Here is a 52,554-nt window from a genome sequence, read left to right on the forward strand (position 1 = left end):
GCGGGGCATGTTCTCCCGCTGGGAGTCATGCTCCTCAAATAAGGAGTATGGCAATGCATGTCAACTTACCAGCCAGTACAAGTACGTTACTGGTTCAACTAGAAAGAAAAGGTATCGCTATTGAGTCGCAATGCAGAAATGGGTATTGCGGAGCATGTCGGTGCAAGCTGGTAAGAGGGAACATTTCTTACCGTGCTGAACCTATAGCATATCTTAATGATGGTGAAATTTTGCCTTGCTGTGCTACAGCAACGTCAGATGTAACTGTCGATATCTAACCCCAACCCTGAGGAGCTTTAACCTACGGGTTGGGCTCCTCTTTACAAAGAGGAAATATGTATGACCAATCAATACCATCACGATTTTTACCGCAATAGCACTTTCCCTGTTGTTGTTTATGAATTGTGTGAAGAGTCATTAACCATCAAGCCTGTAACAATTGAGGAGTACGGTTTAGCCACTCCAGATTGTACACAGGAAAGCATTCTTTACTATGCGGAAGGCAAACGTTGCCGTTCGTCTGTAGAATACTTCTTCTTAACTCGTAATGATGCAGAAGAAGCTCTAGAGCGTTTAAGAATGTCCTTAACCACCAAGCCAAAATTAGAAGAACTCGCATACGCCCAAGCAACTGCTCAGTACCTGTCAGAATTAGGAAGTGCTGACAATTGGTTCATGGCTTACGAGTATCTAATAGAATGCGTTGAGAAAGGTGAAGAGCCCGATTTAACTGCATGGCAAGCATTTGAACATTGGGAATGGAAAGATATAGCAGATCGTATAGACGATGAGGCTCAATCTATTCTTTCTCTGTTGAAACAGGTGTTAAAACTTGCGAAAGAGGGGATCGTTTATTCGTCCATAAATGACACACTCACAATGGATATGAACCAGCTATGTATGCAAAGCATGGTAGAACTAGGTGCATGTCAGGAGGTGTCCAATGAAGCTGAATAAACGAATAGCTAGTCAAGATGAGCATGGTCGTATTGCCAATATCATCAAATGGTGTAAGCGACACAACCAAACGATCAATGGCTTCCCTTACGGGGATGATTTAGTTGGTTCGGATGGAATTCATCTTGAATTGTTGGTCCCTCAAGGTACTTCTCCTGAGAAGTGTACCGATGCTTTGGTTCAAGGTTACTCAGAGCGAGATGTCGTAACCCATGCGGTGATTGAATGTCCCGCAGATTGGTTTAACGCCTAGGCATTAGATACTGGCTTATAAACTCAGGGAGGTGAGTTATGACCATGCCAAATTCGCAACTAGTTATGTTTGCTGGAAACAACGTGGAAACTGTAGAGGAAGTTCGCTCGATGCAGCTGGCCGTTAGATGTAATGCTTTAAAAGCAAATTCATCGTCGGAAAGAAAAGAGCTCGAATCATTGGAGCTTTGGCTGGAAGAGCAAATTAACTCTCAGATTGTTGGATTTTAACATATGAAACTTAACCCCAAAGGGGCATACCTATGCCCTTTTGGGAGTGGGTTGCCTCTCAATTAAATTTTTAGGAGCAACCCATGAATACTGCAAGCGTATTAACCTACGATGCACAATTACAACTCCCCTTCATTTTTGATGTTCTGCTATTAGAAAATGATGAAGAGCCGATTGAAAAGGTTACTCCCTTAACAATCGTAGCATCATGTTCTGAACGTACAGTCGAGCAAGAGTTTGAAACTGAAATCGAAACTTGGACTGATGGGCAGATTAAAGAGCTAAGAGAGGCATTTTTGCGGTATAGCTTAAATGTCCTTGCTGACGGACGCTCTGGTAAAAAAGCAAAAGATGAAGCTTATGAATGGTTGAACTCTGATGAAGTTCATCCATTTTCATTTGTTACCTGTTGTGTGTTATCTGGTTACGACCCTGATGAAGTGCGTAACCTTTGCCAATACACACTCAGACAGTTAGCCAAAAGAAATAAATAGCCACCAGGAGGAGTATCACCTGCTGGTGGACTCCTCCAAGTTCGAGGAAATTACAATGACTACTTCACTGAAACAGAAAGCAATTGGATTGGCCGCTGCACAAGTCCTTAAATTCAATGATGAATATAAAGGAACATGGTATGACGGCTATTTGCTTTTGCTGGAATGTATGCAGCAAGATCGAGAACCTGAACATTGTGCCATCAGAGATGATGTTGAGTTTTGGTCATGGCATGAGGTAGTGCAATTCATTGATAAAGAGGCTGAAAACATTTGGAAGCCGATGGAAAATGAATTGGCTGACACCAAGCAACTGATTGTTCATGATGCTGCCTCGGGACTTGATAAGTTCTGTGGTATCGACGTTGAACGCTTCGGTGAGCTTGATAAGGCGTGTCAAACTATCGTTCTAAACAAAGCGGTAGTACTTGCTGTAGATAAGGTAAATCGAGATGAACCTGAGAGTGAGCAAACTAAATTCCATGTTCGTTCATATTCTGGACGGTTTATGTATGGTCGTACTTGTCTTGGGATAGATGTCCCCCCAGGAAAAGATCTTTCAGCAGTGGCAAGTTGCATGGGAAATTTATTCAAATTTCTAGGTACACCACGTCAAGATCAAATGGGCAAAGGTACAACCTATTATTGGCCGAATATCGAACAATGTGAATCACACGATGTAGCCTTGTAGGAAACTATAAGGTAGAAATAACAAGCGCAGGGGGAAATGCCCCCTCGCTTTCCAAAGCAGTTTGTACGTACATAGAGACTTTTTTGGAAAGTGCCTTTGGTGCTTGAGTACGTTAGCTGGACGTCGCAAATAAACAGCAATATATCAACCCTGACGGGAGAGCCTCCCGTCGGGAGCTCTCCGTCAATAACCAATAATTGCATGGAGAAGATCATGTCTAAAAACACTAACGATATTTTTACCAATCGCACCCCTTTGGAGTTCTGTGTTTATCCCAAACTAGACCGATGTGTTGGTCTACGTATAGGCTATCCACACTATCGAGAAGGTGCCAATGGCGTTGTCTGTGAGGTTGAAGCAGAATATCCCACACTAAATACTCATTCGAGTGTAGCGTGGCCTCTGGTTGAAGAACTGAATAGCTACACCATCAAAAAACAGAAACAGATAATCGAGGATATTGATGAGGCTGTTGCTGAACTTTTAATGCACAAAGCCAATCTTCTAGAAAATATTCTAAAGCTAGAAGACGGTGAACTTGATTTAAACGAACAAGCGAAAATGCGCTACGAAGAAAACAGTAAGTCTTCTGTCGCGTGATTAGACTGCTATAGGCAAGGGTGATAACCAATGAATGTAGATCAGTTTATTGACGTGATGGGATTGCGATGCCCTGAGCCATTAATGGTGGTTCGTCGTGCAATTCGTCGTATGGGGCCAGGAGAAACACTCGAAGTGAAAGCTGATGACCCAGCTACCACGAGAGATATACCTGACTTTTGTCGCCACATGGATCATCAACTTGTGGAAAGCGAAGTAACCTCTCCCCCATACAAATACATAATCAAGAAACAAATATAAACCCCATAGGGGCGGAAACGTCCTATGGGATAGTTCCGCTCCTTTAATTTAGGAGAAAGGCATGTATATATCGTTACGAGGTCTAAATCACGAGCAATTAAAGTCCAAGATTATCGACCATCGAACAAAGCGCTCATACACTGTTGAAGAGGCTAATACCCCACTACCCAAACAGTCTATTGTCGAGGTAGGACGGCTTTCCTGTGTGTACACAGGTAAGAAATTGTCCCCAGCAGAAGTAAACGCTTATAACGGTTTTACTGAGGAATACAATCGCAGCACATGGCGGCCAGATCAGGATTTCCTCCTAGATCAGAGACATCGCTTATATCATGCAATTTGCCTCGACAACCTTAAACTTCAAGAATCTGCCTAAACCTATGAGGTAGTTCATTTCAAACACTAGCCCACGGGCGCACTTGTGCCCGTAGGGTACAGGTGTGCTCTTTATCTAAGGAGACACCTATGGCCGCTAAATTTATTGAGTTTGATTCACAAAAAGAAGCGATAAATCATCGAGCTAAAGCGGGAGGCTGGATTTTTTCAGCTTTCAGTGGAAAGGCGATATGGTTTAACACGACATTCACACCTCACAAGATTCTTTATCACAGAGCTGTGCGAGGCTTGTCTGGTGAAGTGATTTAACTGATAAGTAAGCCTAAAAGCGTCGGTTCATCCGGCGCTTTCCTAAAGGTTTTAGCTTTCACATGTGAAAGTGGAGTGTAGAACTTATAGGAAAGTGCCGTTGTGTACTGAGTGCGTTAGCTAGACGCCGAAAATAAATAGCATCTATTCACCCAACCGGGTACATCATTCCCGGTTGGGAAAGGTGTACCTTCTATGCAAGAGGATACACTGATGCCTAGTTACAATGAAATCAATGCTCCGTTCTGGAAGAACAGTCTTCATGTTCTTCAACTTCCTGATGAGATGCCTTCTCAAAGAGAGGTTACGTGGCTCATCGAAATATTGAATGCAGCAAATAAACTGTCATCAAAAGGCGCTGTCCTCATTGATGCAGATGATATGGATAACCCTACAGCAGATTTACCCGATGTTCATGTGGAAGTCGATTTTAAAGACGTTTTCACTCCATTGCGCGTAACTTGCTGGCGAGCTCCAATCCCAAAAGATGCAACTGTTGTCGTTGAAATCAAAAACAACGCAATAACCAATTAACCCTTTGGGGCTCCAGACCCTAAGGGGTTCTGGTGGCCCTTGAATTTCAGGAGAAATGAATATGGCTACCATCGTAAATACAAAACTCGGAGAGCATCGCGGTAAGAAAAGAGTATGGCTAGAAGGAGCTAAGTTAGCTCGTGAAGGCTATGAACCAGGCCAAAAGTATGATCTGGTGTTAAAGGACTCTCAGGTTGTTATCCGGGTATGCGATACGGGAAAGTTCACCGTGAGTAAACGTACTCGCAATGGTCGGACTATGCCCATCATTGACGTGAGCTCTCAGGAGCTGGCGGAACTGTTCGATGGCGTTGAGATGCTTCGCGTCTTTATTCGCCAAGGGACAATCGTTATTTCTGCCCACCATCAGCATGAACGTGTTGTTGAGCGGGTAGAGCGCTTGTTCACCAAACTGGAGAATGGAGAGCCTCTGAGCGTTTGCAGCCTGTTTCATGGTGGCGGCGTTTTGGATAAAGCTATCCACTCTGGTCTGGAACGGTCGGGGATCAACAGCTCAATTGCTGTTGCGGTCGAGATGGAAGGTAAATACCTGGATGCTTCCCTTCGCAATAACACCGAATTGTGGGACGACAAATCCATTGTGATTGAGTCGCCTATTCAGTCGGTAAATCTCAGCCGCAAGCCACCGCAGGTTGACCTGCTGGTAGGAGGTATCCCATGCACTGGTGCCAGCCGGGCAGGGCGCTCGAAGAACAAACTATGGGGTGGTGAAATCGGAGGTCACGCTGAATCGCATGAGTCAGCTGGCGCACTGTTTTTCAACTTTTTGCAGTTTGTCGAAGCTCTCAATCCAGCAATGGTGGTAATTGAGAACGTTGATACCTACCAGAAGACTGCGAGCATGGAAGTGATCCGGTCGGTGCTGACCTCTCTGGGGTACAACATTCAGGAGCGTATCCTGGATGGCAATGAGTTTGGTGTTCTTGAACGTCGCAAGCGTCTGTGTGTGGTTGGCACATCTGTTGGTATCGACACGTTCGATATTCGAGAGGTTAAGCCGCTGCGCCAGAAAGAAGCGTGTATCCAAGACATCCTGGAGCCTGTTGAGCTTGATTCACAGCGTTGGAAGTCATTCGACTATCTGGCTGAGAAAGAAAAACGTGACAAGGCCGCTGGTAAAGGCTTTAGCCGTCAATTGCTGACAGGTGAAGAGTCATACCTGGGGACAATTGGGAAAGATTACGCGAAATGCCGTTCGACCGAGCCGTTCATTGTTCATCCAGAACAACCTGAACTGTCTCGAATCCTTACTCCACTGGAGCACTGCCGAGTGAAAGGCATCCCATCAGAATTGATTGAGGGGGAATCTGACACGGTAGCGCATCAGATCCTGGGGCAGTCTATTGTCTTCCCTGCGTTTGAAGCTCTGGCCTACGAATTAGGCCGAAGCTGCTGGCAGCTGGTGGACAAGACTCCGGTACTAGTCGAAGTGGTGGATACCGAGCAGCCTTATATCGGCGGCGAAGACTTCCACTGGGCTCCGGCTTTAATCGAACGATCAGGAATGCTCAAGCTCGCACCAGCAGGTGAAGCCTTGGGTATGCCTATCAATGTAATGAACAATTCGGTCTATTTCGCTGCGGCGGATGGTCCGGACACAAGTTGCGGTCATCAACCAGCAAAATCAATTCCAATCCAAATGGCTGGAGATGAAATTCGCGTTATGGCCGCTTAACACTACCAATAGCTGAGGTGATTCCCAGAAGGGGGTTCCTCAGCCTTACCAGGAGAAATCTATGTGTAAATTATCTATTTATCGTGCTGAACACGGTTCGTATACGGAAGCTCTAAAATGTGCAGCTGTTTACCACTCAACAGGGGATGAGCTTGAACCTGAATTTGTAGATGGTCCAGCTGGTAGAGTGACATATCTAAGTGATATGTATTCTGTCATACAAACAGTTTGCAACGCAGCTGGCCGAGACGATTTGGTCTTCGGTACAGTCATAAACAATATCTTTTGGGAGTTGGATGAGTTAATTGACCACTTTGAAAAGGTAAACCAGTGGCCTTGTGAGAATTACCCTGAGAAGGTTGAAAAGCTTGCTCAAGATGCTCACAAAGGATGTGGACTGATTTATGAACTCTTCGCAAACCGGTATATAGATGCGATTGATAACCTTGTTCTCGACTTACCTAAAGGAGTTAAAGAACAGGTTATCAAGCTTGCTGAAAATTACGGTTACGAAGTCATTACAGCGGAGCAGCAAACTGAAAGCCATGAAGAGCATTGGAATGATGACGTTCATTATTGCTCCCACGGCATAGATGCAAATTGCTGTCCGGCTGGTTGTGGCGATATTGATGATGGGCCATATGACGAAATGCAAGAACCCAGTGGCTATAACGAAGCCGGGGTGATTCATTCGCGTATAGAAGGCATCGTCGGAAATATTAAGCAGGGAGAAACTATATCTCCATTAGATTGGTGCATGTTGAAAAAGTATGTCCATGATAATCCAGATGCGTGTTCTTGGTACGATGATTGTTTTGTTGAGCCATTAAATGGTTCACGAGAAACAGTTCGAAGTGCAGGAGAGCTTGTTAAGTATCTTCAAAGACAAATTCTGGATGCTTGCTTCGATTTTCGTTTAAACAAGCGAGTTGAAGCAGCGAAAAGTGAAAATGGTATTTTAATTCATTGTTCTTTATGAATTAACTTACTCTAAGGTGGATGCGGAGCTTGATAGCTCTGCATCCTTACCTCTTGGTATCATTCTTGACATTTTCTAAAGGCGTTTGTTATAGACGTTTTTGGAAAGTGCCTTGTGCGCTGATGTGCGATAGCTGGTCGCCAAAAACAAACAGCATTACTAATAACCCTACCGGGGATAGCTCTCCGGCAGGAGGCTATCTCCAAAAACTTATGGAGATATAGATATGTCAAAATTCGATCAAATTGCAACCGTACACAAACTGACAGTTGTTAAACAAGCTGATGAGCATGACTCAGAATTCGATGTTTACTTGTGTGAAGACCAGTTCGGTAACGAATGGGCTTTATCAAAAGAAGGAGAACCTGAGTATGCCGAGTGGGGTGTTTATAATTACATCGTTCGCAACAATGTTTGTATGATCACCACGCCAGTATCAACGCCTTGTATGTCTTGGGAGCTTGCAGATCTTCCCAAAGACTATAAAGGTGAACTACAAGTCGGCATGTCAATTGTCTGATACCTATTAACACAAACCCACAGGGGGAACTGACGCCCTGTGCGGCACAGCTCCCTCTCTAACTCTGGATCTGGAGAGAGAAATGACTAAATTAAACCGATATGCACTACGAAGCGCGGTAGAGAAGATCGACGGATACTATCTGCCCCGCCCACACGAGCGCAACAAGACTGATGCTTTTGAGCGAGCTAAGCACGATTGCTTAGCATCCTTACGCCAACAGATTCAAAAGATTGAGTCTATAACGTTTGAACAGTTCACCAGTAAAGATTCGCGCAAGTAGGGAGTAGTGTCATGACAGAAGTGAATAAAACAGAGCGTACTCCAGAGCAAATTGAACTGATCTGGAAGCACACTCATAAAGATATGAAAGGCGTCTCAAATGGTGTGAAAACCATCGTCTACCCAGCTCCTTATAGCTGTCTCGGAACGGTCGAAGACCTGCCTGAGGATGCGTACCAGGACAAGCTACGCTATGCCCGGTACAAGGAATGCTGTGAGAAACGAGATGAGAAGCTGCGGCCAATCATGGTGGAGCATGGTGTCATCGAGCACTTCGATAGCACAATGCAATGGCGTGACGAGCTCGACGACGTAGCGGTGTTTGCTGGATTTACTCTACAGGGTGAAGCTCTGGAAGCTCTGCTGACGGACGTCAAAGCTGCTGACATTACATATCCCAAAACAGCCGGGCTCAAGTACCTTTGATCTGGCATGTAAATTAACCCGAGGGGGAACAAGCGCCCTCTGGGTACTTGTTTTCCCACAACTAAAAGGTGAAGGAAAATGAAAGCATTAACCAGCCAAGAACTAAATATGGCTTTGGCCGCGTTGTTGATAGAAAACAACGCTGGAAATCTCCAATTGCGGGTTTGGGCTGATATAAATAAAGAAGATCCGACGCATGTGATCTCCTTACAAGGAGCAAAGAATGAGATGCGTCAGGAGTAATGCTCAATGAGCGGTAAGTGTGGGAATATCCCCGCACTTTCCCAAGCATCCTAGAGCAGGATTCTTCGGAAAGTGCCTTTGGCGCTTATGTGCGATAGCTGGTCGCCAAAAACAAACAGTACTTATTGTAACCCGCGTGGGGATAGTCCCTGCCGGGGGCTATCTCCATTCAACATGGAGATGACAATTATGAAAATTGAATCTGTAGTTCGTCTTCCAATGGAAGATTCAGGTTTAGGTCACAATATCGTCCGGTTAAATAACCGAAACGTAGACTCAAAGAGAAAAGATCCTAATCGTTTCTTTCGACGAGAGCCAGTAGTGATCTATAACCCCGATAACGGCACAAAAGTAATTCGATATGTAATGGGCAACCCAGGAACAATGTCGATTACCAAAAATGCTGTTGGTCTTGATTACGATGCCGTTGATGCTCTTGGAGTGAAATTTAAAGAAGTGGTATCACTGGAAATGCGGAGAGCTCGCTGGTGGGAAATTTACCAGTGGTTCTGGTTCCACCCTGACTTCTCTATTCGCTTATCAATCCGTCTTGGAGTGGTAGGCGCATTACTCGGCATTCTTGGTTTTTTCACTGGGATCACTCCCATCATTTTAGGCTAACGCCTATCCAAAAGCTCAGAAGCTCCAGAAGGGTGCTTCTGAGCCCACTCTAGAAGGAAATAAGCTTATGTATCAATACGATCATAAAAAACGAAATATTATTGTATCGGTTTTGACTGTTGTGGGTAGTTTGTGTGTTTTGGTGCCGCTTTTGGTCGCCATTTCGTTTGACTGGCCCCCGTTACTTACCGATATGGCCGCATGGTTTGAGAATGCAAAACAATATGCAGTAGCGCAGTTCTGGGGGCTCGTATTTGGAGTGCCTTGTTTATACATTGCATATCGCATTTATAATTGGCTGCCGATCATTCCTTAATATTTCAATATCAAACCCACGGGGGTGTATGTCCCTGTGGGGCGTGCGCCCTCCATACTTTTTACGGAGGATACTATGCAACATCAACTTGACATGCTTGCGTCAGTTTGTGCTGATGAAACACCCGTTATTCATTCGCGCTGCAAATATTGCCAAATTTGGCGGTTCAGCAGCAAAAGTAGTGATCACTAAGCACGGTGGAGAGCTGTATGTGATCAAACACTGGCTGATGTCTGATGTGATTAGTGGCTTAGTAAACAAAAACCCCGGCATTTTTGCTGGGGTTTTTTACTTATGAGAACCAAACGCCCTAAAAGGGCAAATAGACGTTTCGTGAACCATTTGGATTGGCGATAGACTAAAAAAAATGTCGGCTTTGCTGACGTTGAAAGGTAGCTGGCCTACAAGCAGCAACTACATTCTGAATGGAATACATTCCATCAGAAATCTGATTAAATATTTCGGTGTCAGGCCGAAAATACACCTCAAGAACAGTCCACAAGGACTCTCACAACTTAACCCACATGGGTACACGGGACCTATGTGGTAACTGTGTACCCTTCAAACTTCATTGGAGGATACTATGTCAAATTCAAACTATGGATTCCTAGCACTTGCTTTGCGTCAACGATTGATAAAACGCTGGTCACTGATGCATTCAGTACAGCCTGAATCAGTCTTGGAGCATAGTGCTACCGTTACGTTGCTTGCTCTTCTCGCTGGTCATGTCGCAAACCAAAAGGGGAACAAGGTCGATCTTGCCAAAATGCTTTCCCACGCAGCACTACATGATGTAGCCGAAGTTCTCTGTCAGGATGTTGTGACGCCAGTAAAAAAGGCTAATGACACTTTGGCGAGGGAGTTCGAGCGACTTGAAAAAGCTGCTGAGGAGCAGTTAATTCACACGCTACCTTTGGAGCTTCAAGGTGCAGTCGCGGAAGCATTTGCCCCAGGTGGCTATGAACAGCAACTGGTGAAAGCCTGCGATACCTACGCTGCATATATCAAGTGCAAACTTGAAGTGGCAGCTGGCAATGCGCTGGAGTTCCAAGATGCTCTCGACAAGATGATTGGCGTTGTATCTCAGTTGAAATCTGATTTCCCTGAGATCGAAGCAATAGATCAATGGTTCGGTGCTGGACTTAACTTGTCAGTAGATAAATTGCTGTCATGTAGCGATGACGAAGGTTGCTACATCAAATTTGTTACTGATCAGCGTCCGGGAGAGCCAGATATTCTTGCTGGAAATGAACAATCAGATCTTATTCTGACAGATCTCGAAGGCAAAGAGCTCAAACGAATCAAGCCAACTGCACCTTGGACTCATGAAACACTTTCCATGTTAACCATCTCTTCGGAATGGGCCCGTATGGGAGTTGAGGCATACCTTGGAAAGCAGTGGGTTGGGAGTACCGAAGTATGAATAATAATGACTTCAAACTAGTACAAAGAAATACAGATGAATGGGACAAAATGTGGAACGAATTGGCCCAACATCCATTAAATAATGGCGACGCGGTTTGTGAAGAGTCAGTTACTGGAGAGTGCTGGCAATACATGGGTACGCAAGGTGGTAAGCACAATTTTCGCCACCGCTGTCACCCTAAAACAGGTTGCCGCCAATACCTAGATATCGACGCTGTGACCGTATAAGTAAACCAATCTTTAAACCCTAACGGGGCATCAAAGCCCCTTTGGGGCCTTGGTGTCCCTCAATGACATATTTGGAGGATTCCATGTCAATTTGTGATGAAGCAATGTCTAAGGCCACTAACAAAGGCTATTTAATAACCGCAGAAGGCTGCACTCCAGTCGATATTCCAAAAGAAGACGGATTACAAACTATGTATAAGCTAATCGGCTGTAGCATGGTCCAGAGCTTTGATTGGGAGCTATCGAATGGAAAAACAGTCAGTCTTTATCTTGATGAAGAAGGACTGTTCAGTAGCGGTATCAAGCTCGGTTGTATATTACATGGTGCAGATTCACCTGTTGTAGGCAACATCATCGTGCTGGGTACTCCAGATTACAGCGATGGTGAAGGTTATGACACTTCTGCACCGGAAGACTTTGAAGAGCATCAGTTGATCGCTCGGAAAGGTCTTTTGGACATCTGTGCTTAACTATTAAATCCGAAATCATTAAAACCCTAAGGGGGCACCAATCCCTTAGGGGGAGGTGTCTCCTCAAAAAAACAAGGAGATAGCTATGATTAAAACTCATTTCAATAACCAACTGAAAAAACTTGGCTACCCAGAAGGTCTGACAATCGAGTACAGCCTTAGTTACTGTCAAGGTGATGGTATGAGTTTCTATGGAAACCTCGATGAGGATGATGTAGAGAAGCTTATGCTGCGAATTTATGACCCAAATACAGCAGGTGAAAACGCCGTACTTCGCGTAAAAAACCTTTTGGTTCGTAAAGAAGCATTATCTATGTTGGAAATATTAAGGGAAGCAGATATAGGATGTTGCAGAATGTCGATTGAGCGAAACTCTCATGGGCATCGGTACAGCCACTATAACTGCATGGATCTTTGTCATGAAGTCGATTTTGAAAGTTTCTCTGAGGAGCATTTTGAAGCGATTCGTGCCGCTGGTCTGGTAACAGGTGAAGTGACTGATGAGCACATCACTAGATGGCAAAGCATTTGGAACGACTTTGTGAGTCGTCTCGAACATGACATCAAATCTACATCCCAACAGCTTGAAGCCGAAGGCTATGCGCTGGTGGAAGGTACGCCATACGAAGAAGTTGTTTCCTGGGAGTTTAATACAGCTGACTACACAGTCCAGCTTAAAGAGCATCCCGAGCATGACTTTGATATTGGATGCTGGGACGAAGAGTTAGCATTACAAACAATACAGGATATTGTTGATGGTAAGCAGCGCTATCTGAGGTTGGAAGCTAAGATCCTCGACCGAGAGACGGAAGAGGAACTAGCATCTGAATCTATAGGTGGCCTGGTTATAGATGTTAATGACAGAAGTTATGGAAGTTACCGCCGCGAATTGGTCAGTAATGCCATAGCAGAAGTTCGTAAAATACAGCTCAAAAATGCTATATCAGAACATCATCAAATGCAGGAATCGTTAGTTCGTAAAGCGGCCTAACATTTTTACTTAACCCTAGAGGGGGGCTTGCTCCCCTTGTGGGGCAACCCCCTTCGATTTAAATAATTGAAGGAGAAACACTATGGGATTTTTTAGCTGGAAAACGTGTGATTCAAAAGAAAGCATCTCGAATGTATATTCTGGACGTCAAGTTCGCACTGTTTACTTACTACAACCTCATGGTCAGAAACCATTACAGGAAAATGCTTACGAGGGCTATGGCATATTTGGTGGAGTCAACGCCCATGTCTGGCTGGCAAAAGCAAACTTAGATAAGAACATTGCATCTGGAATGGATGACGAAACTTTGCGGATCATAGGGGTTTATCTGAGCTGTGGCTTTGATTTTTACCGAGATAAGAACAAGCAAGTTTATGCTTGTTCAGACAAGGTGATGGTGATAGAAGCTCTTGGCTTGTTTGACTTCCCGATTGTAAAGATAAATGGTTATGATGAAATGTTCACCGTCGATGGAGTATCTGGCACAATGGAACAGCATGAATGGAATGGACGTTTAACAAAGCAAACTCCGCCTTCAATTGCTTATCCTCTGAAATTTTCGTTTAACGAAAATGCGCGATATGAAGCCTATTCGGCATCAGAGTCGTGTGACAAGCAAGGATATTTCTACGATGATTAACAGTGAGGGGCGAAAGCCCCCACTTTCCCTTAGGTGTTATAGAGCACCTAACGGAAAGTGACGAATTCTACTCTCATTGAGAGTGAAGACGCGATAGCTGGTCGCTAAAAACAAACAGCATTCAATTTAAGTGAAAGTTCTCTTTCACCCTTCATAACCCAGTCGGGTACACCAACCCGACATGGGCCAGGTGTACCTGCAAACTGTAGGAGTACACCTATGTCTAACATTGCAATTCTGCAACATCTGCAACAACGTATGCTTGAAATTTCGAATGCGGAAAAACTACCTCTCCATTTCAAATCTAATTTGGAGATTGATGGTAAAGAGCTCGAACGTTTCAAAAGCAACCCAAGCGGTAAATTCGTTTGGTTACTGCGTCCTTCTGGAACTCAAATCGTTCCGGTCGGACTTGGCGTTAATCCCGTTCATATAACGTATTGGATCTGGTCAGAACAAGGACCAGAAACCAAAGCGTTTGTCGTGGATATCAACGCTGGCACCATAGAGAAGATTACTCATGAACAAGCAGAGAGCCTCATTATGATGCCTCCTTGCAAAATCTCTACTCTAATGAGTAAAGAAGAAGTAATCGAGAAAGTAGCTTACGTTCTCCGCGAAGGCGTAAACAGTAAGATTTGGGGAGCTTTTAATCCTCCATCTCTTGATGATTACGCTAAGTGGAATTGGATCGACTGGCTAACTTACTTCAAATCATCAGGTAATCACCTGATGCAATCCTTCTTGGGTAAGGCCATACGCAGAGTTAATGGTCAATAGCCCAAAATCAAACCCCAGCCGGGGAGAGCATCTCCGGTAGGGGAGCCTCCTTGGCTATTTTTTCCCGGTGTCGGGGTTTCCCTAAAGCCCCTGATACGGGGGGACTTAGGGAAGCCTCGATGTCGGGGTTTCAGCTAAGGAGAAACACTATGGATAACTCATATTTCTATAAAGCAGACGAAGTTCGTAGCCTCGCTAAGGGTCAATGGCTTTTCATTTTGGCGCATTTAATGCCTGAACTGGAACCAGCACTCAAAAAAGCGGGAAAGTCCCATGTTACATGTCCGTTTCATGGTGGAAAAAAAGACTTCCGTATGTTCAAAGATGCTCACGAAACAGGTGGTGCTATTTGTTCTTGCGGTTCTTGGCATGATGGCTTTGAGCTATTAAACCAAGCAAGAGGGTGGGATTTTGCTGAATGCCTACAGCAAGTTGGTGACTTGTTGATGGCTCCAAAGCATTTCAAGCGTCAGCAAAGCTCCAATAATACAAGTTCACCGCGCCGAGCACAGCAATCTGCTCCGGCAAAAGTGAATAACACCAAATACGATCCAAATCGTCGCCCTAAGTATCAGGGCACTTTAATTGCTCACGGTCAAGCTCCTTACCAGGACGACCCGATAAATGAACCAAGCTATTTTGCTTACATTCGTTTATCAACGGGCAATGAACGTAAGATTTGGGGCGTTGATCTAGAAAGAGCAATCGGAGAATGCGGTGCTGTATATGGTGATGAAGTCACTCTCACAAATTTGGGACGTGAAGCTGTTACCGTAATGCAGCCTGTATTTGAAGAAGGCACTGGAGAGATCATTGGTGAGAAACCAGTTCAAACACATCGCAATACGTGGTTGGTTGAAGTGAAAACTAAGAGTGTTCGTACTGCTAAACCAGAGTCTGTAGCGCAGGCAAAGGTTTCAAACAGCAGCTATGTCTCTCACTCTGCTCCTGGTTCTTATAACGAAGAGTCATGGGCTGATTCAAATGTTCCGACAGAACAACATGAGGATAATCATTCTTCATGTAGCCCTGTTGAGCATCACCAAGAAGCCGTAGTTGAACAAGAACATTCAGAAAGCAAGGTTGTTCCGCTCTTTGCTGAGCAGTCAAAGCCTTGGTTGATGGAACTTCAAGAGGAAATGCAAAAGAGAGCTCAACGCGAACGTGTTTACAATGCTCGCCTTTGTGAAAAAATTGAGAAGATCTGGAATGAATGTTTGCCCTTTAACTGTGCAGCAGCTGAGCCGTTACGTGCCTATTTCGTCAATCGCAAACTTTTGTTTGCACATGATGTAGTAGAACAGACAGACAGCCTGCGATTCCACCCAAGTATGTCCTATTACGATGAAGATGGTAATGAGGTTGGAAAATTTCCAGCCGCAGTACAAGCCATCCGAGACGCGAAAGGAAACTTGGTTACTTTACATCGTACATATCTGACCAAAAGTGGTAAGAAGGCCAAAGTAGAATGCGCTAAAAAGATGATGCCTGTTCCTGATGGATTGAGTGTCACTGGCGGTGCAGTTCGCTTAGGTATGCCAACAGAAGGAGTATTAGGTTTGGCAGAAGGCTTGGAAACAGCATTGTCTGGGTTCCGTGCTACTCACATCCCTACATGGTCCACAGTGAATGCTACTCTTTTGGAAAACTTTGAAGTTCCAGACGAGTTAGACATCCACACTGTCGTTATCTTTGCAGATAAGGATAAGTCGCTAACAGGGGAACGCTCCGCAAATGTGCTGAAATCTAAGCTTGAAAAGCAAGGATATACAGTTCATGTGCTGTTACCTAAGCTGCCCATTCCACCTCGTGCAAAAGGTATAGATTGGAACGATGTCCTGGTAACTCAAGGACAGATGGGATTCCCGCCGATTAGTACACTCCGCGAGTTTATTGCGCGTAGGGCAGGTGCTTATGGGCGTGTATAACCTAGCAGAAGTAAACACTGAGCCAGGTAACGAAGCTACTTGTCCCTTCTCACCTCCTTTGGGGTGGGAAGGTGATGAGAGCGCCTATCTAGAATTGATGCGTCAACGTTACAAAGACAGAAACTTCAACCAATTAATAATTGGAACTGTCTGGTGTTCAAAAAAAATGGACATACATTACTCTGGGCCGTTTGCAGAACAGGCAGCTCAGATTGTTAATAAACTCCGGTAGCATTTTAGCTACCGGACCATCTAATTACTGAGGGGAACCAAACCTGATGGGTCTGTTCGTCTCACCAAAGGAGAATAACTATGGATATGCCGCAACATCTTCGAAACCCAATGGTAGTTGAAGATGCAATGAAAAAAGCTGAGCCGCTTGCAAAGCAAATGGGGCTTAGTTCTATACCTGACGACATGCTTGAGTTGATCTGTCCGAACTTAACTTTCGCAGGACAATTCACGCCAGGGCTTTACGCAAGATTTCAGAGTGTGAAGCAACTACTGAAATCACTATCGGAACAACACAAACCTAAGCATGGCCATATTGTGAATTTAACGACACAATATGCGAGTTACGAAGAAGCAGTCTTGCTTTTACGTGAAGGTGAAATCAGAGGTGAGAATTTGATAGCTTCTGTGGGTGGAAAAAACCTAGATGATTTCGATATGCGAGATTATGGCATAGCGATGCATGTTGGCTGCGGTGGACCATTTAACCCCATTACTGATAAGCATATTCAAACACTATTCGAGTTCGATATGTTTGAGACTACTTATAACTTTTGGGGAGCTTATTGTGGTAATGGAATGATTGAAGTTACTGTTCCAATGAAGCGATGGTTTTTAACTTTGAATGAATAAATATTAATTTTTCAGTTTAACCCTGGAGGGAGATGTGCCCTCTAGGGGCTCTCTCCTTAAAAACTAAGGAGATAACAATGATTAAGTATATTTTTAACACTTCATTAAGGCAGGAAGTGATTATTGATACCGATAGCAATATTGATGGATATCAATACCACTATATTAATGTTGTTGAACACATTGCTTCTGGTGGAGAGGTTCAAAGGTTTTATCAGGCTGTCGTTGTAACAAAAACTAGTAGTCTTACTTACCACGATAGTTTTGCTACAGACTGGTTTTTGATTAAAAACAATAAACTTTATGTTTGTACTGATGAAAATGGGGAATGTCTTGTTGAATATAGCTCTGAGCATGAAGGCGAAACATTGCCCCTGACTCCTTTTTCCCGAATTGAAATATGTGTAAATAAGAAGGACTCGGCAATTGGATACGCCGTAGCTGAGTTCGCAAAAAGTGTTATAGACAGGGTATTCAATGTCAATGTTGCAAGTATCCCTGTCGTTAACCTGGGATAGTTCAAAAGCGCAGGGGGAAACCCCTCGCTTTCCTAAGCATCCTAAACAGGTTTCTTAGGAAAGTGCCTTGAGCGCTGATGTGCGATAGCTGGTCGCCATAAATAAACAGCATTAATTCACTTTTTATAACCCACGAGGGTACATCACCCTCTTGGGGTTGGTGTACCCATTTGAAAGGAGTACACCATATGAACCAAGCACTTCAATTGAACCCAACTCAAGTACGCGAACAAGCATCGGTAAGAAGGCTGGATTTTTAAGGCTTTGTTCATGCATTATAAATCTGCCGAGATTGGGCATTTCCGCGTTAGTTAACTAAGTGTTCTCTGGTGTATAAGTGTAATTCTATAGTAGAACCAAGAGTCTTATTATATGGGCAAGTTAGACGACACCGGAGAGTATTTACCTTTTGCAAAGAAGCATTTGGTATTAGGGAAAGATAACGGCGACACAAACATTAGCCTTAAATCAATTTGGCCGGAACCTAATTGGCAAGAATTGTGTGATGATGGTCTGTCAGTTGAAGTATGCGCATATTTATCGGTTTACTATTCTGGTTGGAGGAATAACCCCCGTCCAGCTCAGCCATCTGTCAGTCAAGAGCAATGGACAAACGCATACGAAAAATCACTACTTGTTTTGCAAGAGTTGTTTGAAAACGTAGCTGACAATGATGATGTAAAGTTGCTACCGGAACGATTTCGGAGTCGGATGGGTATCCCTAAGAAAACTGGTAGGCAACATATTAGAGATGTTTACCCATTGTACGCTGTTGGTAGAGGTGAAAATAGAACCTACAAAACTCCGTTTGCCTTGACGCTACGACAATCATCTTTAATTCATTTGCTGCCAAAATTAGGGTGGCCTTATACAATCAAGCCATACAATGTTGACCTATTTCCGGTGGCCTTCGAGGGGGGATTCTACCGACTGTGCTCGATACAAGGAAAACGGTTTGTATATAAAGAAACAGAAGAGTTCCCTAACAAATTCAAAAGTGAAACGGATGCTATAAATGCATTACGTTGTCACATGAATTTAGATGTATCGCCCTATATCCCCAGAAAGAAAATCGAAACGATAAGAAACATACAGCTCAGCTATGATGTTACACCAGAACAATTCATAAACACGTTCAATTTTAGAGGAGTTCAGTTTGGGAGCTCTATGCCAGACAAAGAACGTCAACTGTTTGTAAACAATAGCTTTTATGCATTCAAGGTATTAGCTCATATATTAGAGATACCAGACGGATGGATAGGGCTTGGAGGACAACTTGGCATAGCTTTCGGCGCAAGGGGGCAGGGGAAAGCAAGCGCCCATTATGAGCCAGACCTAAATATCATCAATTTGACTCGGCGGAGTGGACCTGGTGCAATTTCTCACGAGTGGTTCCACGGAGTTGATGCTCTTCTGGCAAGGTCTAGAGGATATGAGGGTAAATTGATCAGTGAGTTTATTACTGGCGTAGACATGGAAAACGCACCTGATAAGTTCAGGAAAAACATTCTCCTTATGAGGAATATCATTACTAAGCAACTTTGCTCTGGTACTAAGTATTTCAATCAATCACAGAAACTGGCAGGCCAGAAGGGAGCGCGAAAATACTGGATAGAAAGAAGCGAGATGTTAGCCAGGGCTTTTGAAGCTTTTGTCCAGGACTCACTTATAAGCAAAGGAATAAGTTGTGATTGGCTTGTTATGGACACTTTACTTTCAGATGTGCCTAAAGAACATCATGACAAGCATCCTTACCCGCAAGGCGATGAACGCAAGAATTTAAACTACTCGATGTTTAATCTAATGAAAGGGATTTGGAGTAATTAGGTTTAGCTTCTTGATAAAAAGTAGTCGAGTAGAGCACCTTTTCTAATCTCCTTTTTTTTAAACTGATCAAGCATATAGAAAAAATCAACATGATCGATACCATACAAGTCAAGGAGAGCTAATGCATCAAATAGGTCAATCCCAGTATGACCATTTTCGAACTTGGAAATGAAAGATTGGTTAACACCGATATGGTTGGCCGCGTCAGCCTGAGATAAGTTGCTTTTTTTCCGAAGCTCCTTAAACAGGTCACAGACAAATAAATATTCACTTCCTCCTTTCTGATAGAAATTCACAAAACACCTTGAAAATTATCTAGTCCACGAGTTACGCATGAACATGCGCGTCAACGAAGCGACAAAATTGGATTTCTCTTGATCATTCATCCGGGAAAAGTTGGCAAGATACATTTCCCGTTGAGTTACGATTGTCATTAGATTTGCCTCTAGCGGAGATGATGAGTCAATCAATAACTGAATGCGTTCAGGGATCTCCTCGGCAGTGCTAATGTCAAAATTTGTATTGTTTAACAAGAACATGCTGTTTCACCCATAAGAACCCCGTGGGATTATACACCCAAAGGTCAATTATTCCGAGTGGAATAATTCGCAAGACTTTAGCCGAAAACCAACCGGATTGGCTGGTGGTGAAATATGCAACCTGAGGGAGGACTTTTTTGTCGCCACAAGCCAATGTTTTCGCACAATATAGTTTGTACACAGCTAGGACAGTAGATCAGGCACTTACAGCAATCGGTACAATAAAGTTTTGTTACTATCGCGTATTGTCTGCTTGCTGCTGCGTCTGGACCTAGCTCTGCCCTACAAAACTCATGGTCTCTAAGGTTCTGATTTAGCGAAGGTTAGAAATTAGTGTACAAACTTTATTATTCCAAACCTGCCTTTATGTACAAACTTTCTGGTCACTGTACAAACTTTATTGTTCCAGAACAGCCAATAACTGGTGTAATATTAACCTTAAATTCTCTACTTACGAAAATGTACCTTTTCCAAAGTAGAGCTTGTAAAATTTAAAGGTCGAATAGTTTGCGACTCACTTTTCGCGCACGAGGGGCATAAAGTCACGTATAAGCACCTTTTTGAGTGGATAAAAGGAACGATAGCCGTCCTATTCTAAAACCATGATATACCGGGTGGTTTAGCAGTGGCGTTATCCATTTTGGCGAACTCTATTCTACATAGAGTTGTATGTTGGCAAACTTTATTTTACCTACACACTTTTATTTTCATATTTCGGCACAACAAGGTACGGAGGCGGAAAATCGTGGATTTAACTGAAATGGCACTAGTAGCAGCAGTACTTTCAACTCTTGGTTTTGCAGTTACCCTTATACGGCATGTCTTGTTTAAAAGGGAGTTCTATAAACTAAAAGAGGACATGAAAAAACATGCTCTTGAGCACGGTGTTAACGAGGAGCTATGGATTTTGTTTGTTACGCGGTCACGGAAGATGCTTAGGTTCTAAGGTGAGTGAGCGCAGCTACTTGGGACACTATTTCAACGAAGAAGGTGTGATTGGCATCAGTCATGATGCCCTACATCAGATGAAGAAACGAGTGCGAGAAGTGACCAAACGAAATAGAGGACGAACGTTCCCAGTAATCATCAAGGAACTATCGACGTATTTACGAGGTTGGCAAAACTACTTTAAACTGGGCTTGAGGTGGTCATTGATAAGTCACCTAGACAGTTGGATAAGACGCCGACTGCGGTGCTATCGTCTAAAGCAGAGCAAGCGGAAATACAGCATAGCGATGTGGCTCATAAGTTTAGGAGTCACCAAGTCTAATGCGTGGAAAGTCGCAGGCTCAGATAAAGGATGGTGGAAACTCTCACGTACGCCGCAAGTGAATCAGGCTTTACCGAACAAACGGTTGGAAGAGTTGGGGTTATACTCATTGTTGGATGGGTATGAAACATTGAAAATCTATTCGGAACCGCCGTATGCGACCCACGCTTGTACGGTGGTGTGAGAGGACGGCGGGAGTGATCCCGCCTCCTACTCGATTGTTGATACACACACTTCGTCACCAAAATAATAAGTGAATGTGGCCCCTACTCTCGATACAACGTGCATGAAAAGAAGAGAAACCAACATGGAATATCACGCTAACAACATAATAACTGCGGAACAACAAGGAGAGCTGATCACCGCAGAACAGATTAAGAGCAGTATAAAAACTAACGCGGCATCAGCCTATTTACTTAGTCTCCGCTCAAAGCTTAGCCGTCAAAAAATGGGTTACTTCCTGAATAATGTAGCCAAAATGACGGGCAACCAAAGCATGTTTCATTGTGACTGGGGGACAATGAGACGCCACCATGTCCAGGGTATTATTGACTTGCTGATTGATGCAGGAAGAGCCCCAGACACCATTAACACCTATCTTGCTGGGTTAAAAGGCGTCGCTCTTGAAGCATGGACAATGAAGCAGATTGATATGGAAAGTTATCACCATATCAAGCAAATAAAGAATGTGCGTGGCGAAAGAATTCCCAAAGGGAGAGCGCTAGAACGTCATGAAGTTGCCCAGCTTTTCAAAGTGTGTGATGAAGACTCACGATGTAAAGGAGTTAGAGATAGTGCAATTTTTGGGGTGCTTTTAGGCTGCGGTTTAAGGAGAAGTGAAATAGTGGGCCTAGATCTAGGTCATATAAATTGGCGAGAACAAGCAATTACAGTTATGGGTAAAGGTAATAAAGAACGATTGGCCTTTATGCCCGACGGAACGCTTCGAAGATTAAAATTGTGGGTTAATGATGTTCGAGGTGAACAGCCTGGGCCTCTTTTTCCAAGAATTCGACGACATGATGATGTACAAGACAGTCGAATGACAGATCAGGCAATCTACGAAATCTTGAGAACTAGACGAATGGAAGCTGGGTTAGAGCATTGCTCTCCTCATGACTTGCGTCGGACTTACGCGAACGACTTATTGGAAACTGGCGTTGATATCATGACCTTAAAGGATATGATGGGACATGCTAGCGTTACTACCACTCAAAGGTATATTCGCATCAAAGATGAGCAAATGCGAAATGCAAGTAAGAGGTTGGTAATTTAACATGCTCGTATCATTCCTGACATGGTTTTTAGTTGGTTTGCTGCCCATTGTGCTGGTGGTCATTATTCAAAACCTTATTGGAAAGCTGTTAACCCCTATTGCGCTTAGCAATAAAGGCAGCCGGGGGGTGTACTTAGCTACAGCAGCTATTGGAGTGCCTATTCATGAACTCAGTCATGCTATTGCGGCGTTCCTTTTTCGGCACCGAATAACCAAAATAAAATTTTTTGAATACACTGCTGGGCATGGCCGCTTGGGATATGTCGAGCATCAATGGAACGTGTTGTCACCGTTGCAAAATGTCGGGCTTTTCTTTATTGGTATTGCTCCTTTGATAGGAGCTGGTGCAGTCATATACTTAACTACAAAGCTAATGCTTCCAGGCTTATTGGATACGCTGGCTTGGCGCATAGTAGAAATTCCTATGGGAATAACGGGCGATCCAGTCAAAGATGCTTTCTATGCTGTGCAGTACGGCATTTCTGGTGCTGGTATTGCGATTCTTTCCGTGAGCTCGGAGCCTCAGTTCTGGCTCTGGATGCTGATCAGCAGCGTTGTGGCGTTTCACTCGACACCAAGCAAAGCTGATATGCAGAGCGCATGGAAGGGAGCGATAGCCGTAGGAGTGTTATTTACGGGGATTGTCTTCATTTTTGAGGCTTATTATCCACTAACCGAAATGGTGGTTGGTTATTGGCTTTACAGTGTATCTATTATGTCTGCCACAATTGTATTTTCTATGCCTTGGTGGGTAATATTGCTGATGATCGCTATGGTTTCAAAACGCTAGCTCTCTGTTTTTTTAGCTGTTCTCTCAAGCAAAGCGCTTTGGCGGAGTATTGCCAACACGTCAGCAACCGTCATTTTCCATCCCATAGCAAGACGTCGAATGATAAACGAACCTAATTCAGTACGTTCTTGCGGATTAAACAAACACTGTTTAATCTGCCCTGCTTCTGATAAGGATAGTGAAATCCCTTCGGGTCCATTATGTTGTAATTTGAAACCTTTGTTACGCTTAGAACCGTGATAAGCCCCCTCGGATAAACGAGCAAGGCCGAACAGTACCTGAGTAAAGCTGGTAAGCTCATACCTTGTCAACTGGACGGAAATTTTTTCCTGCCAGTTTGCATCAGTGCCAAGAAGTGGCGCAATCTCGATTGTGACCGAAGGATATTCATCCTTTTGGGTCTCTGTATACTGGAACTGAACTACAACACGCTGGTGTTTGTTATAGATTTTAAAAGCTTCACCAAACAATTTAGATACTTCTCCACTGCGTTATGATAAGAATTCGATTTTACACAGGCTATCGTGGCGGATCGGTATCCCAAAATGCCCATAAAGGGCAAGTTTCAGGATGAAGGCCAGATATGCTTAACCTGCTTTATCTAGAAAGGTTAAAGGTTGAGGCTCAAGGATATACACTAAGCCTTTGGGCGCACGGCTGAGTACATCAACAGCATTAATACTCAACCTTTTAACCTTCACCTCAAGGTTACTTAGAAGATTAATAATCTGAATCAACGCTGCCTTACACATAGTACGATCAACATCTTCAAGCACTAAAACGCTTTGCTCCAACGTTTCTTTACCGTCGTTATGAATCTTCTCCATTATCCACTTCATCGCAATCGATCCGGTGCCGGAGCATGGCTCATAGAAAGAAATTTCTTGATTGTGATGGTCACTAGGCGATCCTACGAGTGCTGCGAGTAAACGCCCCAGCTCTGGTGGGGGTCGTCTCAGAATTCGGAAAATAAAGCACGCTAAGGCGTAGTCACCCCGTGACTCCCCCGCGCCGATGCAGCGAGCTTCGTTCCGTCTTGCAGTGACGCAATCAGCGGGCAGGAAACGTTCCCTTTCCGCGCATGGCAGGCGCACACCAGTTCAGACAGCACGGCCTCCATGCGTGCCAAGTCGGCCATCTTCTCGCGCACATCCTTGAGCTTGTGCTCGGCCAGGCCGCTGGCTTCCTCGCAATGGGTGCCATCCTCCAGCCGCAGTAGCTCGGCGATTTCGTCCAGGCTAAAGCCCAGCCGCTGGGCCGATTTCACGAACCGCACTCGTGTTACATCCGCCTCGCCATAGCGGCGAATGCTGCCATAGGGCTTGTCTGGCTCCGGCAGCAGGCCCTTGCGCTGGTAGAACCGGATGGTCTCCACATTGACCCCGGCCGCCTTGGCAAAAACGCCAATGGTCAGATTCTCAAAATTAATTTGCATATCGCTTGACTCCGTACATAACTACGGAAGTAAGCTTAAGCTATCCAAACCAAATTTGAAAGGACAAGCGTATGTCTGAACCACAAAAGTCTGAACCACAAAACGGGCGCGGCGCGCTCTTCGCCGGTGGGCTGGCCGCCATTCTTGCGTCGGCCTGCTGCCTGGGGCCGCTGGTTTTGATCGCCTTGGGGTTCAGCGGGGCATGGATCGGCAACCTGACGGTGCTGGAACCCTATCGCCCGATCTTCATCGGCGCAGCGCTGGTCGCGCTGTTTTTCGCCTGGCGGCGCATCTACCGCCCGGCGCAAGCCTGCAAACCGGGTGAGGTCTGCGCGATTCCCCAAGTGCGAGCTACTTACAAGCTCATTTTCTGGATCGTGGCCGCGCTGGTCCTGGTCTCGCTCGGATTTCCCTACGTCATGCCATTTTTCTATTAATCACAGGAGTTCATCATGAAAAAACTGTTTGCCGCCCTCGCCCTCGCTGCCGTTGTTGCCCCCGTGTGGGCCGCCACCCAGACCGTCACGCTGTCCGTGCCTGGCATGACCTGCGCCTCTTGCCCGATCACTGTCAAGCACGCGCTTTCCAAGGTTGAGGGCGTGAGCAAGACCGACGTAAGTTTCGACAAGCGCCAGGCCGTCGTCACCTTCGACGATGCCAAGACCAACGTCCAGAAGTTGACCAAGGCGACCGAGGACGCGGGCTATCCGTCCAGCCTCAAACGCTGATCCGTTAACCGAACTCGGGAGCGACACATGGGACTCATCACGCGCATCGCTGGCAAAACCGGCGCGCTCGGCAGCGTCGTTTCCGCGATGGGCTGCGCCGCCTGTTTTCCTGCCATCGCCAGCTTTGGCGCGGCCATCGGACTGGGCTTCTTGAGCCAGTACGAGGGGCTATTCATTGGCATCCTGCTGCCGATGTTCGCCGGCATCGCGTTACTCGCCAATGCTATCGCTTGGCTCAATCATCGACAGTGGCGACGCACGGCGCTCGGCACGATAGGCCCGATCTTGGTGCTGGCAGCGGTGTTTTTAATGCGGGCTTACGGCTGGCAGAGCGGTGGACTGCTCTATGTCGGCCTGGCCTTGATGGTTGGGGTGTCGGTCTGGGATTTCATCTCGCCAGCACATCGCCGCTGCGGGCCGGACAGCTGTGAATTGCCAGAACAACGTGGCTGACGGCAACAGCCGTAGCCACCACAGAAAAGGAAAAATACATGACCACCCTGAAAATCACCGGGATGACCTGCGACTCGTGCGCGGCTCACGTCAAGGAAGCCTTGGAGAAAGTGCCCGGCGTGCAATCGGCGCTGGTGTCCTATCCGAAGGGCACAGCGCAACTCGCCATTGAGGCGGGCACGTCATCGGATGCGCTGACTACCGCCGTGGCCGGACTGGGCTACGAGGCAACGCTTGCCGATGCGCCACCGACGGACAACCGCGCCGGCCTGCTCGACAAGATGCGCGGCTGGATAGGGGCCGCTGATAAGCCCAGTGGCAACGAACGCCCGTTGCAGGTCGTCGTCATTGGTAGCGGTGGAGCCGCGATGGCGGCAGCACTGAAGGCCGTCGAGCAAGGCGCGCAGGTCACGCTGATTGAGCGCGGCACCATCGGCGGCACCTGCGTCAACGTCGGTTGTGTGCCGTCCAAGATCATGATCCGCGCCGCCCACATCGCCCATCTGCGCCGGGAAAGCCCATTCGACGGCGGCATGCCACCCACACCGCCGACGATCTTGCGCGAGCGGCTGCTGGCCCAGCAGCAGGCCCGTGTCGAAGAACTCCGTCATGCCAAGTACGAAGGCATCCTGGACGGCAATTCAGCCATCACCGTTCTGCACGGTGAAGCGCGTTTCAAGGACGACCAGAGCCTTATCGTTAGTTTGAACGAGGGTGGCGAGCGCGTCGTGATGTTCGACCGCTGCCTGGTCGCCACGGGTGCCAGCCCGGCGGTCCCGCCGATTCCGGGCTTGAAAGAGTCACCCTACTGGACTTCCACCGAGGCCCTGGCGAGCGACACCATTCCCGAACGCCTTGCCGTAATCGGCTCGTCGGTGGTGGCGCTGGAGCTGGCGCAAGCCTTTGCCCGGCTGGGCAGCAAGGTCACGGCCCTGGCGCGCAATACCTTGTTCTTCCGTGAAGACCCGGCCATCGGCGAGGCGGTGACAGCCGCTTTCCGTGCCGAGGGCATCGAGGTGCTGGAGCACACGCAAGCCAGCCAGGTCGCCCATATGGACGGTGAATTCGTGCTGACCACCACGCACGGTGAATTGCGCGCCGACAAGCTGCTGGTCGCCACCGGCCGGACACCGAACACGCGCAGCCTGGCATTGGAAGCGGCGGGGGTAGCCGTCAATGCGCAGGGGGCCATCGTCATCGACAAGGGCATGCGCACCAGTAGCCCGAACATCTACGCGGCCGGCGACTGCACCGACCAGCCGCAGTTCGTCTATGTGGCGGCAGCGGCCGGCACTCGTGCGGCGATCAACATGACTGGCGGCGATGCGGCCCTGGACCTGACCGCAATGCCGGCCGTGGTGTTCACCGACCCGCAGGTCGCCACCGTGGGCTACAGCGAGGCGGAAGCACATCACGACGGGATCGAGACCGACAGTCGCCTGCTAACACTGGATAACGTGCCGCGTGCGCTTGCCAACTTCGACACACGCGGCTTCATCAAGCTGGTCATCGAGGAAGGTAGCGGACGGCTCATCGGCGTGCAAGCGGTGGCCCCGGAAGCGGGTGAACTGATCCAGACGGCGGTGCTCGCCATTCGCAACCGTATGACCGTGCAGGAACTGGCCGACCAATTGTTCCCCTACCTGACCATGGTCGAAGGGCTGAAGCTCGCGGCGCAGACCTTCAGCAAGGACGTGAAGCAGCTTTCGTGCTGCGCCGGATGAGGAAAAGGAGGTGTTCAATGAGCGCCTACACAGTGTCCCGGCTGGCCCTTGATGCCGGGGTGAGCGTGCATATCGTGCGCGACTACCTGCTGCGCGGATTGCTACGGCCGGTCGCGTACACCACGGGCGGCTACGGCTTGTTCGATGACACCGCGTTGCAACGGCTGCGCTTTGTACGGGCTGCCTTCGAAGCGGGTATCGGCCTGGACGCACTGGCGCGGCTGTGCCGGGCGCTGGATGCTGCGGACGGTGACGGTGCGTCTGCGCAGCTTGCCGTGTTGCGGCAACTCGTCGAGCGTCGGCGCGAGGCCCTGGCCAGCCTCGAAATGCAACTGGCCGCCATGCCAACCGAACCGGCACAGCACGCGGAGAGTCTGCCATGAACAGCCCAGAGCACTTGCCGTCTGAGACGCACAAACCGATCACCGGCTACTTGTGGGGCGCGCTGGCCGTGCTCACCTGTCCCTGCCATTTGCCGATTCTCGCCATTGTGCTAGCCGGCACGACGGCCGGCGCGTTCATCGGGGAGCACTGGGGTATTGCAGCCCTCACGCTGACCGGCTTGTTTGTCCTGTCTGTGACGCGGCTGCTGCGGGCCTTCAAGGGAAGATCATGACCGCTTCCCAGCCAGCCGAGAGTGGGCAGCTTTGAGCTTCGCTACCAATCTGGAGGAGTACCACCATGAACGCAAACGCCCCGAACACTGCCAGTTGCACCACCTGCTGCGTATGCTGCAAAGAAATTCCGCTCGATGCCGCCTTCACCCCGGAAGGCGCGGAATACGTCGAACATTTCTGCGGGCTGGATTGCTATGAACGCTTCCAGGCACGCGCCAAGGCCGCGACAGAATCTGACATTGCGCCTGTCCCTGGCGGTTCGCAGCCGTCAGATTGAGGCATACCCTAACTTGATGTCAGATGCCATGTGTCATTTTCAGAAGACGACTGCACCAGTTGATTGGGCGTAATGGCTGTTGTGCAGCCAGCTCCTGACAGTTCAATATCAGAAGTGATCTGCACCAATCTCGACTATGCTCAATACTCGTGTGCACCAAAGCGAGGTGAGCATGGCGACGGAGGCTCTGTTGCAAAGATTGGCGGCAGTCAGAGGTAGGCTGTCGCTCTGCGCCGATCAGGCGGCTGCTGCGAAATGGTGGTTGAGCATGCCCATGGCCTCCGTCAGCGCCGAGGGCCCAATGCCAAAAGCTCTCTCCACAAGGCGCACCTCGCCCCTGATGCCGGGCTGCAGGCACCAGGGGCGAGCCTGTCCTTTGCGCAGGGCTCGCATGACTTCGAATCCCTTGATCGTGGCATAGGCCGTGGGGATCGATTTGAAACCGCGCACCGGCTTGATCAGTATCTTGAGCTTTCCGTGATCGGCCTCGATCACGTTATTGAGATACTTCACCTGCCGGTGGGCCGTCTCCCGGTCCAGCTTTCCTTCGCGCTTCAATTCGGTGATCGCTGCACCATAGCTCGGCGCTTTGTCGGTATTGAGCGTGGCAGGCTTTTCCCAGTGCTTCAGGCCTCGCAGGGCCTTGCCCAGGAACCGCTTCGCTGCCTTGGCGCTGCGGGTCGGCGACAGGTAGAAATCGATCGTGTCGCCCCGCTTGTCGACTGCCCGGTACAGGTAGGTCCACTTGCCCCGCACCTTGACGTAGGTTTCATCCAGGCGCCAGCTCGGATCAAAGCCACGCCGCCAGAACCAGCGCAGCCGCTTCTCCATCTCCGGGGCGTAGCACTGGACCCAGCGATAGATCGTCGTATGGTCGACCGAAATGCCGCGTTCCGCCAGCATTTCCTCAAGGTCGCGATAGCTGATCGGATAGCGACAATACCAGCGCACCGCCCACAGGATCACATCACCCTGGAAATGGCGCCACTTGAAATCCGTCATCGTTCCGTCCGTCCAATCTCCGCCAAGCATGCTCAAGCTTCACGATTTTTGCAACAGAGCCCACACGAGTATTGAGCATAGTCGAGATTGGTGCAGATCACTTCTGATATTGAACTGTCAGGAGCTGGCTGCACAACAGCCATTACGCCCAATCAACTGGTGCAGTCGTCTTCTGAAAATGACATTTGGTATCTCTCATAAACGGATGTTTTTGAGAGAACTATCTTCGGCCTTCACACGCACGAAAGGCGGCGAAGCTCCGCCGTTAATCCGTCCGCCGGAGATCTCGCCCAGGCAGGCTGAAGGCCGAGCAAGCCTGACAGGCCCGAAAAGCCCGGCACGGGCGTCGGCGGCGATGACGGCGGCGGCATTATCCAGGGTTGATGATGGAAGTGGAGGATATCGACAACCTCTCGCGCAACCAAGACATCGCGGTCGGACTGCAAGTGATCTTGAAGCCACGGGCCCGTCCCACCCCGACATGGACCTCGATGCCCGAACGGACGTTAGATTTCGAGTTCTAGGCGTTCTGCGATGAAGGTTGGATCCCAGCCGGGATTGAAAGTGTCGACGTGGGTGAATCCGAGCCGCTCGTATAGGCCACGCAGGTTCGGGTGGCAGTCGAGCCGCAGCTTGGCGCACCCCTGCGTTCGCGCGGCATGGCGGCAAGCCTCGATCAGCGCGGAGCTGACACCCCGGCCCGCATGTGTCCGTCGCACCGCGAGCTTGTGCAGATATGCGGCCTCCCCCTTGAGGGCGTCGGGCCAGAACTCGGGATCCTCGGCCGACAAGGTGCAACAGCCGACGATGCCGTCGCTGCAACTCGCGACTAGGAGCTCGGATCTCAGGACGAAGGTCTCCGCGAATGTCCGGTCGATCCGCGCGACGTCCCAGGCGGGCGTTCCCTTGGCGGACATCCACGCCGCAGCGTCGTGCATCAGCCGCACAACCTCGTCGATATCACCCGAGCAGGCGACCCGAACGTTCGGAGGCTCCTCGCTGTCCATTCGCTCCCCTGGCGCGGTATGAACCGCCGCCTCATAGTGCAGTTTGATCCTGACGAGCCCAGCATGTCTGCGCCCACCTTCGCGGAACCTGACCAGGGTCCGCTAGCGGGCGGCCGGAAGGTGAATGCTAGGCATGATCTAACCCTCGGTCTCTGGCGTCGCGACTGCGAAATTTCGCGAGGGTTTCCGAGAAGGTGATTGCGCTTCGCAGATCTCCAGGCGCGTGGGTGCGGACGTAGTCAGCGCCATTGCCGATCGCGTGAAGTTCCGCCGCAAGGCTCGCTGGACCCAGATCCTTTACAGGAAGGCCAACGGTGGCGCCCAAGAAGGATTTCCGCGACACCGAGACCAATAGCGGAAGCCCCAACGCCGACTTCAGCTTTTGAAGGTTCGACAGCACGTGCAGCGATGTTTCCGGTGCGGGGCTCAAGAAAAATCCCATCCCCGGATCGAGGATGAGCCGGTCGGCAGCGACCCCGCTCCGTCGCAAGGCGGAAACCCGCGCCTCGAAGAACCGCACAATCTCGTCGAGCGCGTCTTCGGGTCGAAGGTGACCGGTGCGGGTGGCGATGCCATCCCGCTGCGCTGAGTGCATAACCACCAGCCTGCAGTCCGCCTCAGCAATATCGGGATAGAGCGCAGGGTCAGGAAATCCTTGGATATCGTTCAGGTAGCCCACGCCGCGCTTGAGCGCATAGCGCTGGGTTTCCGGTTGGAAGCTGTCGATTGAAACACGGTGCATCTGATCGGACAGGGCGTCTAAGAGCGGCGCAATACGTCTGATCTCATCGGCCGGCGATACAGGCCTCGCGTCCGGATGGCTGGCGGCCGGTCCGACATCCACGACGTCTGATCCGACTCGCAGCATTTCGATCGCCGCGGTGACAGCGCCGGCGGGGTCTAGCCGCCGGCTCTCATCGAAGAAGGAGTCCTCGGTGAGATTCAGAATGCCGAACACCGTCACCATGGCGTCGGCCTCCGCAGCGACTTCCACGATGGGGATCGGGCGAGCAAAAAGGCAGCAATTATGAGCCCCATACCTACAAAGCCCCACGCATCAAGCTTTTGCCCATGAAGCAACCAGGCAATGGCTGTAATTATGACGACGCCGAGTCCCGACCAGACTGCATAAGCAACACCGACAGGGATGGATTTCAGAACCAGAGAAAGAAAATAAAATGCGATGCCATAACCGATTATGACAACGGCGGAAGGGGCAAGCTTAGTAAAGCCCTCGGTACATTTGTTTTCTGATTTAGTGACAATGGTAAGGAACAGTTATGCAAATCAACTTAAATACTCCGGGCACAGCGGCTACATCAACAATACAAACTGTTGCTCCTGCTGCTCAGGCTAAAACCACCACTACAACAGCACCCTCTACTGCAGACACTGTCACCTTATCTGCTGAAGCAAAGGCGAAGCTGGCTGCAGAGCAGCAAGAATCTAAAGCAATAAATCCAACACTGACTACATTAGGTGGTGGCTGGGGTAATGAACCACCAAAATAAGAGGTAGTTTGTGGGGACATTTATTACGACTCTTGCTGAGTACTTATGGGTGTTGTGCATAGGTTCTCTACTGCTGTCCTTAGTCTGGTCGGCCAGTAAATCTGCACGAATAACCATATTGATACTCACTTTATCGGGATTAGCTCAAGACAGGATTGCTCCTTTGCTGATGGGGATATCTGAAACATCTCCTGAGCTCGCTCGCTTACTTTGGTACCCAAGTTGGGTGATATGTCAAACATTGACGCTTGGTATCATCTGGGTTATTCATAGAAAATTCGTATGGGCGGTTGAACAAATCACTCAATTCATTTGTTTAAGCATCTTGATGCACTCTGTTCTGCAGGTAGCGAGATTCACAGACAGAGTCATATTTGGCACTGATCTATTGGGTGGTATATACAAATATGGAATACCAGCTATAAATATCGCAGCAATTTTAGCGATATTTTTATGGTCCATATCAGGAGCCGTCAAGCACAGAAAGGAACTTCAGGAATGCTGACTTTTGTTATGTCTGCAATTACGTTTGGCTTTTTACTGTTAAGTCTGTTTTTCTACAAGAAGTTGATTGGAATGTCAGATGCATTAAACATTATCGAAAAGCAGGTGGCCGCTGATATGGAGATCCGGGCGCATAGATTATGCCTGCTTGCATACGAAGCGCAACGGTTCGGTAACTCTGTGGATAGACGTGCTTTGGATGAAGAGTTTAAAGATTTTTTGCACCTGTACATTGAAGACTACCAAGCAGAAGTCGCAAAAAAGATCAGAGAACATAAGCTCAGCGAGATTTCTGCCTACGGATTTATTAAATTAGATAAGTAGTCATAACAACAAAGCTGTGGACAAGATCTGTCTTGTCTTATTTTAAATGCCCCCCACTGCTTCTCATAGTGATGCACGCCAGCTTTGGCCACCTTTAGATTTGACTGATGCTGCTTGTTAAGAAAATTCTGAATATCTTGCTGAACCTGATGCACAGCATCCAGTAATTGGGCTAAAGCAAACTCCTCGGCATGAAACACAAAGGTTTTACTGGCAGGTTCAAGCCAGCAAAACATGGCTTCATTATCCATCCAGGTGATCACCTGATTAAAACCGGTTAAATGATGCGCTTGATAACGACGCAGAGCAGTATTATCCCGCACTGAATGATCCAGCTCATCTGCATGACGCCATAACGCCTCATTCCGCAGTGGATGGTTTAGATCAGGCAGGTTGATTTCACTTCGCAGCGCCATGGCTCTATGACACAAATCCAGCCCCAGTTCTCCGCAACACTTGGCGGGCCAGAAAATCCGGGATAATTGATAGCTATGGATCAGAATTAAATGCACGGCATCGTACATATCTTCACAAGCCCGGCGCTGACAATCCCAGTCTTCAGACCAGTCATGTAATTGTTTGATGGCTCTGTCCAGTTGCTGACCAGCCTCAACGACTAACTCAGCTTGCAGTTCTGCCTGCTTCATGTAGACCAATAATTCTTTGGCATCCATTTCAACACTCCTGTAAGACGAGACAACACCCTGATTCGGGTACTCTGTATTTTCAGTGTAGAAAGCAAAAAGTCCTTTGCAAGCTGACAAAACAGAAGCTAAGTTATAGATTTTCCAGTTATTACCTATTAACGGTCCTTCAATAAATCTAAGCTGCTGAGTTCATGTGATATAGCATCTTTTGGATTTTTCAGATTTTTTGTATTTATTTTCAACAATCTGCTGTTCTGTTCAGCAAAAAAGCGAGTCACAAGCTATCGGTTATAAAATAAGATGGCCGTTCTAAACCGGGCTTTCATCAAATAGTTACATCTGTTTTTTAAACTTTGACGTACAATAACTGCCTTTTTCGTTGCTGCAGAGGAATTTTATGCTGGGCTTTTTTGAACGCTTAACCAACCCTTTCCCTGATAAAGAGCCAACTCAGCCACCTCAAGGCCTGTTTGCATTTTGTTTGCATTACAGTCAAGGCATGGTGTTGCCTCTGATCCTGATGTCTATTGCGACAGCCTTACTGGCCGCATTAGAAGTGTCCTTATTTGGCTATATGGGGCAATTAGTCGATTGGTTGGTAACCAAGAATCCGGCTACTTTCTGGCAGGAAGAGCAGGATACCTTGATCACTATGGCCATAGTGATGTTGCTGGTGTTGCCTGGTTTGGTATTTTTTCACTCAGCCCTGATCCACCAAACTATATTGGGTAACTACCCTATGTCGATCCGCTGGCTGGCGCATCGTTATTTACTGAAACAAAGTTTGGGTTTCTACCAGAATGAATTCGCTGGTCGCATCGCCACTAAAGTGATGCAAACGGCTTTGGCAGTGCGCGAAACGGCCACCAAGCTGCTGGATGTGATGGTGTATGTGGTGGTGTATTTTGGCTCTATGTTGTATCTGATCGCCGATGCAGATTGGCGCTTGGTACTGCCGATGATTGCCTGGTTAGTCATATACACCGGCTTGCAGTTTTATTTTGTGCCGAGACTGAAACAAGTTGCAACAGAACAAGCCGATGCCCGTTCAGAAATGACAGGCCGTATTGTCGACAGCTACACCAATATCAGCACTATTAAACTGTTTTCACACACGGCTCGTGAGTCAGAATACGCCCGCGATAGCATGCAGCTGTTTCTGGTGCCTGTGTACAGACAAATGCGACTGGCTACCTGGCTCAATATTTGTGTGCAGGGTCTGAACTATCTGTTGGTGTTCTCTATTGCCACGCTGGCGATATGGCTTTGGTCTGTCAATGCCGTCACTGTGGGCTCTATTGCCATCGCAGTCAGTCTGGCGCTGCGTTTAAATGGTATGTCGCAGTGGATCATGTGGGAAGTCAGTGCACTGTTTGAAAACATAGGTACTGTGGCAGATGGTATTGCGACTTTGTCTCAGCCTCAGCAAATCATCGACAAAGCTGATGCGAAGCCGCTTGAAGTGCCACAAGGTCAGATTGAGTTTAAGCAACTGAACTTTAACTACGGCAAAGCAGCAGGTGAACATGGTCCTGTGATTGATGGTCTGGACTTGTCGATTAAACCCGGTGAAAAAGTAGGTTTAGTCGGCCGTTCTGGTGCTGGTAAATCCACGCTGGTGAACTTACTGCTGCGCTTTTATGATGTCAATTCAGGCCAGATTTTGATAGACGGTCAGGACATCAAAACTGTATCACAGGAAAGTCTTCGCGCTCATATAGCTATGGTGACCCAGGATACCTCCCTGCTACACCGTACTGTAAGGGAAAATATTTTATATGGTCGTCCTGGCGCTACCGAAGCGGAAATGATTGAAGCAGCCCGTTTAGCCGAAGCCGATGCTTTTATTCAGGAGCTTACCGATCCTAAAGGCAACAGTGGCTACGACGCTCAGGTGGGCGAACGTGGAGTCAAGCTTTCTGGTGGTCAACGTCAACGTATTGCAATAGCTCGGGTTTTACTGAAAAACGCCCCTATTCTGATTTTGGATGAAGCCACCTCAGCGCTGGACTCCGAAGTAGAATCAGCTATTCAGCATAGTCTGACTCAGTTGATGATAGGCAAAACGGTTATAGCCATTGCACACCGTTTATCTACCATAGCAGCTATGGACAGGCTGATCGTTCTGGATCAAGGTCGTATTGTGGAACAAGGCAGTCATCAGGAACTGATCGCCAAAGGCGGTATTTACGCTCAATTATGGGCGCATCAAACCGGCGGCTTTATTGGTGTGGAATAAATAATAAAGGTCAGAGTCTTGGCTCTGACCTGTTGTTTTTAGCTTAAACGCGGGTCGGTTTCAGCGACCATCGGCCGGTTTAAATGCGCATTTCTGAACTGTAATAATACAGGGAAGGGTTTTAAGTCGACTAAATCGCGGAACAATATCCAGTCGATTAAAGTGAACAGACTGATACCAGGATAGTCCCAGTCACCGAAATGCCCTGCCCTGATTTGTTGCTCAAGTGCCTCTAGCGTCGCCTGAATTCGCTCATGCTGAAGATTAAAAAACAATTTATCTTCAGTCACGTCAAAACCTGAGCGCTTACAAAGCAGTAATTCAACCAAGGAGTCTGTGCAGGCATTGATGGTCGTCAGACCGTTTTCCTGATCCCAGCTCAATGGTTTGAATTTCAGTTTCGAAGCCAAATAACGATAAATTACGCCTGAATCAAAAATAACCTGCTCTCCATCCACTAACACAGGCACTTTGCGTGCCGGATTATGTTGTACCAACACTGAACGGCCTTCAGACTCAAAAATATTAAGCGCTACAAACTGATAAGGTTGCCCTGCCAGTACTAAACGTAAACGACGAACAAAAGGGGAAGCCACTGAACCTAATAACTGCATAACCTACTCCAATTTCAAACCATAGCTTTAGTGTACAACCAGAGTCAGCGGCTTAGATAGTGCTGATAGTCTGTTAATTTGGGCTTAGGGCAGAAAGCTTTTTCAATTCAAATTGATACGCAGTCTGAGCAACCTGCGCAATGATAGCTTCATTGGTTCGGCTTGACTCGGCTGAGTCTTTCACAAAAACAGCAACCAGCAAGGGCCGTCCATCAGGCAACAGAATGATACCTAAATCATTAGTGGCCGCAGTTTTTCCGGCTTTGATACCCGAAGTACCAGTTTTATGTGCGACCACAGTACCAGCTGGTAACAAACCTTTTAACCGCTCTGGTCCTGTGGTGGTTTCGACCATCCACTTCCATAACAAAGCCTGCGAGGTTTCAGACAGCTGTGTTTTTTGCTCAAACTTTTTCAGGATCTCTGCAGCACCTTTCATCGAGGTCCAGTTTTGATACTGCACCTGATCATCGGCGTGCATCTGCGCTTCATTTGCGACCACAGCGGTCTCCTTTATACCCATAGACTGGATATAGTCATGCAAAGCAGCTGGTCCACCAACCAGTTCAAATAACAAATCACAGGCCACGTTATCGCTGTGCGAGACCGAGTATTGCAGCAGTTGCTGCACTGGAACACTAAACTCGTCTCCCTGATACGCTTTCATTATCGGAGCCCAGGTATTCTGTAAAACCTTAGCCCTGTTTACGATAACGGTCTGATTTAAATCCAACTTTCCCTGATCAACCTGATGCAGTACCAACATAGCTAAATGCAATTTAAATACACTTTGCATTGGGAATTTTTCAAAAGGATTAATCAGTAAAGGTTCCAGATCGTCAGGCCCCCACACTGCAACGCCTACAGTGGCTTTTTTTCCAATGACTATGGATTCAATTTGCTCTTTTAACAGTGGGGATTGCGCTGAGGTTTCGAATGAACTAAAAGATACCATCAGTAGCGTCGAGGCAGTAACTACAGCTTTTATAATGACATTCATCGGATTGTCCTTTTGATAAGTCGATATGAATTATACAAAAGGCAGCCAAAGCTGCCTTTTTAGGGTATAGGAGCCGTCAAAAAATGGGTTACTTCCGGGTATAGGAAGTATAAACCACCTTTTTGCTCCTCATCCGAAGTATCTTACCTGAAATTCCCTCACTCGTTTACCGCTCAAGCCCCAATTTTAACTGCCGGTCCAGCCTAAACCGCTCTAATAAGGTTCGATTTGGCGGTAAAATCTCTAGCCTGATAGCTCGAGAGATACAAACTGCCCCACCGCCCCGTTTAAAAGTTGGCAGTGTTGAGCAGTGTTGGATTTGGGGTCGTCAGTCAAAGAGACGACTCTGTGATGGATCGAACAGGCTGGGAGTCAGTGGCGGCGCTCGTTCTGGTGGCAGCTCACGCTGCTTGGCGGCATTCGCCTTGGCTGTTTTCTGTTTCAGATGCTTGAGAATCTGCTCAATGACCTTCGGATCTTCGATGCTGGCAATCACTTTGACGTGACCGCCGCAGTGTTCGCAGACTTCAATATCAATATTGAAGACTCGCTTGAGGCGTTGCATCCAGGTCATGGCGCGGTGGCGCTCTGCAGGACTCTTGTCACGCCAGTTAGTATCGAGACCTTCCGATTTGTCGGGCTTCTTGCCCCGCTTGGCGGGTGTTACTTGAACTCGGTGTTTGCTGTTCGGTGCAAAGACGCCGTGGAAGCGTGTGAGGTTGACTCGCGGCTTAGGTACCAACGCAGCGAGTTTGGCGATGAAGTCCAGCGGCTCGAAGATCACATGGGTGGTGCCATTGCGGTACGGAGTTTTGAGCTCGTAACGCACCTGCCCATTGGCGGTTAATGCCAGACGTTTTTCTGAAACCGCTGGCCGACTAATGTAGCGACACAAGCGCTCAAGCTTATCCCGCTGATGCGCTTCGGCCATCACACCGGCGTGTAGCGAGAAACCAGCATGGTTGGCTACTCGACTGCTTGAGTCGGCTTTATCCTCACGCCCTGGCAAGGTTTGCAGGGTGAAGACTTTGCGCCCTTGCTGGGGGCCGACGGCAATGCGATACGTAACCGAAGCACCATGTAATTGAGTCAGCGTATCGTCTTCGCCCTCTTCCAGTGTCAACCACGTATTCTCGGCATCACGCTCCAAAATCCCACGCTTTTCCATGCAGCGAGCGATGCGATGGCTGAGGGTGTGAGCGAGCGTATTCAGCTCATCGTAAGTGGGTGCCTTGACACGATGGAAGCGTTGCTTGCCATAGTCATCTTCGGCATAGACACCATCGAGAAACAGCATGTGGTAGTGGACATTGAGATTTAGCGCGGAGCCAAAGCGTTGGATAAGAGTCACTGAGCCAGTTTGTGCAGAGGCTTTGGTGTAACCGGCTTTTTTGATCAGATGAGTTGAGAGTGTACGATAGACGATACTCAAGACCTGGCCCATCAGCTGGGGATGGCGAGCCAGCAAAAAGCGTAGCTGGAAAGGAAAGCTGAGCACCCACTGGCGAATGGGCTCCTTGGGGAAGACTTCGTCTATCAGCAGCGCCGCACTCTCGGCCATCCGGCGGGCACCGCAGCTAGGGCAAAAGCCGCGTCGTTTACAGCTGAAGGCGACCAGACGCTCGTGATGACAATCCTCGCAGCGAACCCGCATGAAACCATACTCCAGACGGCCACATTGGAGGAGGTCGTTGAATTCTTGTTGGATGTAGCGAGGCAGGTGTTGACCTTGGGCTTCGAGTGAGGCTTTGAAGGCTGGGTAGTGCTGCTCAACCAGCTGGTAGAGCAGCGTCTGGTCGGGTTGGTGGCGTTCGTAACCGTTTGTTTGAGTGGGCGATTGACTCGCCGTGGCGTTCCTTGCCAGCGACATGGGTATCCTCCGCTGATACTGTGGTTATGTACAGTATCAGCGGCTTGCGTTCAGACGTCCAGTCTGGCCCTAGACATCGCTAAATGCTTAACCCGCAATAGCCCTCACGAGTTGTTATCAGCCACTACCGGTTGAGCGAGAAGGTTTTGGGTTCAGGGTGCTATTGCTCCACCAATCACAATACTGAAGCCCCAACTGTTATCAGTTGGGGCTTTTTCTTGTCTGTTTGCGGCGGTTGCGTTTTATCGGTAGTCGTCGAGCTCTGCACCATCCCACATAAGAGCTTAACGGTGCGATCTTCAACGCCATCACACAAAACTTTCTTTTTCACGCACAGTCAACTTATTGGATGTTTTATTAACAACCCAAAAGGAGATATTTAGCGGGCGGCCGGAAGGTGAATGCTAGGCATGATCTAACCCTCGGTCTCTGGCGTCGCGACTGCGAAATTTCGCGAGGGTTTCCGAGAAGGTGATTGCGCTTCGCAGATCTCCAGGCGCGTGGGTGCGGACGTAGTCAGCGCCATTGCCGATCGCGTGAAGTTCCGCCGCAAGGCTCGCTGGACCCAGATCCTTTACAGGAAGGCCAACGGTGGCGCCCAAGAAGGATTTCCGCGACACCGAGACCAATAGCGGAAGCCCCAACGCCGACTTCAGCTTTTGAAGGTTCGACAGCACGTGCAGCGATGTTTCCGGTGCGGGGCTCAAGAAAAATCCCATCCCCGGATCGAGGATGAGCCGGTCGGCAGCGACCCCGCTCCGTCGCAAGGCGGAAACCCGCGCCTCGAAGAACCGCACAATCTCGTCGAGCGCGTCTTCGGGTCGAAGGTGACCGGTGCGGGTGGCGATGCCATCCCGCTGCGCTGAGTGCATAACCACCAGCCTGCAGTCCGCCTCAGCAATATCGGGATAGAGCGCAGGGTCAGGAAATCCTTGGATATCGTTCAGGTAGCCCACGCCGCGCTTGAGCGCATAGCGCTGGGTTTCCGGTTGGAAGCTGTCGATTGAAACACGGTGCATCTGATCGGACAGGGCGTCTAAGAGCGGCGCAATACGTCTGATCTCATCGGCCGGCGATACAGGCCTCGCGTCCGGATGGCTGGCGGCCGGTCCGACATCCACGACGTCTGATCCGACTCGCAGCATTTCGATCGCCGCGGTGACAGCGCCGGCGGGGTCTAGCCGCCGGCTCTCATCGAAGAAGGAGTCCTCGGTGAGATTCAGAATGCCGAACACCGTCACCATGGCGTCGGCCTCCGCAGCGACTTCCACGATGGGGATCGGGCGAGCAAAAAGGCAGCAATTATGAGCCCCATACCTACAAAGCCCCACGCATCAAGCTTTTGCCCATGAAGCAACCAGGCAATGGCTGTAATTATGACGACGCCGAGTCCCGACCAGACTGCATAAGCAACACCGACAGGGATGGATTTCAGAACCAGAGAAAGAAAATAAAATGCGATGCCATAACCGATTATGACAACGGCGGAAGGGGCAAGCTTAGTAAAGCCCTCGCTAGATTTTAATGCGGATGTTGCGATTACTTCGCCAACTATTGCGATAACAAGAAAAAGCCAGCCTTTCATGATATATCTCCCAATTTGTGTAGGGCTTATTATGCACGCTTAAAAATAATAAAAGCAGACTTGACCTGATAGTTTGGCTGTGAGCAATTATGTGCTTAGTGCATCTAACGCCGGAGTTAAGCCGCCGCGCGTAGCGCGGTCGGCTTGAACGAATTGTTAGACATCATTTACCAACTGACTTGATGATCTCGCCTTTCACAAAGCGAATAAATTCTTCCAAGTGATCTGCGCGTGAGGCCAAGTGATCTTCTTTTTGTCCCAGATAAGCTTGCTTAGCTTCAAGTAAGACGGGCTGATACTGGGCAGGTAGGCGTTTTATTGCCCAGTCGGCAGCGACATCCTTCGGCGCGATTTTGCCGGTTATTGCGCTGTACCAAATGCGGGACAACGTAAGCACTACATTTCGCTCATCGCCGGCCCAGTCGGGCTGCGAGTTCCATAGCTTCAAGGTTTCCCTCAGCGCCTCGAATAGATCCTGTTCAGGAACCGGGTCAAAGAATTCCTCCGCTGCCGGACCTACCAAGGCAACGCTATGTTCTCTTGCTTTTGTAAGCAGGATAGCTAGATCAATGTCGATCATGGCTGGCTCGAAGATACCCGCAAGAATGTCATTGCGCTGCCATTCTCCAAATTGCAGCTCGCGCTTAGCCGGATAACGCCACGGGATGATGTCGTCATGCACGACAAGGGTGACTTCTATAGCGCGGAGCGTCTCGCTCTCGCCAGGGAAAGCCGAAGCCTCCATAAGGTCATTGAGCAATGCTCGCCGCGTCGTTTCATCAAGCTTTACGGCCACAGTAACCAACAAATCAATATCGCTGTATGGCTTCAGGCCGCCATCCACTGCGGAGCCGTACAAATGCACGGCCAGCAACGTTGATTCCAGATGGCGCTCAATGACACTAAGCACCTCTAACAGTTGTGTCGAAATTTCGGCGATCACTGCGTCCCTCATGATGTCTAACGCCTTGCTAAACGGCAGGCAAAGCGCAGCTTTGGCTGTCCGGTGGAGGGCCGTAGGCCCGGAACGTATTTGAGCAACTTGTTAGCTGCATGCTTACCGCTGATCTCTTCGTATGTATACAGCATATCTCGCATTTGTGCGCTTTGTTTTTCCTGACTCGGGAGCTACAAGATTGAGCCATATTTCGCCTTTCGAGTTCACTGGCTCTATGGATGAAATTCGCCAAACGCAACCAAAATTCGTATAACTCAAATGGATAAGCATTCCGACACGAAGCTGATTCGAAGGGATACTCTGGCCTACGTTGTGACGCTTTTTATAAAATCCTCTTGCCATAACTACTCCGTTTCTTGGCAGCTAACGCCTGGCACAGCGGATCGCAAACCTGGCGCGGCTTTTGGTACAAAAGGCGTGACAGGTTTGCGAATCCGTTGCTGCCACTTGTTAACCCTTTTGCCAGATTTGGTACCTATAATTTATGTTAGAGGCGAAGTCTTGAGTAAAAACTGGCCTAAAATTGCTGGGGATTTCAGGAAAGTAAACATCACCTTCCGGCTCGATGTCTATTGTAGATATATGTAGTGTATCTACTTGATCGATCAGGCTTTTGTATATCTCCCCACCACCTGAAACAATGACATGATCCGTTATTTTCTTTAGGTTGGTTAAAGCATCTTTAATTGATGGAAAGATCAATACGTTCTCATTGTCAGATGTAAAACTTGAACGTGTTACGACCGCATACTTTCGGTTGGGTAATGCTCCCATTGATTCAAAAGTCTTGCGTCCAACCAACAGCCATTGGTTATAGGTAATAGCTTTAAACAGGAGCTGTTCACCTTTGGCACTCCATGGAATATCAGGGCCATTCCCGATAACTCCATTCTTCGATATAGCTACCATTAGTGATAGTTTCACAATTCTTCCTCAGAGGTTAACGCAAAGCACACGGGCGGAAAAACGCGTTAGCGTTTGACGTCCCAGTGGCCGCAGGCCACGAGTGATGCGCCTTGTTATGTTTTTGAACGCTGCGCATTAGCTTTACTATCTAAAATATTTAATAACTCTTCGTACTTAGGCCCAGAACCAAACTGAGGTAATCCGATAGCCAGAACAACAGCGCCGAATGCTAAATAAACGATAAACTCAGCAACAACCACGCCTGTTGCCATCAAGGTAATACCGCATAGCATGACAACAATGAGCAAAACTCTGAAGAATGTTGCAGCTTTAATCTTTTTCCTAGCACCGGCTATCACTGCCAGTTCTTTGTCACTAAATTCCATAGTTAAACCTTTTTAAAACATAACGCTGCCAGCAAGCGCGACGCTGTTTGGCGTCGCTTGACTGGCCTTGTTAGCAGCCTGCACCTAACTTTCGCGGCTTGCCGCACTGGCAAACCCGAACAACGGCAAGCTGCTTTTAATTTAAAACTAAACCGGTTAACTGCGATACGGCGAGCCGACCGGAACCTGTAAAACTGTTAAGCGAAGCCAAGAAGAACAACGCTACCGCCACAACCGTTTGCAGCAAACCCACAAACTGGCGAACTAAACCTTTTGGCGCTGCCGCTAGGAAAACCAAACGCGAGCAATGCCGAAAAAAGCTACTGACTAAAACCGTTAAAACCCGAAAACCTGCTAACGCCCGGCTTTGGGGCGGACTTGTAGCCGCAAAGCGGCGGAAAGGCCGTCCCAGCCCCGAAGGGGCGACAACAGCCGTTTGTTAGGCACTTGAACGCTGCCAAAAATGGTACAAGCCTGCAATATCAGACGAGCACAAAAGAGGCATTGCTTCTTTAATTTGCTCCAACGGCCAATCCCACCACTTCATATCTAGCAACATTGAAATTTCCTGTTCTGAAAAGCGCTTCTTTATCTCTTTTGCAGGGTTGCCACCAACTATTGTGTATGGCTCTATATCTTTGGTAACCAAAGCCCGGCTGCCAATTACCGCTCCATGGCCAACCTTTACTCCAGGCATAATCATTGCTTCAGAGCCAATCCACACGTCGCTTCCTATGACGGTATCACCTGCCGCCTGGAAAGCATCAACTGATTCCGAAAATGCCGGTTCCTCATTCATATAGAAAAAAGGGAATGATGTAACCCAATCATATCGGTGACCTTGATTTCCAGCCATGATAAAAGATGCACCCGTCCCTATGGAGCAAAAGCTTCCAATTATCAATTTATCAACGTCATCACGATCAGGCAGGAGGTAGCGAGCGCAATCATCAAATGAATGCCCGTGGTAATAGCCTGAATAATAGCTATAACGGCCTACCTTGATATTTGGGTTCTTTACCTGTTCGACGAGAGGTTTTCCCTTAAACGGGCTCTCAAAATAGTTCTTCATATAATTCCGCACCAAAAATCTGCAACAACACCGTTGCCTAACACCTGAATTAAGCCGCGCCGCGAAGCGGCGTCGGCTTGAATGAGTTGTTAGGCAACACCGCGCTTTCTCTCGAAGGCTTGTCGTGTTTGAACCATGTAAACCGCCGGCCCGTCAGGCGTGGTGATGATCTTCTCCCGCACGAATCCTGCCTTCTCATAGCAGCGTATGGCTCGATGGTTGTTCGGAGTCGGGTCGGTCTGAATCTTCGTCACGGTGGGGTCCGAGAACAGTAGTTCAACGAGAGCGCGGACAAGCCTTGTTCCTAGGCCTTTGTTCAACTGTGTCGGGTCAGCCAGAGACTGGTCTATTCCTCGCACTCCTGGATCAGTTTCATCTTCCCACCAGCCATCACCGCTTCCGAGCGCGACGTACGACTGAGCATAGCCGATCGGTTCCTCGCCCAGCATTGCGATGTACGGTGTTACGGACTCTTCCGCCATCGCTCTGGGCAGGTAGTGTTCCAGCACTTCATCAAGAGTCGGTCGCTCTTCGTCACCACCCCACCACTCAACGATGTGCGGCCGGTTGAGCCAATCATGGAGCATCGGCAGGTCGCGCTCGGTCATGAGGCGAAGAGTTATGGGGGGGGTGCTCGCGGACATGAAATGGTCGCTCTGTGCTGCCTAACTTTGTTTTAGGGCGACTGCCCTGCTGCGTAACATCGTTGCTGCTCCATAACATCAAACATCGACCCACGGCGTAACGCGCTTGCTGCTTGGATGCCCGAGGCATAGACTGTACAAAAAAACAGTCATAACAAGCCATGAAAACCGCCACTGCGCCGTTACCACCGCTGCGTTCGGTCAAGGTTCTGGACCAGTTGCGTGAGCGCATACGCTACTTGCATTACAGCTTACCAACCGAACAGGCTTATGTCCACTGGGTTCGTGCCTTCATCCGTTTCCACGGTGTGCGTCACCCGGCAACCTTGGGCAGCAGCGAAGTCGAGGCATTTCTGTCCTGGCTGGCGAACGAGCGCAAGGTTTCGGTCTCCACGCATCGTCAGGCATTGGCGGCCTTGCTGTTCTTCTACGGCAAGGTGCTGTGCACGGATCTGCCCTGGCTTCAGGAGATCGGAAGACCTCGGCCGTCGCGGCGCTTGCCGGTGGTGCTGACCCCGGATGAAGTGGTTCGCATCCTCGGTTTTCTGGAAGGCGAGCATCGTTTGTTCGCCCAGCTTCTGTATGGAACGGGCATGCGGATCAGTGAGGGTTTGCAACTGCGGGTCAAGGATCTGGATTTCGATCACGGCACGATCATCGTGCGGGAGGGCAAGGGCTCCAAGGATCGGGCCTTGATGTTACCCGAGAGCTTGGCACCCAGCCTGCGCGAGCAGCTGTCGCGTGCACGGGCATGGTGGCTGAAGGACCAGGCCGAGGGCCGCAGCGGCGTTGCGCTTCCCGACGCCCTTGAGCGGAAGTATCCGCGCGCCGGGCATTCCTGGCCGTGGTTCTGGGTTTTTGCGCAGCACACGCATTCGACCGATCCACGGAGCGGTGTCGTGCGTCGCCATCACATGTATGACCAGACCTTTCAGCGCGCCTTCAAACGTGCCGTAGAAGGCACTGTTGCAAAGTTAGCGATGAGGCAGCCTTTTGTCTTATTCAAAGGCCTTACATTTCAAAAACTCTGCTTACCAGGCGCATTTCGCCCAGGGGATCACCATAATAAAATGCTGAGGCCTGGCCTTTGCGTAGTGCACGCATCACCTCAATACCTTTGATGGTGGCGTAAGCCGTCTTCATGGATTTAAATCCCAGCGTGGCGCCGATTATCCGTTTCAGTTTGCCATGATCGCATTCAATCACGTTGTTCCGGTACTTAATCTGTCGGTGTTCAACGTCAGACGGGCACCGGCCTTCGCGTTTGAGCAGAGCAAGCGCGCGACCATAGGCGGGCGCTTTATCCGTGTTGATGAATCGCGGGATCTGCCACTTCTTCACGTTGTTGAGGATTTTACCCAGAAACCGGTATGCAGCTTTGCTGTTACGACGGGAGGAGAGATAAAAATCGACAGTGCGGCCCCGGCTGTCGACGGCCCGGTACAGATACGCCCAGCGGCCATTGACCTTCACGTAGGTTTCATCCATGTGCCACGGGCAAAGATCGGAAGGGTTACGCCAGTACCAGCGCAGCCGTTTTTCCATTTCAGGCGCATAACGCTGAACCCAGCGGTAAATCGTGGAGTGATCGACATTCACTCCGCGTTCAGCCAGCATCTCCTGCAGCTCACGGTAACTGATGCCGTATTTGCAGTACCAGCGTACGGCCCACAGAATGATGTCACGCTGAAAATGCCGGCCTTTGAATGGGTTCATGTGCAGCTCCATCAGCAAAAGGGGATGATAAGTTTATCACCACCGACTATTTGCAACAGTGCCCCGTAGAACAAGCAGGCATCACGAAGCCCGCCACACCGCACACCCTCCGCCACTCGTTCGCGACGGCCTTGCTCCGCAGCGGTTACGACATTCGAACCGTGCAGGATCTGCTCGGCCATTCCGACGTCTCTACGACGATGATTTACACGCATGTGCTGAAAGTTGGCGGTGCCGGAGTGCGCTCACCGCTTGATGCGCTGCCGCCCCTCACTAGTGAGAGGTAGGGCAGCGCAAGTCAATCCTGGCGGATTCACTACCCCTGCGCGAAGGCCATCGGTGCCGCATCGAACGGCCGGTTGCGGAAAGTCCTCCCTGCGTCCGCTGATGGCCGGCAGCAGCCCGTCGTTGCCTGATGGATCCAACCCCTCCGCTGCTATAGTGCAGTCGGCTTCTGACGTTCAGTGCAGCCGTCTTCTGAAAACGACAAACGATGTCAGAATAGAGTTAAATTTCCTATTGATTGACATATTCCGTCAAAGGTAATAGATTTCATCCTGACACTTTTGCCTTTGGAGGCATCTTGCAAGGTCAACGCATCGGCTATGTCCGCGTCAGCAGCTTCGACCAGAACCCGGAACGGCAATTGGAGGGTGTTCAGGTGGCGCGGGTGTTCACCGACAAGGCTTCTGGCAAGGACACCCAGCGTCCCGAGCTGGAAAGGCTGCTGGCCTTCGTCCGCGAGGGCGACACCGTGGTGGTGCATAGCATGGACAGGCTGGCACGCAACCTTGATGACCTGCGCCGCATCGTCCAAGGGCTGACACAACGGGGCGTGCGCATGGAGTTCGTCAAAGAAGGGCTGAAGTTCACCGGCGAGGACTCACCGATGGCCAATCTGATGCTGTCGGTCATGGGAGCCTTCGCTGAGTTCGAGCGCGCCCTGATCCGCGAACGTCAGCGCGAGGGAATCGTGCTGGCCAAGCAGCGCGGTGCCTACCGGGGACGAAAGAAATCGCTGAACAGCGAACAAATTGCCGAGTTGAAACGGCGAGTTGCGGCAGGCGACCAAAAAACCTTGGTGGCCCGTGACTTCGGCATCAGCCGCGAAACCTTGTACCAGTACCTGCGGGAAGACTGACCATGCCACGCCGCTCAATCCTGTCCGCCACCGAGCGCGAAAGCCTGCTGGCACTGCCAGATGCCAAAGACGAACTGATACGGCACTACACGTTCAACGAAACCGACCTGTCGGTGATCCGTCAGCGTCGCGGCGCCGCGAATCGATTGGGCTTCGCTGTGCAGCTTTGCTACTTGCGATTCCCTGGCACCTTTTTGGGCGTCGATGAGCCTCCGTTTCCGCCCCTGTTGCGCATGGTGGCCGCGCAACTCAAGATGCCAGTGGAAAGTTGGAGCGAGTACGGCCAGCGCGAACAGACACGGCGGGAGCACTTGGTCGAGCTGCAAACGGTTTTTGGGTTCAAGCCCTTCACCATGAGCCACTATCGGCAAGCCGTGCATACATTGACCGAGCTGGCCTTGCAGACCGACAAAGGCATCGTGCTGGCGAGCGCACTTGTCGAGAATCTGCGGCGGCAGAGCATTATCCTGCCCGCCATGAATGCCATCGAGCGCGCAAGCGCCGAGGCCATCACCCGTGCCAACCGACGCATTTACGCGGCGCTGACCGATTCTTTGTTATCACCCCACCGTCAGCGCCTGGACGAACTTCTCAAGCGCAAGGACGGCAGTAAAGTGACGTGGCTGGCATGGCTGCGCCAGTCGCCTGCCAAACCGAACTCTCGCCACATGCTCGAACATATTGAGCGCCTGAAATCCTGGCAAGCACTTGATCTGCCCGCAGGCATCGAGCGGCAGGTTCACCAGAACCGCCTGCTCAAAATCGCTCGTGAAGGTGGCCAGATGACGCCTGCTGATCTGGCAAAGTTCGAGGTGCAACGACGCTATGCCACGCTGGTAGCGCTGGCCATCGAAGGCATGGCCACCGTCACCGATGAAATCATCGACCTTCACGATCGCATCATCGGCAAGCTGTTCAACGCGGCCAAGAACAAGCATCAGCAGCAGTTCCAGGCTTCCGGCAAGGCGATCAACGACAAGGTGCGGATGTATGGGCGCATCGGTCAAGCGTTGATTGAGGCCAAGCAAAGCGGCAGCGATCCGTTCGCCGCCATCGAGGCCGTTATGCCCTGGGACACCTTCGCCGCCAGCGTCACCGAAGCGCAAACATTGGCGCGGCCTGCCGACTTTGATTTCCTGCACCACATCGGTGAAAGCTATGCCACGCTACGCCGCTACGCGCCGCAGTTCCTGGGCGTGCTCAAATTGCGGGCTGCGCCCGCCGCCAAGGGTGTGCTCGATGCCATCGACATGCTGCGCGGCATGAACAGCGACAGCGCGCGCAAGGTGCCCGCCGATGCGCCAACCGCATTCATCAAGCCGCGCTGCATTTGCTGGGATTTCGCTTCGCGCCGCGTATCCGTGACTTGGGCGAAACCAAGCTATTCATCCCCAAGGGCGATGCCGCCTATGACGCGCTCAAGCCGATGATTAGCAGCGACAGGCTGAACATCAAGCAAATACGCGCCCATTGGGATGAAATTCTGCGGCTGGCCACCTCCATCAAGCAAGGCACGGTAACGGCTTCGCTGATGCTGCGCAAACTCGGCAGCTACCCGCGCCAGAACGGCTTGGCCGTGGCGTTGCGCGAGCTGGGGCGCATCGAGCGCACGCTGTTCATTTTGGATTGGCTGCAAAGCGTGGAGCTGCGCCGCCGCGTCCATGCGGGGCTGAATAAGGGCGAGGCGCGCAACGCGCTGGCCAGGGCGGTCTTCTTCTACCGATTGGGTGAAATCCGCGACCGCAGTTTTGAGCAGCAGCGCTACCGGGCCAGCGGCCTCAATCTGGTGACGGCGGCCATCGTGTTGTGGAACACGGTATATCTGGAGCGTGCCACCAGTGCTTTGCGTGGCAACGGCACGGCGCTGGACGACACATTGTTGCAATATCTGTCGCCGCTGGGGTGGGAGCACATCAACCTGACCGGCGATTACCTATGGCGCAGCAGCGCCAAGGTCGGTGCGGGGAAGTTTAGGCCATTGCGACCGCTGCCACCGGCTTAGCGTGCTTTATTTTCCGTTTTCTGAGACGACCCCTGGTGGAGTAGGAAAGAAGTTTTGTCCTTGTTTGTAGTAACCACACTCGGAGAAAAACATGCCGAGAACGTCAATACCAGGATAGTTTCTCATGGCCGCACTCAAGATATGCGATAATTCGATAGCCGTAGGTTCCAGTTCTTTTGGCATTTTTGATGATGGAGGGTACAGCCCGGTCTGCTGATATGCCCAGTGGTCGATAAATGTATAAACAAACTCGGCAACACCCATACGATATCTAGCCGCCTCTATTACCTGAGCTGCCTTGCGGATTTCACTATGCACTTGCGACATTCATTCTCCCCTCTGTTTAACCTAACTCACAGCATCATAATGTAATCCTATAAACATCGCAAATTAGACCATCATGCAACATAGGATACAGCTCCAATCCCCTCCACCACCGAGAAAACTGAAAGTACACCTCCCCCCTAACCACCTTGCTAGACCTCTCTTTTTTTCTCTCTTTTTCTCTATTTATCTCTCTCTTTCTAAATTCGGGGGCGAGCCCCGGCTCAACAAAGCCGAAGGAGGAGCGTTAGCGACGACCGAGGCTTATACCCCACTTTGCATGATGGTCTAAAAGCGGCTAAAATGTAATCAATGATCCGTCAGAACAACGCAAGAAATAAATGATGAGCCAGATAAAAACGCTCTTTGATGACGTGACACTTAATCTGTCTCGTCTGAACAAACTACTAACGAGCACTATGCCAAGCATGGCGATAGTGAGCCGGATACCTCCAGTACATAAAGGCAATGAGCATGAGGTAATAAAACTCATCATGCCCGAGCACCATTCCGGCATGGCCGCTATGAAGCTGGCGGGTGAAGGCTACGTGGATCTGCACATCAAACACCCCTACTCACAGAAATCTGCCAGACGTTATGTTGGCGTGATCCACCTGCTGCCCTCTAATCCCAACAGCGCTGAGATTGTTCAGTTGGTACATAGCATCAACCAAAGCAAGGCCGACATCGAGGAGTTGGTGATCACTGAAAACGAAACCCGGCAAGCACGGTTCAAGGCAATCCATGACAACTGCCCCGGCGTCATGACAAAACATCTCTACAGACAAATCCACTGCCTAGTCGATGCGGACGTCAAATCAGTGAAGTTCAGTTGGCAGAGAAAAGATGCTTTGCACCAACCGGACAAAGCAGTACTAATAAGCCAAATGATCAAAGAACTGGAGCGAGCCAACCCTGAGAACGAGTTGCCCCTGACCCAGCTCATCAAGAAAGTCGCCAGCGCCCCTGATATGACACTGAGAATTCGTCGGGATGTTAAAGTACAGCCAGCGGCCAATGTGGTAAAACTCTCTGGGCAGAAAACCATGACTGCTCCGTTGCCGATCATCGTGGTACAAGATGAACCCTTCAAGGCTGGACAGATCGCTTCGTTTGTGGCCGCAGTGGAGAGAAAGCAACGCTCGGACAAACAAAGCTCAACTATCCTAGGCACGTTCGCTGGCCGACAAATAGAGCAGATAGCTCCCAAAAAGTTAAATAAAGAAGATTCAACGTAAAACGAAGACAGAAGAAATTGATATCAGTTGTTCGGTTAAACCGAACAACTGATGCTTTTAAGGATTGTTAGATGTTGTCGTCAATAGCCCAATACGATGAGCCGCTTGGCATTGCTGGAGATTGTTCAAGATGCTCAATTCCCATATCTTTAGCAACATACTGAGCTACATCATGAGACACGTGACCATCATCCAAGTCCGAAGCTATCATTGCTTGTGAGTAAACAAAAAAGGGAGGATGTTCCTTAAAATCACGTTGCCTCATCCAGGCTTGCACTGAGCGAGAAAAATATCCCCACAATTTGTTTTTATATAAAGCAGCTTGGTCAGCGATAGTTGGATTAGGATCGTTCAATTGAACGGATTTGGCCTTTTCAAACATTTCATAAGTAAACAAAGGTCTCCCGAAATACTCACTAGCAGAAGACAATAGAGTACAGAACTGATGATGTAGAACTCTATCCTCAGCCAAGTTTGGCACGTAATTCAAACCACACTTGTCGCAAATAACAGCATGACCTAAACCATCGTATTCAGGCGGCATCATTTCGACAACTGTATTGGACTGAACGCTCCTCAATTCATTCAAATATTTTTCAGTGACAAAAGTACCTGAATCAGAATCCTTTGGAAGGTGAAAATACTTAACCTCAGGGTCATAGTACCAATAACCTCCGCGTCCATTAGTGTAGCGTTTGCCTGTTATAACCACTGTGTACACAGTCATTGAACCTGCTGTGATGCTGGGGTTTTCCGAGTATGCTTTTCTTCTCCTCTCACAAAGCTCGGCGGATAATTCGTTTGACATAACTCGTACTGAGTCAAAAAGATTAATATCCAATATTTCAACTATATAGGATGTTGCCGCGTCAGGATTCGCATCAACCGGAGCTCGTTTTAAAAAAGGCACAGGAAGATCTAAGTCATAAGCGATAGGTGGTCGCTCAGTTAAAGCTTGATCTGTATTTTCAGAAAGCCCAGCCCCAGCCCAGTGGTTCCAATTTTTATAACCCTGAGCCTTAGCTAGTGCATGAAGGAGTTTGATTGGTTTCAGCGAAACATTAAAATCATCTTTCAATGTTGATGACAGTTTTCTTGCGAGATATTCAGCGTTTGATTTCGAGCCAAACGATATCGTGGTAGTTTTCATATTAAAGCAACTCCAAATTAACGGGGTATCTATGAAAGGTTGCCCTGATTACCTGCCAAGCCCTGATGAATCCCCTAATGATTTTGGTAAAAATCATTAAGTTAAGGTGGATACACATCTTGTCATATGATCAAATGGTTTCGCCAAAAATCAATAATCAGACAACAAAATGTGCGAACTCGATAT

General features: G+C 49.0%; 65 protein-coding genes and 4 pseudogenes. 47 read left to right on the plus strand and 22 right to left on the minus strand.

Annotated features, from left to right (window positions below; genetic code table 11):
* The first annotated feature begins 53 nt into the window (after positions 1-53).
* The 29 genes from yfaE (at position 54) to R7E78_RS09960 (ending at position 19,419) form a co-directional block, all read left to right on the plus strand.
* Positions 54-278 carry a class I ribonucleotide reductase maintenance protein YfaE gene (gene yfaE / locus R7E78_RS09820; RefSeq protein ID WP_014386749.1) on the plus strand — a complete coding sequence of 75 codons (225 nt, stop codon included), beginning with the start codon at positions 54-56 and terminating at the stop codon, positions 276-278.
* A 61-nt stretch (positions 279-339) separates the two neighbouring features.
* Positions 340-957: a hypothetical protein gene (locus R7E78_RS09825; protein WP_228125693.1), complete on the plus strand. Its 618-nt coding sequence runs from the start codon at positions 340-342 to the stop codon at positions 955-957.
* A complete protein-coding gene (locus R7E78_RS09830) occupies positions 944-1,210 on the plus strand; it encodes a hypothetical protein (RefSeq protein ID WP_052715029.1) in 267 nt (88 codons plus the stop codon). The genes R7E78_RS09825 and R7E78_RS09830 overlap by 14 nt, the downstream gene beginning before the upstream one ends.
* A 38-nt stretch (positions 1,211-1,248) precedes the next feature.
* Positions 1,249-1,440 (plus strand): hypothetical protein, encoded by a 192-nt coding sequence (locus R7E78_RS09835; RefSeq protein WP_046224178.1) that lies wholly within the window; start codon positions 1,249-1,251, stop codon positions 1,438-1,440.
* Positions 1,441-1,523: 83 nt separating this feature from the next.
* A complete protein-coding gene (locus R7E78_RS09840; RefSeq protein ID WP_052715028.1) occupies positions 1,524-1,934 on the plus strand; it encodes a hypothetical protein in 411 nt (136 codons plus the stop codon).
* 55 nt (positions 1,935-1,989) lie between these two features.
* Positions 1,990-2,625, plus strand: coding sequence for a hypothetical protein (locus tag R7E78_RS09845; RefSeq protein WP_138221986.1), 636 nt, complete (start codon positions 1,990-1,992; stop codon positions 2,623-2,625).
* 213 nt (positions 2,626-2,838) lie between these two features.
* Positions 2,839-3,225, plus strand: a complete 387-nt coding sequence (locus R7E78_RS09850) for a hypothetical protein (protein WP_017085262.1) — start codon at positions 2,839-2,841, stop codon at positions 3,223-3,225.
* Positions 3,226-3,255: 30 nt separating this feature from the next.
* On the plus strand, positions 3,256-3,486 hold the full coding sequence (gene tusA, locus R7E78_RS09855) for a sulfurtransferase TusA (protein ID WP_014386756.1): 231 nt from the start codon (positions 3,256-3,258) through the stop codon (positions 3,484-3,486).
* A 465-nt stretch (positions 3,487-3,951) separates the two neighbouring features.
* On the plus strand, positions 3,952-4,131 hold the full coding sequence (locus R7E78_RS09860; protein WP_017085264.1) for a hypothetical protein: 180 nt from the start codon (positions 3,952-3,954) through the stop codon (positions 4,129-4,131).
* Between the two features lie 195 nt (positions 4,132-4,326).
* Positions 4,327-4,665, plus strand: coding sequence for a hypothetical protein (locus R7E78_RS09865; protein WP_046224176.1), 339 nt, complete (start codon positions 4,327-4,329; stop codon positions 4,663-4,665).
* Between the two features lie 61 nt (positions 4,666-4,726).
* Positions 4,727-6,361 (plus strand): DNA cytosine methyltransferase, encoded by a 1,635-nt coding sequence (locus R7E78_RS09870; protein ID WP_138221987.1) that lies wholly within the window; start codon positions 4,727-4,729, stop codon positions 6,359-6,361.
* Positions 6,362-6,422: 61 nt separating this feature from the next.
* Positions 6,423-7,340 carry a hypothetical protein gene (locus R7E78_RS09875; protein WP_014386760.1) on the plus strand — a complete coding sequence of 306 codons (918 nt, stop codon included), beginning with the start codon at positions 6,423-6,425 and terminating at the stop codon, positions 7,338-7,340.
* A 226-nt stretch (positions 7,341-7,566) separates the two neighbouring features.
* Positions 7,567-7,860, plus strand: coding sequence for a hypothetical protein (locus R7E78_RS09880; protein ID WP_014386761.1), 294 nt, complete (start codon positions 7,567-7,569; stop codon positions 7,858-7,860).
* Positions 7,861-7,942: 82 nt separating this feature from the next.
* Positions 7,943-8,143 (plus strand): hypothetical protein, encoded by a 201-nt coding sequence (locus tag R7E78_RS09885; RefSeq protein ID WP_046224174.1) that lies wholly within the window; start codon positions 7,943-7,945, stop codon positions 8,141-8,143.
* 11 nt (positions 8,144-8,154) lie between these two features.
* Positions 8,155-8,568 carry a hypothetical protein gene (locus R7E78_RS09890; RefSeq protein ID WP_014386763.1) on the plus strand — a complete coding sequence of 138 codons (414 nt, stop codon included), beginning with the start codon at positions 8,155-8,157 and terminating at the stop codon, positions 8,566-8,568.
* A 78-nt stretch (positions 8,569-8,646) separates the two neighbouring features.
* The gene (locus R7E78_RS09895; protein ID WP_153274588.1) at positions 8,647-8,811 is read left to right on the plus strand and encodes a hypothetical protein; all 165 of its coding nucleotides are present in this window, start codon (positions 8,647-8,649) and stop codon (positions 8,809-8,811) included.
* A gap of 189 nt (positions 8,812-9,000) precedes the next feature.
* On the plus strand, positions 9,001-9,432 hold the full coding sequence (locus R7E78_RS09900; protein WP_138221988.1) for a hypothetical protein: 432 nt from the start codon (positions 9,001-9,003) through the stop codon (positions 9,430-9,432).
* 67 nt (positions 9,433-9,499) lie between these two features.
* The gene (locus R7E78_RS09905) at positions 9,500-9,748 is read left to right on the plus strand and encodes a hypothetical protein (protein ID WP_014386766.1); all 249 of its coding nucleotides are present in this window, start codon (positions 9,500-9,502) and stop codon (positions 9,746-9,748) included.
* Between the two features lie 115 nt (positions 9,749-9,863).
* The gene (locus R7E78_RS09910; RefSeq protein ID WP_138221989.1) at positions 9,864-10,046 is read left to right on the plus strand and encodes a hypothetical protein; all 183 of its coding nucleotides are present in this window, start codon (positions 9,864-9,866) and stop codon (positions 10,044-10,046) included.
* Positions 10,047-10,331: 285 nt separating this feature from the next.
* On the plus strand, positions 10,332-11,171 hold the full coding sequence (gene yfbR, locus R7E78_RS09915) for a 5'-deoxynucleotidase (RefSeq protein ID WP_014386768.1): 840 nt from the start codon (positions 10,332-10,334) through the stop codon (positions 11,169-11,171).
* A complete protein-coding gene (locus R7E78_RS09920; RefSeq protein WP_014386769.1) occupies positions 11,168-11,401 on the plus strand; it encodes a hypothetical protein in 234 nt (77 codons plus the stop codon). Before yfbR ends, R7E78_RS09920 begins: the two co-directional genes overlap by 4 nt.
* A gap of 83 nt (positions 11,402-11,484) precedes the next feature.
* A complete protein-coding gene (locus R7E78_RS09925; RefSeq protein ID WP_014386770.1) occupies positions 11,485-11,871 on the plus strand; it encodes a hypothetical protein in 387 nt (128 codons plus the stop codon).
* An 85-nt stretch (positions 11,872-11,956) separates the two neighbouring features.
* A complete protein-coding gene (locus R7E78_RS09930; RefSeq protein ID WP_138221991.1) occupies positions 11,957-12,862 on the plus strand; it encodes an NgrC in 906 nt (301 codons plus the stop codon).
* Between the two features lie 82 nt (positions 12,863-12,944).
* The gene (locus R7E78_RS09935) at positions 12,945-13,502 is read left to right on the plus strand and encodes a hypothetical protein (protein WP_014386772.1); all 558 of its coding nucleotides are present in this window, start codon (positions 12,945-12,947) and stop codon (positions 13,500-13,502) included.
* 219 nt (positions 13,503-13,721) lie between these two features.
* The gene (locus R7E78_RS09940; RefSeq protein WP_014386773.1) at positions 13,722-14,282 is read left to right on the plus strand and encodes a hypothetical protein; all 561 of its coding nucleotides are present in this window, start codon (positions 13,722-13,724) and stop codon (positions 14,280-14,282) included.
* A 149-nt stretch (positions 14,283-14,431) separates the two neighbouring features.
* On the plus strand, positions 14,432-16,210 hold the full coding sequence (locus tag R7E78_RS09945; RefSeq protein WP_041154738.1) for a toprim domain-containing protein: 1,779 nt from the start codon (positions 14,432-14,434) through the stop codon (positions 16,208-16,210).
* 312 nt (positions 16,211-16,522) lie between these two features.
* Positions 16,523-17,074 (plus strand): hypothetical protein, encoded by a 552-nt coding sequence (locus R7E78_RS09950; RefSeq protein ID WP_032073025.1) that lies wholly within the window; start codon positions 16,523-16,525, stop codon positions 17,072-17,074.
* 77 nt (positions 17,075-17,151) lie between these two features.
* Positions 17,152-17,592, plus strand: a complete 441-nt coding sequence (locus R7E78_RS09955; RefSeq protein ID WP_014386777.1) for a hypothetical protein — start codon at positions 17,152-17,154, stop codon at positions 17,590-17,592.
* A 372-nt stretch (positions 17,593-17,964) separates the two neighbouring features.
* Complete coding sequence (locus tag R7E78_RS09960; RefSeq protein ID WP_014386778.1) at positions 17,965-19,419, plus strand: LPD1 domain-containing protein; 1,455 nt, start codon at positions 17,965-17,967, stop codon at positions 19,417-19,419.
* A gap of 2 nt (positions 19,420-19,421) precedes the next feature.
* Here the strand turns inward: R7E78_RS09960 and R7E78_RS09965 are convergent, their stop codons facing one another.
* The gene (locus R7E78_RS09965; RefSeq protein ID WP_014386779.1) at positions 19,422-19,715 is read right to left on the minus strand and encodes a helix-turn-helix domain-containing protein; all 294 of its coding nucleotides are present in this window, start codon (positions 19,713-19,715) and stop codon (positions 19,422-19,424) included.
* A 1,190-nt stretch (positions 19,716-20,905) separates the two neighbouring features.
* Here R7E78_RS09965 and R7E78_RS09970 point away from each other — a divergent pair.
* The 3 genes from R7E78_RS09970 to R7E78_RS09980 all read left to right on the plus strand — a co-directional run bounded on the left by R7E78_RS09970 (position 20,906) and on the right by R7E78_RS09980 (position 23,294).
* The gene (locus tag R7E78_RS09970; RefSeq protein ID WP_318057873.1) at positions 20,906-21,412 is read left to right on the plus strand and encodes a group II intron maturase-specific domain-containing protein; all 507 of its coding nucleotides are present in this window, start codon (positions 20,906-20,908) and stop codon (positions 21,410-21,412) included.
* Positions 21,413-21,535: 123 nt separating this feature from the next.
* On the plus strand, positions 21,536-22,504 hold the full coding sequence (locus tag R7E78_RS09975; protein WP_172686225.1) for a tyrosine-type recombinase/integrase: 969 nt from the start codon (positions 21,536-21,538) through the stop codon (positions 22,502-22,504).
* Between the two features lies 1 nt (position 22,505).
* Complete coding sequence (locus R7E78_RS09980) at positions 22,506-23,294, plus strand: hypothetical protein (RefSeq protein ID WP_172686182.1); 789 nt, start codon at positions 22,506-22,508, stop codon at positions 23,292-23,294.
* Here R7E78_RS09980 and R7E78_RS09985 read toward each other — a convergent pair.
* From R7E78_RS09985 to merR, 3 genes are all read right to left on the minus strand, one after another.
* The gene (locus R7E78_RS09985) at positions 23,291-23,764 is read right to left on the minus strand and encodes a hypothetical protein (protein WP_172686181.1); all 474 of its coding nucleotides are present in this window, start codon (positions 23,762-23,764) and stop codon (positions 23,291-23,293) included. The genes R7E78_RS09980 and R7E78_RS09985 overlap by 4 nt on opposite strands.
* A gap of 117 nt (positions 23,765-23,881) precedes the next feature.
* On the minus strand, positions 23,882-24,133 hold the full coding sequence (locus R7E78_RS09990; protein WP_318057874.1) for a hypothetical protein: 252 nt from the start codon (positions 24,131-24,133) through the stop codon (positions 23,882-23,884).
* Positions 24,134-24,273: 140 nt separating this feature from the next.
* On the minus strand, positions 24,274-24,729 hold the full coding sequence (merR, locus tag R7E78_RS09995) for an Hg(II)-responsive transcriptional regulator (RefSeq protein ID WP_001166628.1): 456 nt from the start codon (positions 24,727-24,729) through the stop codon (positions 24,274-24,276).
* A 71-nt stretch (positions 24,730-24,800) separates the two neighbouring features.
* Between merR and merT the strand changes: the two genes are divergently transcribed.
* The 7 genes from merT (at position 24,801) to R7E78_RS10030 (ending at position 28,528) form a co-directional block, all read left to right on the plus strand.
* Positions 24,801-25,166, plus strand: a complete 366-nt coding sequence (merT, locus tag R7E78_RS10000) for a mercuric ion transporter MerT (protein WP_001294656.1) — start codon at positions 24,801-24,803, stop codon at positions 25,164-25,166.
* A gap of 15 nt (positions 25,167-25,181) precedes the next feature.
* Positions 25,182-25,457, plus strand: a complete 276-nt coding sequence (merP, locus tag R7E78_RS10005; protein WP_000732275.1) for a mercury resistance system periplasmic binding protein MerP — start codon at positions 25,182-25,184, stop codon at positions 25,455-25,457.
* Between the two features lie 27 nt (positions 25,458-25,484).
* Positions 25,485-25,910, plus strand: a complete 426-nt coding sequence (gene merC / locus R7E78_RS10010) for an organomercurial transporter MerC (protein WP_000522996.1) — start codon at positions 25,485-25,487, stop codon at positions 25,908-25,910.
* 38 nt (positions 25,911-25,948) lie between these two features.
* Positions 25,949-27,634 (plus strand): mercury(II) reductase, encoded by a 1,686-nt coding sequence (gene merA / locus R7E78_RS10015; RefSeq protein ID WP_000209296.1) that lies wholly within the window; start codon positions 25,949-25,951, stop codon positions 27,632-27,634.
* 17 nt (positions 27,635-27,651) lie between these two features.
* Positions 27,652-28,017: a mercury resistance co-regulator MerD gene (gene merD / locus R7E78_RS10020; RefSeq protein ID WP_001277466.1), complete on the plus strand. Its 366-nt coding sequence runs from the start codon at positions 27,652-27,654 to the stop codon at positions 28,015-28,017.
* Complete coding sequence (merE, locus tag R7E78_RS10025) at positions 28,014-28,250, plus strand: broad-spectrum mercury transporter MerE (RefSeq protein WP_001087807.1); 237 nt, start codon at positions 28,014-28,016, stop codon at positions 28,248-28,250. Before merD ends, merE begins: the two co-directional genes overlap by 4 nt.
* Positions 28,251-28,315: 65 nt before the next feature.
* Positions 28,316-28,528: a DUF3330 domain-containing protein gene (locus tag R7E78_RS10030; protein ID WP_000993245.1), complete on the plus strand. Its 213-nt coding sequence runs from the start codon at positions 28,316-28,318 to the stop codon at positions 28,526-28,528.
* A 237-nt stretch (positions 28,529-28,765) separates the two neighbouring features.
* Here R7E78_RS10030 and R7E78_RS10040 read toward each other — a convergent pair whose 3' ends face one another.
* The 4 genes from R7E78_RS10040 to R7E78_RS10060 form a co-directional block, all read right to left on the minus strand.
* Positions 28,766-29,530 carry an IS6-like element IS6100 family transposase gene (locus tag R7E78_RS10040; RefSeq protein WP_001389365.1) on the minus strand — a complete coding sequence of 255 codons (765 nt, stop codon included), beginning with the start codon at positions 29,528-29,530 and terminating at the stop codon, positions 28,766-28,768.
* 506 nt (positions 29,531-30,036) lie between these two features.
* Positions 30,037-30,537 carry a GNAT family N-acetyltransferase gene (locus R7E78_RS10050; RefSeq protein ID WP_000376623.1) on the minus strand — a complete coding sequence of 167 codons (501 nt, stop codon included), beginning with the start codon at positions 30,535-30,537 and terminating at the stop codon, positions 30,037-30,039.
* A 127-nt stretch (positions 30,538-30,664) separates the two neighbouring features.
* Positions 30,665-31,504 (minus strand): sulfonamide-resistant dihydropteroate synthase Sul1, encoded by an 840-nt coding sequence (gene sul1 / locus R7E78_RS10055; protein WP_000259031.1) that lies wholly within the window; start codon positions 31,502-31,504, stop codon positions 30,665-30,667.
* Positions 31,498-31,815, minus strand: coding sequence for a DMT family transporter (locus R7E78_RS10060; RefSeq protein WP_071211019.1), 318 nt, complete (start codon positions 31,813-31,815; stop codon positions 31,498-31,500). The genes sul1 (R7E78_RS10055) and R7E78_RS10060 overlap by 7 nt, the downstream gene beginning before the upstream one ends.
* A 2-nt stretch (positions 31,816-31,817) precedes the next feature.
* Here R7E78_RS10060 and R7E78_RS10065 point away from each other — a divergent pair, with 2 nt between their 5' ends.
* Together R7E78_RS10065 and R7E78_RS10070 are read left to right on the plus strand one after the other, a co-directional pair.
* Entirely contained in the window at positions 31,818-32,048 is a 231-nt protein-coding gene (locus R7E78_RS10065) for a hypothetical protein (protein ID WP_032495677.1), read from the plus strand.
* A 498-nt stretch (positions 32,049-32,546) separates the two neighbouring features.
* Positions 32,547-32,876 carry a hypothetical protein gene (locus tag R7E78_RS10070; protein WP_033917513.1) on the plus strand — a complete coding sequence of 110 codons (330 nt, stop codon included), beginning with the start codon at positions 32,547-32,549 and terminating at the stop codon, positions 32,874-32,876.
* On the opposite strand, the gene R7E78_RS10075 is transcribed toward R7E78_RS10070, so the two are convergent.
* Positions 32,849-33,550, minus strand: a complete 702-nt coding sequence (locus R7E78_RS10075) for a hypothetical protein (protein WP_032495674.1) — start codon at positions 33,548-33,550, stop codon at positions 32,849-32,851. The genes R7E78_RS10070 and R7E78_RS10075 overlap by 28 nt on opposite strands.
* 370 nt (positions 33,551-33,920) lie before the next feature.
* Between R7E78_RS10075 and R7E78_RS10080 the strand changes: the two genes are divergently transcribed.
* Positions 33,921-35,762, plus strand: a complete 1,842-nt coding sequence (locus R7E78_RS10080) for an ABC transporter ATP-binding protein (protein ID WP_032495614.1) — start codon at positions 33,921-33,923, stop codon at positions 35,760-35,762.
* A 38-nt stretch (positions 35,763-35,800) separates the two neighbouring features.
* On the opposite strand, the gene R7E78_RS10085 is transcribed toward R7E78_RS10080, so the two are convergent.
* The 10 genes and pseudogenes from R7E78_RS10085 to R7E78_RS10130 form a co-directional block, all read right to left on the minus strand.
* Positions 35,801-36,376, minus strand: coding sequence for a glutathione S-transferase family protein (locus tag R7E78_RS10085; RefSeq protein ID WP_001176353.1), 576 nt, complete (start codon positions 36,374-36,376; stop codon positions 35,801-35,803).
* Positions 36,377-36,449: 73 nt separating this feature from the next.
* Entirely contained in the window at positions 36,450-37,376 is a 927-nt protein-coding gene (locus R7E78_RS10090) for an inhibitor-resistant extended-spectrum class A beta-lactamase PER-1 (RefSeq protein ID WP_001100753.1), read from the minus strand.
* Between the two features lie 328 nt (positions 37,377-37,704).
* Positions 37,705-39,246, minus strand: coding sequence for an IS91-like element ISCR1 family transposase (locus R7E78_RS10095; RefSeq protein WP_000050481.1), 1,542 nt, complete (start codon positions 39,244-39,246; stop codon positions 37,705-37,707).
* Positions 39,247-39,650: 404 nt separating this feature from the next.
* Positions 39,651-40,490 carry a sulfonamide-resistant dihydropteroate synthase Sul1 gene (sul1, locus tag R7E78_RS10100; RefSeq protein ID WP_000259031.1) on the minus strand — a complete coding sequence of 280 codons (840 nt, stop codon included), beginning with the start codon at positions 40,488-40,490 and terminating at the stop codon, positions 39,651-39,653.
* Positions 40,484-40,831: a quaternary ammonium compound efflux SMR transporter QacE delta 1 gene (locus R7E78_RS10105; RefSeq protein ID WP_000679427.1), complete on the minus strand. Its 348-nt coding sequence runs from the start codon at positions 40,829-40,831 to the stop codon at positions 40,484-40,486. The genes sul1 (R7E78_RS10100) and R7E78_RS10105 overlap by 7 nt, the downstream gene beginning before the upstream one ends.
* A 116-nt stretch (positions 40,832-40,947) precedes the next feature.
* Positions 40,948-41,786 (minus strand): annotated as a pseudogene (locus R7E78_RS10110) (AadA family aminoglycoside 3''-O-nucleotidyltransferase).
* A 453-nt stretch (positions 41,787-42,239) separates the two neighbouring features.
* On the minus strand, positions 42,240-42,713 hold the full coding sequence (dfrA1, locus tag R7E78_RS10115) for a trimethoprim-resistant dihydrofolate reductase DfrA1 (RefSeq protein ID WP_023622807.1): 474 nt from the start codon (positions 42,711-42,713) through the stop codon (positions 42,240-42,242).
* 95 nt (positions 42,714-42,808) lie between these two features.
* Positions 42,809-43,081 (minus strand): hypothetical protein, encoded by a 273-nt coding sequence (locus R7E78_RS10120; RefSeq protein ID WP_023622806.1) that lies wholly within the window; start codon positions 43,079-43,081, stop codon positions 42,809-42,811.
* Between the two features lie 439 nt (positions 43,082-43,520).
* A complete protein-coding gene (catB, locus tag R7E78_RS10125) occupies positions 43,521-44,153 on the minus strand; it encodes a type B chloramphenicol O-acetyltransferase (protein WP_023622804.1) in 633 nt (210 codons plus the stop codon).
* Between the two features lie 89 nt (positions 44,154-44,242).
* The gene (locus R7E78_RS10130; protein ID WP_023622803.1) at positions 44,243-44,797 is read right to left on the minus strand and encodes an aminoglycoside N-acetyltransferase AAC(6')-IIa; all 555 of its coding nucleotides are present in this window, start codon (positions 44,795-44,797) and stop codon (positions 44,243-44,245) included.
* Between the two features lie 161 nt (positions 44,798-44,958).
* Between R7E78_RS10130 and intI1 the strand changes: the two are divergent.
* Positions 44,959-45,756: pseudogene (gene intI1, locus R7E78_RS10135) on the plus strand (class 1 integron integrase IntI1); the annotation flags it as partial.
* 52 nt (positions 45,757-45,808) lie between these two features.
* Here the strand turns inward: intI1 and R7E78_RS10140 are convergent.
* On the minus strand, positions 45,809-46,513 hold the full coding sequence (locus R7E78_RS10140; protein ID WP_001067855.1) for an IS6-like element IS26 family transposase: 705 nt from the start codon (positions 46,511-46,513) through the stop codon (positions 45,809-45,811).
* A gap of 65 nt (positions 46,514-46,578) precedes the next feature.
* Here R7E78_RS10140 and R7E78_RS10145 point away from each other — a divergent pair.
* From R7E78_RS10145 to R7E78_RS10155, 3 genes and pseudogenes are all read left to right on the plus strand, one after another.
* A pseudogene (locus tag R7E78_RS10145) lies at positions 46,579-46,800 on the plus strand (tyrosine-type recombinase/integrase); the annotation flags it as partial.
* A gap of 296 nt (positions 46,801-47,096) precedes the next feature.
* Entirely contained in the window at positions 47,097-47,654 is a 558-nt protein-coding gene (locus R7E78_RS10150; protein WP_001162012.1) for a recombinase family protein, read from the plus strand.
* Between the two features lie 2 nt (positions 47,655-47,656).
* A pseudogene (locus R7E78_RS10155) lies at positions 47,657-49,656 on the plus strand (Tn3 family transposase).
* A gap of 6 nt (positions 49,657-49,662) precedes the next feature.
* On the opposite strand, the gene R7E78_RS10160 reads toward R7E78_RS10155, so the two are convergent.
* Positions 49,663-49,983 (minus strand): hypothetical protein, encoded by a 321-nt coding sequence (locus tag R7E78_RS10160; protein ID WP_172686224.1) that lies wholly within the window; start codon positions 49,981-49,983, stop codon positions 49,663-49,665.
* A gap of 338 nt (positions 49,984-50,321) precedes the next feature.
* Here R7E78_RS10160 and R7E78_RS10165 point away from each other — a divergent pair, with 338 nt between their 5' ends.
* A complete protein-coding gene (locus R7E78_RS10165) occupies positions 50,322-51,218 on the plus strand; it encodes a DNA replication terminus site-binding protein (protein ID WP_318057875.1) in 897 nt (298 codons plus the stop codon).
* Between the two features lie 67 nt (positions 51,219-51,285).
* Here R7E78_RS10165 and R7E78_RS10170 read toward each other — a convergent pair whose 3' ends face one another.
* Entirely contained in the window at positions 51,286-52,368 is a 1,083-nt protein-coding gene (locus R7E78_RS10170; RefSeq protein ID WP_032073039.1) for a hypothetical protein, read from the minus strand.
* Between the last annotated feature and the right edge of the window lie 186 nt (positions 52,369-52,554).

It is taken from the genome of Vibrio sp. YT-19(2023) (genome assembly GCF_033337395.1).

What these genes read in the sequence shown, in the direction of transcription:
- yfaE (WP_014386749.1), top strand. Translation starts at nt 54, where the DNA reads ATGCATGTCAACTTACCAGCCAGTACAAGTACGTTACTGGTTCAACTA.
- R7E78_RS09825 (WP_228125693.1), top strand. Translation starts at nt 340, where the DNA reads ATGACCAATCAATACCATCACGATTTTTACCGCAATAGCACTTTCCCT.
- R7E78_RS09830 (WP_052715029.1), top strand. Translation starts at nt 944, where the DNA reads ATGAAGCTGAATAAACGAATAGCTAGTCAAGATGAGCATGGTCGTATT.
- R7E78_RS09835 (WP_046224178.1), top strand. Translation starts at nt 1,249, where the DNA reads ATGACCATGCCAAATTCGCAACTAGTTATGTTTGCTGGAAACAACGTG.
- R7E78_RS09840 (WP_052715028.1), top strand. Translation starts at nt 1,524, where the DNA reads ATGAATACTGCAAGCGTATTAACCTACGATGCACAATTACAACTCCCC.
- R7E78_RS09845 (WP_138221986.1), top strand. Translation starts at nt 1,990, where the DNA reads ATGACTACTTCACTGAAACAGAAAGCAATTGGATTGGCCGCTGCACAA.
- R7E78_RS09850 (WP_017085262.1), top strand. Translation starts at nt 2,839, where the DNA reads ATGTCTAAAAACACTAACGATATTTTTACCAATCGCACCCCTTTGGAG.
- tusA (WP_014386756.1), top strand. Translation starts at nt 3,256, where the DNA reads ATGAATGTAGATCAGTTTATTGACGTGATGGGATTGCGATGCCCTGAG.
- R7E78_RS09860 (WP_017085264.1), top strand. Translation starts at nt 3,952, where the DNA reads ATGGCCGCTAAATTTATTGAGTTTGATTCACAAAAAGAAGCGATAAAT.
- R7E78_RS09865 (WP_046224176.1), top strand. Translation starts at nt 4,327, where the DNA reads ATGCAAGAGGATACACTGATGCCTAGTTACAATGAAATCAATGCTCCG.
- R7E78_RS09870 (WP_138221987.1), top strand. Translation starts at nt 4,727, where the DNA reads ATGGCTACCATCGTAAATACAAAACTCGGAGAGCATCGCGGTAAGAAA.
- R7E78_RS09875 (WP_014386760.1), top strand. Translation starts at nt 6,423, where the DNA reads ATGTGTAAATTATCTATTTATCGTGCTGAACACGGTTCGTATACGGAA.
- R7E78_RS09880 (WP_014386761.1), top strand. Translation starts at nt 7,567, where the DNA reads ATGTCAAAATTCGATCAAATTGCAACCGTACACAAACTGACAGTTGTT.
- R7E78_RS09885 (WP_046224174.1), top strand. Translation starts at nt 7,943, where the DNA reads ATGACTAAATTAAACCGATATGCACTACGAAGCGCGGTAGAGAAGATC.
- R7E78_RS09890 (WP_014386763.1), top strand. Translation starts at nt 8,155, where the DNA reads ATGACAGAAGTGAATAAAACAGAGCGTACTCCAGAGCAAATTGAACTG.
- R7E78_RS09895 (WP_153274588.1), top strand. Translation starts at nt 8,647, where the DNA reads ATGAAAGCATTAACCAGCCAAGAACTAAATATGGCTTTGGCCGCGTTG.
- R7E78_RS09900 (WP_138221988.1), top strand. Translation starts at nt 9,001, where the DNA reads ATGAAAATTGAATCTGTAGTTCGTCTTCCAATGGAAGATTCAGGTTTA.
- R7E78_RS09905 (WP_014386766.1), top strand. Translation starts at nt 9,500, where the DNA reads ATGTATCAATACGATCATAAAAAACGAAATATTATTGTATCGGTTTTG.
- R7E78_RS09910 (WP_138221989.1), top strand. Translation starts at nt 9,864, where the DNA reads ATGAAACACCCGTTATTCATTCGCGCTGCAAATATTGCCAAATTTGGC.
- yfbR (WP_014386768.1), top strand. Translation starts at nt 10,332, where the DNA reads ATGTCAAATTCAAACTATGGATTCCTAGCACTTGCTTTGCGTCAACGA.
- R7E78_RS09920 (WP_014386769.1), top strand. Translation starts at nt 11,168, where the DNA reads ATGAATAATAATGACTTCAAACTAGTACAAAGAAATACAGATGAATGG.
- R7E78_RS09925 (WP_014386770.1), top strand. Translation starts at nt 11,485, where the DNA reads ATGTCAATTTGTGATGAAGCAATGTCTAAGGCCACTAACAAAGGCTAT.
- R7E78_RS09930 (WP_138221991.1), top strand. Translation starts at nt 11,957, where the DNA reads ATGATTAAAACTCATTTCAATAACCAACTGAAAAAACTTGGCTACCCA.
- R7E78_RS09935 (WP_014386772.1), top strand. Translation starts at nt 12,945, where the DNA reads ATGGGATTTTTTAGCTGGAAAACGTGTGATTCAAAAGAAAGCATCTCG.
- R7E78_RS09940 (WP_014386773.1), top strand. Translation starts at nt 13,722, where the DNA reads ATGTCTAACATTGCAATTCTGCAACATCTGCAACAACGTATGCTTGAA.
- R7E78_RS09945 (WP_041154738.1), top strand. Translation starts at nt 14,432, where the DNA reads ATGGATAACTCATATTTCTATAAAGCAGACGAAGTTCGTAGCCTCGCT.
- R7E78_RS09950 (WP_032073025.1), top strand. Translation starts at nt 16,523, where the DNA reads ATGGATATGCCGCAACATCTTCGAAACCCAATGGTAGTTGAAGATGCA.
- R7E78_RS09955 (WP_014386777.1), top strand. Translation starts at nt 17,152, where the DNA reads ATGATTAAGTATATTTTTAACACTTCATTAAGGCAGGAAGTGATTATT.
- R7E78_RS09960 (WP_014386778.1), top strand. Translation starts at nt 17,965, where the DNA reads ATGGGCAAGTTAGACGACACCGGAGAGTATTTACCTTTTGCAAAGAAG.
- R7E78_RS09975 (WP_172686225.1), top strand. Translation starts at nt 21,536, where the DNA reads ATGGAATATCACGCTAACAACATAATAACTGCGGAACAACAAGGAGAG.
- R7E78_RS09980 (WP_172686182.1), top strand. Translation starts at nt 22,506, where the DNA reads ATGCTCGTATCATTCCTGACATGGTTTTTAGTTGGTTTGCTGCCCATT.
- R7E78_RS09990 (WP_318057874.1), bottom strand. Translation starts at nt 24,133, where the DNA reads ATGAAGTGGATAATGGAGAAGATTCATAACGACGGTAAAGAAACGTTG.
- merR (WP_001166628.1), bottom strand. Translation starts at nt 24,729, where the DNA reads ATGCAAATTAATTTTGAGAATCTGACCATTGGCGTTTTTGCCAAGGCG.
- merT (WP_001294656.1), top strand. Translation starts at nt 24,801, where the DNA reads ATGTCTGAACCACAAAAGTCTGAACCACAAAACGGGCGCGGCGCGCTC.
- merP (WP_000732275.1), top strand. Translation starts at nt 25,182, where the DNA reads ATGAAAAAACTGTTTGCCGCCCTCGCCCTCGCTGCCGTTGTTGCCCCC.
- merC (WP_000522996.1), top strand. Translation starts at nt 25,485, where the DNA reads ATGGGACTCATCACGCGCATCGCTGGCAAAACCGGCGCGCTCGGCAGC.
- merA (WP_000209296.1), top strand. Translation starts at nt 25,949, where the DNA reads ATGACCACCCTGAAAATCACCGGGATGACCTGCGACTCGTGCGCGGCT.
- merD (WP_001277466.1), top strand. Translation starts at nt 27,652, where the DNA reads ATGAGCGCCTACACAGTGTCCCGGCTGGCCCTTGATGCCGGGGTGAGC.
- merE (WP_001087807.1), top strand. Translation starts at nt 28,014, where the DNA reads ATGAACAGCCCAGAGCACTTGCCGTCTGAGACGCACAAACCGATCACC.
- R7E78_RS10030 (WP_000993245.1), top strand. Translation starts at nt 28,316, where the DNA reads ATGAACGCAAACGCCCCGAACACTGCCAGTTGCACCACCTGCTGCGTA.
- R7E78_RS10040 (WP_001389365.1), bottom strand. Translation starts at nt 29,530, where the DNA reads ATGACGGATTTCAAGTGGCGCCATTTCCAGGGTGATGTGATCCTGTGG.
- R7E78_RS10050 (WP_000376623.1), bottom strand. Translation starts at nt 30,537, where the DNA reads ATGGACAGCGAGGAGCCTCCGAACGTTCGGGTCGCCTGCTCGGGTGAT.
- sul1 (WP_000259031.1), bottom strand. Translation starts at nt 31,504, where the DNA reads ATGGTGACGGTGTTCGGCATTCTGAATCTCACCGAGGACTCCTTCTTC.
- R7E78_RS10065 (WP_032495677.1), top strand. Translation starts at nt 31,818, where the DNA reads ATGCAAATCAACTTAAATACTCCGGGCACAGCGGCTACATCAACAATA.
- R7E78_RS10070 (WP_033917513.1), top strand. Translation starts at nt 32,547, where the DNA reads ATGCTGACTTTTGTTATGTCTGCAATTACGTTTGGCTTTTTACTGTTA.
- R7E78_RS10075 (WP_032495674.1), bottom strand. Translation starts at nt 33,550, where the DNA reads ATGGATGCCAAAGAATTATTGGTCTACATGAAGCAGGCAGAACTGCAA.
- R7E78_RS10080 (WP_032495614.1), top strand. Translation starts at nt 33,921, where the DNA reads ATGCTGGGCTTTTTTGAACGCTTAACCAACCCTTTCCCTGATAAAGAG.
- R7E78_RS10085 (WP_001176353.1), bottom strand. Translation starts at nt 36,376, where the DNA reads ATGCAGTTATTAGGTTCAGTGGCTTCCCCTTTTGTTCGTCGTTTACGT.
- R7E78_RS10090 (WP_001100753.1), bottom strand. Translation starts at nt 37,376, where the DNA reads ATGAATGTCATTATAAAAGCTGTAGTTACTGCCTCGACGCTACTGATG.
- R7E78_RS10095 (WP_000050481.1), bottom strand. Translation starts at nt 39,246, where the DNA reads ATGTCGCTGGCAAGGAACGCCACGGCGAGTCAATCGCCCACTCAAACA.
- sul1 (WP_000259031.1), bottom strand. Translation starts at nt 40,490, where the DNA reads ATGGTGACGGTGTTCGGCATTCTGAATCTCACCGAGGACTCCTTCTTC.
- R7E78_RS10105 (WP_000679427.1), bottom strand. Translation starts at nt 40,831, where the DNA reads ATGAAAGGCTGGCTTTTTCTTGTTATCGCAATAGTTGGCGAAGTAATC.
- R7E78_RS10120 (WP_023622806.1), bottom strand. Translation starts at nt 43,081, where the DNA reads ATGGAATTTAGTGACAAAGAACTGGCAGTGATAGCCGGTGCTAGGAAA.
- catB (WP_023622804.1), bottom strand. Translation starts at nt 44,153, where the DNA reads ATGAAGAACTATTTTGAGAGCCCGTTTAAGGGAAAACCTCTCGTCGAA.
- R7E78_RS10130 (WP_023622803.1), bottom strand. Translation starts at nt 44,797, where the DNA reads ATGTCCGCGAGCACCCCCCCCATAACTCTTCGCCTCATGACCGAGCGC.
- R7E78_RS10140 (WP_001067855.1), bottom strand. Translation starts at nt 46,513, where the DNA reads ATGAACCCATTCAAAGGCCGGCATTTTCAGCGTGACATCATTCTGTGG.
- R7E78_RS10160 (WP_172686224.1), bottom strand. Translation starts at nt 49,983, where the DNA reads ATGTCGCAAGTGCATAGTGAAATCCGCAAGGCAGCTCAGGTAATAGAG.
- R7E78_RS10165 (WP_318057875.1), top strand. Translation starts at nt 50,322, where the DNA reads ATGATGAGCCAGATAAAAACGCTCTTTGATGACGTGACACTTAATCTG.
- R7E78_RS10170 (WP_032073039.1), bottom strand. Translation starts at nt 52,368, where the DNA reads ATGAAAACTACCACGATATCGTTTGGCTCGAAATCAAACGCTGAATAT.